A 57,671-nucleotide genomic window follows, 5' to 3' on the forward strand; every position below is an offset into this window, starting at 1 on the left:
GCTTTAAACATTCTCCACTGCTCTAACGTTGACTTCAGCATACTTCAACCGTTCTTATATAAACAATAAACTCGAGTATATACAGTTCTTTGCATTTATGTGCGGTGAACTTGTTTGATGGTTGCTAACGAACAGGTAATAACAGATATATTTTCGTAGCCCATTTTTATGAGTTGTTCAGCAGAAAGCTTAGCTCGTGCCCCTGATGCGCAATGCAGGTAGATGGGTTTTGCTGCATCCTTTTCAAGCTCTAGCATTTTCATTTCCAATATGCCTCGTGGAATATGAAGTGAGGCGTCTACATGGTTTTCTGCCACTTCCGCTGGCTCTCTAACATCAACTAATAGCCCTTGGTTAGTTTTCATTTCGTCTGCGGCCTCTTTTGCCGAGACAATTCGAATATCTACATCAATATTTTCTAAACGTGTTTTTACATCAATCAGCATTTTACTTTCCAAAAATTAATATAAGTATAAACTAATTTATAGTTATGATTTCTCTGAGACAAGATAATATCGCTATTTTAGCGTCTATTTTAACTGTTTTGTCAGAAAAACTTATACTTTAGTATAATAAAGCGGTAGATTCGTGGTTAAAGTTAATGTCATTAGGAAGCCCTTATGTCTGAAGAAGTTGTGTTAAGCCCAAGCGAGATGATGGAACATTCTGCCGAAGCAGAGTTTTTTCTAAAGCAATTTGCGAACAAGACTAGGCTCATGATCCTTTGTTCTCTCCTTAAGCAAGAGAAGTCTGTGTCTGAATTGTTGCAAGTTGTAAGCGTTTCACAGCCTGTTATATCGCAGCACTTAGCGTTGTTGCGCGAGTCCAATATGGTGGCGACGAGAAGGGAAGGTCAAACTATTTTCTATCGTTTGTCTGATGAAAGAGTGAAGCGCTTAATTGCGCTTATGTATGAATTTTTCTGTGAATAGAGCAAGGGCGTGTTGATTTTTACTGCACGCCCACGCTGCGTCCACTAATAAGCGGACGCAGTTTTTTACGCTCGTTTTAAGTCTCAGTAATTTGCGCGATAAGTGCAGCAATGTAATGCCCATCACCTAACTTGTCATTATCCACTTCGGGACGTTGTATTAAATCGTCATGACTTAAGTTTACCGCAACATGGTGTGCCGCCCAGTCAATTTCTTTAATGTCGCTAGGTAACAATGCCAAATGTTTGCCGCCTGGCAGCCAGTTGTTGGTATCCACCACTAGCATAACCAATTGCCATGTTTTCGTATCGATTAGAAAATCACTAATATGACCTACCTTATCGTCGGTAGTCGCAACTTCATAACCATCAATTTCGCCGCATGCGCGTAAATGATTAGTTGAATTTGATGGAAGCGCGCTCTCTGCCTCTTCATCGGTGGGTGAAGTCACCAATTCGTTAGGGTGTGCGTATTCCCCCCATGCTCCGGGACCAATCCAGTAATAGCCATAGCCAAAATACTTGAACAAATGCTCCTCATACTCTCGAGAAACCGGCTTGTGTTCGTCAATCGATGGGCTATTTTTAAGGGTGTCGACGGTCATGTCTACGTGTACGCTTTCCTCTTCAACATCAACCTGAGATACTGATACCGGAGATATCACTACCTTTCTGCTCAACGGTAACCAAGTGTTGGTATCTGCTACTAAGTAGCGTGTTGTATAGGTTTCATCGTCAAAGAGGATATCTTTTATGCCGCCAATCTTGTCATCTGTGGCATGTATAGAATATTGGGTGAGTTGTTTTGAACTTATAATCATCTTTGCGCCTCCTTTGCTCGGCTGATAAGAAAAAATAGGCTGCCGTTACGTTAAGCATGCATTATTTTCTCTATAATAAGTGTAGTCACTTCTATCTATAAAACATCATGTTTGTAATTTGTTCTGCTGACTTCTTGATTGAGATCATTTTACCCAAACGAAAAAGCCCGCAAATTTGCGAGCTTTTTTAATACGTTATGTTGAGGTTTAGGCTACATCGAACTCGTCGTCAGAGTAGGATTCATCATAATCCGCTTGATTACTAGCACTACTATGCAATGTAAAGAACTGCTTTCTTCCTCTTGCTAGCTGAACATACTTCGCCCACGTTTTTTCGATACTACCGGATGCTTGAGCTTTACCGTTTACAAACTTAACGAAATGCTTTTCGTCTGCTGTTTCAGGTTTCAAGTCACCGCTTTCTAGGCCAAGCAGAGTACTGCCGTAGGTGGTGAGAATATTTGCCTCGGAAATACTAAAATCTCCCGATTTTTTAAAGCCATAAGGAAACTTTCGACGATCTACAAAGGGTTTGCTTGAAGGACGAATCGCTGTGCTCATGATAATAGTTCCAACGTTGTTAATTCCACAGCGCACTTTTAAAACATGTTTTTGCTGAGATAAAGCAAAAGATTTTTTTCTTATCAATAAAAAAAAGTGATGCTTATGTGAAAATTAAAAAACTGCCGATAATGTGAGTTTAGTTTTGCAAAAGCTAGGTGTGAAAAAATTGGCTTTATTGCTTTTAAGTATCTGAATTTCAGATGTTAAATTAATTTTCTTATTGGCTTTTTTATCGGTTTTAACGCTAGGCACTACGCAAAATGTTGAACAATTCGGCATGGCGTTAAGCCGGCATTTTAAGAAGCAATATTTATTATCGCTACGATAATAAAATTTCGTTTCCAATTAAAATCTCCGCGGCAATAATCATAGGGTGATTACAACCTAGAGACACTAATGAGCAAAGACTATCGTTTTCAAAGTGATGAATGGAATGCGGCAGACGAAGGTGAGTTTCATTCTAAGAAGCCCAATACTTTACGAGAGAAAAGTGTAAAGGCTATGCAAAAGCGCGCTATGTTGCGACGCAACAAGCAGCGCCGTTCGCACGACGAAACACAACACTGATCTCCTTCATCACTTAAAAAGATAATATCGCGCTATCATTCGGTAGCGCGATACTGTGCTTTTCGCCTCAATTAACGTATCATTTAGCCAAATTTGGTTTTACATTACGCTGGTTGTACTGCAAGCATGGATATTCGCTTTCTCACCACTTTTATAGAGGTGACTAAAACACGCCATTTTGGCAAAGCTGCCGAGAACCTCTACCTTACTCAGTCTGCAGTAAGCGCCAGAATCAAACTCTTAGAAGAATATTTTCACACTACGCTCTTCATACGTCAGCGAAATAGCATTCAGCTTACCCAGTCGGGCGAAAAGCTGCTGCCTTTTGCTCGACAGCTTTGCGCTACGTTAAACGACGCAAAGCAGGAGCTGCAGGTGCAAAGTTCTGAATATGCGGTGTGCGGCGCCACGCAATTAGCAAGCGACTTGTTTTTACCACAAACACTCACTCACCTTCACAAACATTTTCCTGACTTCTCTGTAAAAGCAGACATACTCACGCTAGATGCGTTATCCCGACAGCTTCACGAGCGGGTTACCGACCTCGCTTTTTCTACAGAGCCTCTCAAATCAGAAGATGTTACCAGTGTAATTTTGTTTGAGCAGCCACTCGGTCTATATCGAGTTGGCGAGCCTTCTTCACAGATAAAGGCTGAAGAATTTGTGGCGATAGACTGGGGCGCAAAGGCAAGAGACTGGTTGCTCACCGCTTATCCGCAGCTGCGAGATGCAAAATTACGCACAAACTCCCTTTCATTGGCGCTTAATAATTTATGCGCTGAAGGTGGAATTGCGGTATTACCGGTAAATGTAGAGTCACAATTAAGAGATAGGGCACCGTTAACGTTAATTGAGCCCATCGACGATATTTCATTGAAGGTTTACCTTCACACTATGAAACAAATAAGACGAATAGGATTGGCTGATATTATAACCAGCGTTTCTTCTATCGCCCCGAATTAAGTAGCGAGAAAAATATGTCATCATTACACCCAATGTTAGAAAAAAACGCGTTTCAACGTTTAGAGGCAAGCATTGCCGAAATAAAATCACAGCAGAAGTTGTTTATTCTTAAAGATGAGCACGGTTGCGTCATGCTAACCACCGATGAAGACGACGGCGTGCCGGTATGGCCTGATGCTGAATTAGCCCTTCTTTGGGCTACAGATGACTGGGACCATTGTGAGGCGATGGAACTGACGACTGATGACTTTTTGACAAAATGGGTGCCTGGAATGACCCAAGACAACTTAATGGTTATTGTGTGCCCCGTGCCGGCAGAAGAAGGTGAAGTGATATCTCCACAGGAGTTTGCTGAATCTTTGTAGGGTGATCCTCCCGTTCGATTTATCGTTTACATGTTATGGCCTCGCACAATGAGGCCAAAGCCAAACACGGCACGTCACTGTCACAACTTCCTATTGTTTGCATTATTGTAGAGGTACAACACTTGTTAGAGCCAGGCATTGAAGATTTATGGTTTGCTCCTTTAGGAGGAACGGGCGAAATAGGAATGAATCTAAATTTGTACGGTCATAATGGACAGTGGCTAATGGTAGATTGCGGTGTATCGTTTGACGAGCCTCTCACCGCTCCCTATAAGCAAAACGCGCGAGCGTCAAAAACAACGCACAGAGTGGTTGCACCAGACCCATCCTTTATTGCAAATCAAAAAGATGCGCTTGCTGGCATCGTTATCACCCATGCTCATGAGGACCATGTTGGCGCAATCCCTTATCTTTGGCAGCGTTTTCAAAAGCCCATTTACACCACGTCGTTTACCGCCGAAGTACTGCGCAGAAAGCTATCTAGAAGCAAGCTTGCCAATAAGATACCCATCATTGAAGTATCGGCGGGCGATACGGTTACCATTGGCGTGTTCTCTGTTAAGTGGCTAGAAATAACTCATTCTTTACCAGAGCCATTTGCATTAAAAATTGATACCCCTGCGGGGGCAATATTACATACTGCAGATTGGAAAATAGACGCATCGCCGGTGACCGGTAGACCCTTCGAGCCAAAGCTCTACAAGCAACTAGCGAATGAAGATATTCTTGCCCTCGTGGGCGACTCCACCAATGCAAATAAGCCTGGTTTCTCCATTTCCGAGCGCAATTGCTACGACGGGTTGTTAAGCACTATATTGCCGCTTAAAGGTCGCGTGGTAGTAGGCTGCTTTGCAAGTAATATTGCTCGGCTTATTACTCTGGCAAAGATTGCAAAAAAAACCGGTCGGTATATGGGCCTTTACGGGCGCTCATTATTGAATATGTATGGTATCGCCCGCCAACAGGGGATTTGGCCTGATGATTTGCCTATTGCCGACGCACATCACTTAGGGTATTTGCCGCCTAAAGAAGTACTTGTGGTTGCAACGGGAAGCCAAGGTGAAAAAAATGCTGCACTCGCTCGCTTTGCTCATGACACTCATCCTCATCTTCAGCTTGAGAAGGGCGATACCGTTATATTTTCGAGTATCGTTATTCCAGGCAATGAAGAGACCGTTGCTCGTTTAAATACTGCGTTTAAAGGGAAGGGCATTGGGACAATTCACAGTGAGGATAGCACCCTGCCCATTCACGCAAGTGGACACCCTTGTGCAGAAGAGCTGAAACTTATGTACAACTGGGTGCAGCCAAAAATAGCTATTCCGGTACACGGTGAACACAGTCATTTAATGGCGCATGCTGAGGTGGCGAAGTCTGTAGGTATCATGAAAACCTATGTGGGCGAGAACGGCGATTTATACCGTTTAGCGCCTCAGCCAAGTATTCGACGAAATGTCATTCCTGTTGGTCGAGTGCCAGTACAGCAAGAATAGAGCGCGGCTTCGCAAAATTGCGTTGGCTGGTTTTGCAAGTGTTTGATTAATCAAGTACTTAATTTCATAACAAGGAGTATAACGTGTTGGTTATATAGGCTGCCCATCCATCAATCATTCTGATACACTGCGTGTGGGAATTTACTTACTTCAATGACACTGGGTATGCATCGACACATTTTCGCCACATTTTGTTTATTGCTTGTCAGCTTTTTGTCTTTCGCAGAGCCTCGGATCCAAAACCCGGTCTTCCAACCACTGTCGACTAAAAATGGGCTACCTCAAGATGTTGTCAATGACATCGTTATCGATAAAGAGGGTTTTGTTTGGATAGCTACTGACGGCGGTGTGGTGCGCTGGGATGGTGTTCAAACGACTATTATCGATAATAGCGACAGTCTATTTTCAAACAGCTCCATTTGGAAGTTGACTGTTCAAGAAGACAAAGCCTTATTTGTGAGCGTTTATGGGCGCGGCATATATCGTGTGGACCTAGAAACGCAGGCCATATCACAACTCCCCGCAACACCTTACAAGTATTACAGTGAATATAATCAGCATGCCGAGTCTTTCTTTTGGCAAGATGATTCACACCTCATCCTTGCCTTATCTGAAAAAGTACAGCGACTGAATGTATCAACCGGTGAAATAGAAGTGCTAGCATCGCTAACCGATAAGATGTTAGACGATTCTCATTCCATTCGATACGCAATGATGGTTGAAGACATACTGATTGTAGCAACCACCTTAGGTGTTTTTACCCGTAATACCCTTGACGAATCAACATTGCTGCAGCCCCTTGATTACCTAGACGGCATCGAGCCAGATGAAGATAATCAAAACGCAAAATTCTTGATGCAGGATGAAAGTGACCGAATTTGGATCACCACGGTAAACGGGGTATTTAATTCAGAGCAGGACAGTTTTATTGCGCAGGTGCTAGACAACAAGCAGAGCCGCTTTGAGAAGGTACTCACAGGTCGCAATGTATGGACAATGGTTCAGTCTGAAGCCGATGCGTTTTGGATGGGAACGAACAAAGGACTGTTTGAACTTAAAAGAACACAAGGCAAGTGGGTTTACGAACACATACTTCAGCCAAATAACGGTCGTTCCGAGCTGTCGGACAAAAAGGTTTCGGCCATTGCGAAGACAGAAAGAGGTAATCTTTGGCTGAGCACCGTTTTCGCCGGTGCGCTGCACTTTGGAATACAAAGCTCAGATATTTACACTATTCAAAACGAACGAAGATCCGGTGTAGATAGGTTGAGCGATAACGTGGTGTGGTCTTTTGCTGAGACATCTCCCGGTCAATTGTGGATAGGAACCGCTAACGGGATGAGTCGGTACGACTTTGCCACGAAATCCTCGTCGCACTTTTTGAGAGAGGAGGTTGAAGACTCACTGTTAGGAACCAATTCCGTCGACCGAATCATAAGGACTCCAGATAATAAGTTGGTTCTTGAAAAGTATGAGGGTATTCGGGTGTTTGACCCGGAAACTGGCAGCATTTCGGTGCCATCAGTAAAAGGGGGAGGAGATGCCAGTGTATTCAATGCGTGGGATTCGAACCCTGCAATAACCTCAAATGGCGTTATGTTTTTTACCGGGCCTACCGAGTTCTACACCTATGATTTTACATCAGAAACGTTAACGCCGCTGCCACTCGATCCAAGTATTTTCGACGTAAAATTCGACACATCCTTTCTTGGTGAATCTAAGTATCACAACGCTATGTTTTTTAGTACAGAAGGGGGCGTATGGTTACTTGACCTCACAACGTATGATCATCGCCTTGTGTACCGTTTTGCTGAGGGCGAGCGACTGAGCAATCAATCAGTGAGTTCTTGGGTGATAGATGATACGGGCGTACTGTGGTTGGCGCATAACGGTAGAGGGCTAGTTGGGTTAGACGCCGATACGTTTGAACCTTTATACACGCTGGATGAGTCAAACCTTCTGGTGACCAACATTGTTTATGGCCTGCAAAAAGACAGTGCGGGGAATATCTGGTTTAGTTCACACCAGGGGTTACATCGCTATGATCCTCGGGCAAGTGCGGTTCAGAATTTCATTTATGGCCGTGAACTTTCGGTATCGGAGTTTAACCAAGGTGCTTCTATTATCCTCAGTGACGGCCGGTTAGCTTATGGCTCTACCAGCGGTGTGGTTGTCTTTTCACCGGAGCAGCTAGACGTCTCTGATGAGGGCCAGACATTGGTGGGAAAACAGACCGCCATTACTGGAGTCTCAGTTGGAAAACGGACACTTCCTCAAGGGCTGAAAAATCTAAATGGTCAGCATTTCGACCTCGCCCACGACGACTTTGGCCTGACTGTTTATTTTTCTTCACTCACTACATCAGGTATTGGCGAGACCAAGTATTATTATAAGCTACTCGATGGGAATAAACTTGTTTCCGAAGGGGTCACAGAAGATGCGAAAATAACCTTTGCGAACTTAGAGCCTGGGAAATACACGTTTTCTGTGGTTCCCACACCTGGCAGTTTCGAATCGAGCTATCGAGCGGCGCAAATATCACTGTTTGTGCCCTATGCGCCATATCGCTCACCTTTAGCGTACGCCGTTTACGGTGCATTATTGCTTTGCTTGCTTATTACCTATCTTTATTCTCGACATAAGTCGTTGACCCGGCTAAGAAAAGCACAGCAGCAGGTATCGTTATTTAGCGACGCGTTCAAACAAACCCGCGATTGGGTCATTATTTTTGACGAACACAAAAAGCTAGTGGCAGCAAACCCAGCCTTTGAGCATGTATTCGGCTTTAATCAAAAAGAGCCGTTGCCAAAGCAGCTAGAGCGACTCTACTTGCGCTACCCTGGCCTTAGTAGACAGCTTTCCGACAGGTTGACCGACATGCAGGGAGGTGATTTTTGGAAAGACGAGGGGGTAATTGATGGTGCCGATGGAAAACGCTACGACGTACTTATCGATATCACAGCGATTAGTGGTAATGGGCACATCCCTGAGCACTACCTTATTGTAATTTCAGATATTTCTGAGCAAAAACAGGCTGAGCGCAAATTACTCAAGATTGCCACCTACGACAGCCTTACGGGCTTGGTTAACCGGACACTGCTACTCGATCGTTTAGAGCATGCCATTGCGCTTGCCAGACACCACGGTCATCGAGTTTCGGTGATGTTTGTTGACCTTGATAGATTTAAAGGTATTAACGATTCACTGGGCCACGACTACGGCGACAAACTGCTTCGCATTGTCGCGAATAGAATGCGCAATTTAGTGGCCGATACGGGCACTGTGGCCCGCTTGGGAGGGGACGAGTTTGTTATTGTTATCGAAGAAGTTGAGGCTAACGATGATTTAAGTTCGTTTGTCGGACAAGTCATAGAGGCGGTAGAAACACCTATATCATTGTCTAGCGAAGTGTTAAGAGTATCCTGCAGTATAGGCGTTGCATTTTACCCAGATGATGCGCCAGAGCCTGCCGAGCTTATTAAGCAAGCCGATGTTGCCATGTACACCGCTAAAAAAGACACGCTTAATGGGTTTGCCTATTTTACAAATGATATGAATGAAAAGGCGAAAACCCGCTTAACCCTTGAAAACAAAGTTAAGCGAGCGTATTCAGAGGGCAGTTTCTTTAATCACTATCAGCCCATTATCAATGCTCAAACAAAGCAAACTGTGGGTGTTGAATTACTCCTTCGCGGCAGGCTAGACAATCAGCCTTTGTACCCTGATCAGTTTATTCCCATCCTAGAGGAACTGAGATACATCATCGAAGTTACTCGCAAAGCCATGTATCGCGCGGCTGAAGACCTATCGACCTGGTATGAGGATGGCTTTACAGGCTTTGTGTCTATTAACCTTTCAGCGCTGCACTTTAAAACTGAGTTTGATTTGCACAGCGTCTTTAGTTTACTAGAGCAATTTGGCTTGCCAAAAGAAGCCTTCCGTTTTGAGATAACGGAAGGGGTATTGATGGACGACACGGATAATGCATTGCACCAAATTCAACGATTTGTCGACGCAGGGTTTATTTTAGCCCTTGATGATTTTGGTACCGGCTATTCATCGCTAAGCTACTTGAAGCGCTACCCGTTGTCGGTGCTTAAAATTGATAAAAGCTTTGTTAATGAAATGGCGCCCGGCAACGCCAACGAGGCACTGGTTGCAACCACTATATCGCTGGCAAATAGCTTGAACATGAGCTGCGTGGCAGAGGGGGTAGAAACCCATGAACAAGCGGTCGCACTTCTTGATAAAGGGTGCGTACTTCATCAAGGTTATCACTACGCTAAGCCCGCGGCAGCAAATGAAATAGCGTCAGTTCTCACCAAAAATTGGGGGTAGTGCGCTGATTAAGCGTATTTTTTATGCCAGCCGCCTCATAATAAAATCATAGACGCTACTATAAAAAAACTAAATTGTGGTCTGTATCACCCGTTCTACGTAGGGTACAATGTAAACGCCTGTTTAAAAAGCTTGTCATTCAATTAAAAATAAGGCTTATTATACTACTGTGAAATCATTGTAAAAATGAGCTACATTATAACAACAAATGAGTGACCTATGCCGCTAGATATGACAGCAAACGCAAACAGCACGGAAGTAATTAAATCGCCATTAAGCATGTTGTACCACTGGGAAAAGTCCCGTGGAGACGAGGTGTTTCTTACTCAGCCCATCAAAGGTGAGTACCACGATTATACGTGGAGCCAAGTTGCCAATCTCGCGAGAAAAGTGGCAACCCGCCTTTGTGAAATGTCGCTACCCTCGGGAAGCCGCATTGGAATTTTTTCTAAAAATTGTGCCGAGTGGTTCATTACCGATTTAGGTATTATGATGGCGGGACATGTGTCCGTGCCTATTTTCTCAACCGCGGGCCCAGACACAGTTCAGTACGTATTGCAGCACGCCGATGTTCAGCTTTTATTTGTGGGCAAGCTAGACAATACCGAGCAACAAGTAGCGTCTATTCCAACATCCTATAAAACGGTCGCTTTTCCTTATCCGAATATTACGGCTTCACAGCAGTGGGATGAGTTTATTGACTGTGAACCACTGAGAACGTCGCCCGTCCACGATATGGACGATGTGATGACCATCATTTATACCTCGGGCAGCACAGGGCAGCCCAAAGGGGTTGTACATAGCTACAACACCGCATGCTGGGCGGCCAGACGTTCGTTGGACCAACTTGGTATTGACGAGAACGATCGCACCTTAAGCTATCTACCACTCGCCCACATTACTGAGCGTGTTCTCGTGGAGTTGTCGAGTTATTACAGTGGTGGAAAAATTCATTTTGTTGAAGATTTAGCCACGTTCCAGCGCGATGTAACCCATTGTCAGCCTACGCTATTTATCTCTGTCCCTCGTTTGTGGACGAAGTTCCAAATGGGCGTACTGGCCAAAATGCCTCAGAAAAAATTAGACACCTTGTTGAAGATCCCTATCTTGAACAAGATAGTGGCGAAGAAAATACGTAACGGTTTGGGTATAAACAATGCGAGACTATGGGCAAGCGGCTCAGCACCGCTAGCACCTGCCGTTATTGAGTGGTTCGCTAAAATTGGTATCAACATTTCCGAAGGGTGGGGAATGACTGAAAACAGCGCCTATGGAACCGGCAGTGTACCCTTTAGGCACGATAAAATAGGCTGTATCGGCAAGCCTTACGACGGTGTGGACATTCGCACCTCTGAAGAGGGCGAAATACAGGTGCTATCACCGTGTAATATGATTGAGTACTACCTAGAGCCAGACAAAACCGCTGAGGTATTCACCGAAGACGGCTATTTGTGTACCGGTGACAAGGGGGTAATTGATAGCGACGGTTACGTTAAAATAACTGGCCGACTAAAAGATATCTTCAAAACCGCGAAGGGTAAGTACGTTACTCCAGCGCCAATTGAAGCCAAGTTCATGGAAAACCCCATTGTGGAGCAGGTTTGTGTAACGGGAACAAACTTGCCTCAGCCTGTAGCGCTGCTTGTGCTTAGTGAAGGTGCGCAGAAAAAAGACAAGTCGGTGGTAGAGGCTAGTCTCAAGAAAACCTTCGAGGCGATAAACGCGAAGCTTGAGAGTCACCAGGTGATGGATAGGGTGGTTATAATGAGTAATGAGTGGAGTATTGAAAACGATTTGCTTACGCCTACCTTAAAAGTGAAGCGACACGTATTAGAAGAGCGATTCGTTGATGTTATTCAAGGTGATTATACCAAAAAGCTTGTGTGGGTTGATGCCTAAGTAGCCTATGTTGGTGTGTTTTATCAACCTAGTTGATATTGCTCGTTAACAAAGAGTTGTTAGTAACAGTTCCAAAAAACAATAAAGAGGCGCCATTTAAAAGGCGCCTTTTTTGTTGGTTACGAGTTATTTACTCATTACTTGCTCTGATAGCGCGCTTGCAGCCCTTGGTAAACCAAGTCACTGAATTCTGGCTTCGACAAGTCTAATGCATTCATTACTTCAACAAGGTGTTCATTGTCTTCACGACCGCTCCATTGTTTAACATATGTCCCTTCTTTGTAGCCGTTATCCTGACGGAAAAAGTTAAGTACATTCTTGCCAACGTACTGACGGTATAACTCGTCAACTGACATGTCACATTGTTCAACAATATGCATAAACAAAGGAACACTAAAGCGCTTCGCTGCACACAAACCCGTCATTAGTTCTAGGTTATCAAGCAAAGACTGTTGGGTTGCATCGTAGTTTTGATTGTCGAAGGCTACTACTGTTTGACCACTCGCGAGTTCTGCTGCAATACTTTTTGCAGAAGCGTCAACGTCACCATTAGCATCGATAATGCACGCACTTAATGCGAAGTGCCAAATGTCTACAAGTTCCATCTGCAGCTGTGGTAAGTCTTTGTGTTGTGCTTTCCACCATTTCCAGCCGTGATGCTCTATGGCTTCAACCGACTCAACCATGGCGGCGCGCAGGTAACCATAACCCGCATTTAGCCAGTCTGGGTTCACTTTTGCATTCATCTTGTCTTGAAGCGAAAGCATTGTTGCTAGCTGCTGTGCATTTAACATTGTGGCTCCTGATAACCTAATTTTAATCTGTATGCGATGCCGCAAAGTGTACTGGAAGCCCGCGTACGGTTAAATAATTATTTGAATGAAGCATGATGCTGCTGCTTGGAGTTTGCGAAGTTTAAGAGAAGGGAAGCGTGTTACACATTGGTGCGGCTGCACCAAGATTAGTCTAAAGTCTTAGGTTGATGGAATAGGTTTGTATTTAAATTATTGATTTGTAGAGCTTTTAAAATTGGCATCTTATCTGCTTTGCTAATAACGTTAACTGAGCTGTGCAATAGCACATCGTTTAAATGAGTGCCAGGCAACACGCATTTGAGCGGCAATTGCGCAGCCCGTAAACCTTACCCATACAGAATTTTCGTGTCCTGAGGTCTGTATGGGTTTTTTTTCTCTTTTTTCCTGTTTTTCCCCTTCATCGCCGCCCTCACAATAAGAAATAAAACACTTAACACGGCAGTTAATTGCGATACACTAATTCTCTGTTAAGGGTCAACATGCCTTCGTATGTATAAGATAGGCTAAATGCCAGTCAAATAAAGGATTTTTAGATTGCTTGCGCTATATCCATCAAACAAATTAGAGCATCTTAGTTTTCTGCTTACCTCGTTACTTGAGCAACAACCCTCCTCGGTATTCTCCCCTGAAACTATCCTTGTTGAAAGCCCTGGTATGCAGCATTGGGTAAGCATGCAGCTGGCTCGAGAGCAGGGAATTGCAATGAATCTTGATTTTCCTTTGCCTGTAAGGTTTATGTGGAACACAGCCCGAGTGGTGTTAGGCAGTGAAAAGGTACCTCGTCAGTCTCCTTATCGACGAGAGGTACTTACGTGGCGTGTAGATAATATTCTGCAAGACGAAGCCCTGATGACCACCGGTGCGTTTGAACAAGTGCGCCGCTATTGGTTAAGTGCGGGCAGTGAGCAAGAGCAGGGCGTTCAGCGTTTGCAGCTCGCTACGGCCCTTGCTGATGTGTATGAGCAATACTTACTTTACCGACCAGACTGGCTTTTTGCCTGGGAAAATAACGAGCAGGTGGTGTTCGATGACATGGAATCGTGGCAGAGCGAAATTTGGCGCATTCTGACAAAAGAGCAGCCTCTGCATCCTGCTCGACTGCATAAAATGACCCTAGAAGCACTTTGCGAAGGCCAGCTACCAACGAATCTTCCCTCTCGCATAGTGGTTTTTGCTATCAATACCATGGCACCTCAACTCATTGCATTTTTTGATGCACTGGCCGAGCACATCGATATTCATATTTTTCATTTAAACCCTAGTGTGAACTATTGGGGTGATGCGAAGAGCGATAGTGAACTTGCGAAACAACTGCGCATGGAAGGCGTCAATAAGTGGATGGAAAACGAGCAGAGTAATTCGTTGTTAGGGAACTTGGGAAAACAAGGTAGAGAGTTGTTTAACTTACTGACTGAGTTGGACACCTTTGAAATTAGTGCTTTTGATGCCCCCGAGATTGATGCCCCCGAGATTGATGAACCTGAGATTGAAAACCTTGACGACGCCATCCCTGAAGAAACGAAAAGTTTAGGCAGGGGACTTGCCCAGCGCAATCTGCTAAAGCGTATTCATAGCGATATATTACAGGCCCTGCCTGCAAGCCCTATTCGAGTAAACGACCCTCAAGAAGCAGAGCAAGACGACAGTGTCACTATTATGTGCACTCATTCTGCGCTGCGTGAGGTGCAGGTGCTGCACGATCATCTATTACATTGGCTGTCACAAGATACCACTCGCACGCCTTCAGATATTCTGGTGATGTGCCCTGCTATTGAAAATTATGCTCCTTTCGTCGACGCCGTTTTTCACCGAGTAGGCACTAAAAACCAGTACACCAATGGCACCACCCGTTTGCCATGTTCAATCGCCGACAGAAGCCCAATGGATACCGAGCCATTGATTGCCGCTTTTATGGCGCTGCTAGAATTGCCAGATAGCCGCTTTGGCGTGGCAGATATAATGGATTATTTACAGCTCGATTCTGTGCAAAAGCGCTTTAATGTTGCGCAGGCTGATATCGATCAGATGATGGTGTGGCTTGAGCAAGCTCATATTCACTGGGGACTGAATGCCCAGCATAAGGCGTCTGTCTCAGAAGGCGTGACAAAGGAAAACACCTACAGCTGGTGGTGGGGAATTCGTCGCTTGCTAATGGGCATGCTAGCACCAGATAGCGAAATGATTGTTGATGGGGCGCTGACCATACCCGACGTAGAAGGACAAAGCGCGCTTATTTTGGGCAAGCTAGTACAGGTAATTGATTTACTTGGCCGATTTGCAAACGAGCTCACTACACCGCGCTCGCCGAAAGCTTGGGCCCAAGATTTGCTGCAGCTGCGTGATGCGTGCTTTGTGTCTACCAAAGATCAAGAACAAAGCTGGGATTTAATCGCTAAAGTTGCCGCTGATTTATATGCGCGATGCGACGAAGCTGACTACGAACACGAGTTGAGCTTACGTCAAATTCGGGAGCTATTGTTAAGCCGCTTCTCCTCCCCAGATGCCGGAAACCACTTCATGACGGGGCAAGTAACCGTATGTTCTATGTTACCTATGCGCAGCATTCCGTTTAAGAAAGTGTGCATTTTAGGGTTAAACGATAGCGAGTTTCCAAGAAAAGCAACGCCGCTTGGTCTTGATCTTATGACGGGACCGAAAAGACGAACAGGCGATAGGTCACGAAGACTGGAAGACAGGTATCTTTTTTTAGAGGCAATCATCTCTACCCGAGAGAGCCTGTACTTAAGTTACCAAGGTAACGATGTAAAAAATAACAGTGAACGTCAGCCAAGTTTGGTGCTAGCAGAATTTCTCGATATGCTAGCAACAGGCTATCAGCTTGATACATCGCACTTTGTAAAGCACGCACCACTGCATCCCTTTAGCGAGGCTGCATTTACCGGTCAGCTTCCAAGCTATGAGACGGGTTGGCTTCGCTTAGCAGACGCATTGCAAAAAACCAATGCTTCACAGTCCCATGCTACCAAATCTTCACAGCCACAGGCTGAGGCTCAAGAATTAGATTCAGTTCAAAGCGCTTCTTTAGAAACAAAAACGAACGCCCAGACTGGCGATAAGCATAGCGCTAACGAAAACAGTAAAAGTTCGGATGAAACACGACTTTCAACCATGCAGGTGGCGAGGGCATTTAAAGATCCCTTGGAATACTTTTCGCTGCAGCGCTTAGGGGTGAACCTATCTCAGTCTTTCACCTTGCTAGATAACAGCGAGCCGTTTGAAACCAATGCGCTTGTGCGCTATCAAGTTCTAGACGCTATTTTCTCAGTGCCGTCTGGGCAACAGGAAAGTTCGCATCACGAGCTGTCTTCGGAGCAGGTGGTTGAATTTGCTTCTTTGCGAGGCGATATTCCGAATAACCCTGTAGCAAAAGAAGAGCTACAAATGTGGAAAGACGGAGCGCTAGCATTAACCCAGGCAATGGGCCCTCATGATGCTGCGGCAAAAAATGTCAGTTTCGTTGGTAAGCACATTACCTTCACCGCCAGCGCTTTTGAAGCTGCTGATAGTTTAGTGCTACGAAGCGCCGGAAAAATTAACGACATAAGAGCACTGTCGTACTTTATGTCTCAACTCGTTTTTTGCGCTGACAGTGAAACCAGCACTCATCATGGCTATCCGTTGGATATTTATTATTGCGATTGGGAAAAAGGCGAAACAAAGTTGATGAAACGTCGCTTTGCGCCACTCGACGCTGCCACTGCTGAAAACATATTGTTATTTATTGAACAGCTATACATGGCAATACTCACTGCGCCAACGCCTCTTTACCGCAGCTTATATTCAGACCTAGTGCCAGGTAAGCGAAATTCTGACAGTAAGGCGATAGTGGGTGAGATTAAGCCTGAACACTATGTCGATATTATCGCAACGTTACAGCAATCAAGCGCTACTGCTTTTGCATATCGCTTTGAAGATCATAGCTCTAATGATGGTGCCTCGGATGATACAAAAGGCAGCGAAACTGCGCCTGATGTCGTATCAGAAAAGGCACAACAAATCGTCGAGCGCAGTGGTGATCTGTTCAATAGCATAGAGGCCGAACGTATACTTAAAAACTGGCTGCAGTCCTCGGGGCAATTTAGTGCAGACATGGCAAATAACCCGTATCTGAAATGGCTTTTTCCTGACGGTATTTCATGGCAAAGCTTTCCACATATTGAAGGCTTTATTTTGTTTTCCATGGTGGCGAATTGTGCAGCGGAGGAACAGCTATGAGTGATGAACTAGCTAAAGACACTCAAATGCAAGACAGAGATGTTTCAAGCAGTGATGGTTCAAGCAGTGATGGTTCAAGCACTGTGGCATCTCGACTGCTCGATGTGCCAAGTATGCCCCTGCACGGCAGACATCTTATCGAGGCCAGTGCAGGAACGGGGAAAACATACAATATTACGCGGTTGTATCTACGCCTACTGCTTGAAAAGAAGCTAACGGTAAAAGAGATTTTGGTAATGACATTTACCAAGGCCGCCACCGAGGAAATTAAAGGTCGTGTAGCGGCGACGCTGCGTGAAGCTGCTAGTGTTTGGCAACAAGCAATAGACAATGAAGGGAGCGCTTCTGAAAACATAGCCTTTGAAGATGCAGATGCCAAAGGCCTGGACTCTAAAGGACCAGATCCTAAAGGAATGGACCCCGTTTTTCATCATTTACTGACCCACTGCAATCTTGAAGAAAGCTTGGGCCTACTCAAAGCCGCGCAGTTAGAGCTTGATGAGGCATCCGTTTTCACAATTCATGGGTTCTGCCAGCATGTAATAGGGCAACTCGCCTTTAATAGTGGCTTCGCTATGTCACTGAATTTAAGTAAAGATACCAGCGATCTATACTTGCAGGCCAGTGAAGACTGGATAAGAAAAGTAAGCGGTGGTCACGACGGTTATACCGAAGACGACTTCTTGCTGCTGGCATCAAAAGGGTGGCATGTGCCTGAGCGTTTGCTAGGTGAATTTAATGCAAGTATCCGCAGTACGTTAACCCCTAATGTGCTTGATGAACACGCAGTAGAGGAGTCATTTAAATATAATTTAGAGAGTAACCCTAATACCCAACAGGCTCAATTTACGGCCTTTTTAAGTGGCATAGAAGCCAATGAATCGCTATTACACGAACAACTTATTAAAAGCCCTGCCCACAAAAAGGTACGCCCTGGCGAGCTTGAAGCACTGAAATCGTGGTTGCGGCAGGGGCAGTACACCGATGCGCCTAGCGAGGCCAAAGCGTTTCTAGATAAAAGGCGTTACTCTCGCAATATCTCTGGCGTTAAAGAACTGCTAAGCCCTATAAAAGACTTCACCAAGGCGATAGAGGTTGAGATTGAGGAAAGAGATAACACGTTGGCTCAGCTGCCTGTTTTTGCGCTAGTTAATGACGCTATCTCCTTTATAAAAGAGCGCGTGATAAAACAGAAAAAGCAGCGTGGGATCATTGATTTCGACGACCTCATTAATATGCTGGCTGATGAGGTGGCAAAACCTGACAATACGCTAGCTGCAGAGCTTCGCAAAAAATTCCCCGTAGCATTAATCGATGAATTCCAAGATACCGATGCCAAACAATACGCTATTTTAGACGCAGTATATCCTCGCGATTCTGATACCAACGCTTTAAGCACTAGCACCACAGAGGCTAACACCACCGAGACTAGCACCACAGAGACTAGCACCACAGAGACTAACACCAAAACAAGTGCGCTCTTGATGATAGGCGATCCTAAGCAGGCTATTTATCGCTTTAGAGGAGGGGATATTTTTACCTACTTAAAAGCAGGTAAACAAGCAGATTTCCGGTGGGTTATGAACACAAACTGGCGTTCTGTTAAAGGGATGGTCAGTGCGTACAATCGCGTGTTTTATGGTGCGCCGCTGGCGGCAGCTCATTCTGGTAATGTTTTCGGTTTTAATATTGATTACACGCAGGTGGAGTTTACCAAAAAGGCCGCTGCAGCGAAGCATCCGTTAAGCGATCCGTGTGAGCAGCGCAGTGCAATGAATTACGTGAGTATGTGCTTAGACGATAAGCAAGATACCAACACAATGCGCCGTAAAATGGCGCTGTGGATTGCACAAGAAATCTATCGTCTGCTAAACGAAGCTGGTTTCGATAATTCAAAGCCAGAAAGCGTTAATGATCAAAGCGTTAATGATCAAAGCGCTGATGCTACAAACTCGTCAGGCACCAATGACAGCAAATCCGTTGCCCCTGTCACACCAGCCGCCCCTGTCACACCAGCCGACATCGCCATTTTGGTTAAAGACAGGACTGAAGCCAATGCAATAAAGTATGTGCTGCAGCAGCAAGGTTTGGCCTGCGTTTACTTAAGCGATCGCAGTAATTTATTTCTCACGCCAGAAGCCAAAGACATTCTGCGCTTGTTAAATGGCATTTGGCATGCCAGCGACAGCAGCAAAGTAGCGGCAAGTTTAGCATCGCCCTTGTGGGGCTATAGCCCTGAAGTACTGGTTGATTTGCTGTACCACGAAGATGATGCGCTGTGGGATACAGCCTTCGAGCGGGTACTGTTGCTGCGTGAATTGTGGCTGCAAAAAGGCTGTATGAGTGTGCTGCTACACCTAATGCAAGAAAGCTACACGCCATTCGGCGGTGAAGTAGAGCGGGCGCTAACCAATTACCAACACCTTGCTGAAGTACTTGAAAAGGCAAGCACAACCCATCAAAGGCCCGAGCAATTACTCGACTGGCTGCACAAGCAGATACACCAGCCTGAGTCAGATGAAGAGATGACGCTGCGTTTGGAGAGTGACAATCAGCTTATCCGTTTAGTGACACAGCACGGCTCTAAGGGGCTAGAGTATCCCATTGTGTTTATTCCATTTGCTACTGGCTATAAAGATCCAGCAAAAAACGGCAAATCGATGTCGCAAATACTGACGTACTATGATGAAGACAAACAAGGGTTACAGCTGCAGTTAGGGCAAACAAAGCAAGCCATCGCAAGAGTGCGCGCTGAAGGGGCCGCAGAAGATATGCGACTGGCCTACGTAGCGGTTACTCGCGCCGCCCATCGCTGTTATATGGGAGTTATTCCCCTTGATGGTAATGAAAAAAGTGCACTAGCGCGAGCCCTAGGAGTTAGTAACGAGAGCGCCGATAGCGTCTGTGATTGGCAGGGTGTGCTCGACACGGTGAGCAGGGAAACTGACGCGTATACGTGTCACATCAGCGCTGATGAATTTGACCTTAAGTACACCAGTTTCACCCTTGATGAAACTAGCCAAGATCTCTATGCACTTCAATTTACAGGCACCCACAGTGAAGATTGGCGGTTATATTCGTTTTCGGCCCTAAGTAGGCTGACAACGCAAGGAAACATACCGGTTGCCAATCAAAAAGAGCATAGGGTACCTGTACTTCAAACTGTTCGTGACGAAGAGTTCTCAATAGAGGGGCTATCTAGCTTTGGCGACAGATTTACTAATGAAGCAGCGGATAAACCTACTACTACGAATATTGAAGAGGCGCACCGCTTGCGCTTTACGTTAACTAAAGGCGCAAGCGCCGGTAATCTTTTACATGACTTGTTAGAGCTTAATGACTTTAGTGCGCCCACGTGGGATGAACATGGGCCTGAGTTGGTCAGTCGTTTTGGGCTAGAGGAGGACAAGGTAAGTTCACTGTACGACTGGCTAGAGGAAGTACTGCAAACACCGCTTTATCCTAACACGAGCCTTGCGTTAAGCGACTTAACGCTTAACCAAACCCTGAGAGAGGCTGAATTTTATTTTCCCATGAACGACAGTAAATGGGCGGGGCTAAGCGAGGTATTACGTGCCCACAGGGCAAAGGTGGCCATTGAATACAACGCTCAGGCGTTGACAGTGCCTCACCTCATTACAGCCAATCTTGCGGGAATGATGCACGGCTTTATCGATTTATTGTTTGAACATGAAGGCAAATACTACGTGGCCGACTATAAGTCTACGTGGTTAGGCGATGACATCGCAAGCTACAGCCCCAGTGCATTGTTTGAAAATAATCAGCATCATCTTTATGACCTGCAGTATCTTATTTATTGCCTTGCGCTACATCGGTATTTAAACAATACGCTTGCAGATTACCAACCAGAACGCCATTTTGGGGGAGTATATTACTTGTATCTGCGTGGTATGCACCCAGAGAACCAAGAAGGGGAAGGGGTGTTCTTTACGTCTATCTCTCAAGAAGTGCTGCATTCGCTAGACAGCATATTTGACGGCGACGATACGGTCATGGCTCAAACAGATAATAGCAGTGAGCCCGTTTCTGGAAGCAAGCCAGAAAATACACCGGAGCATACTGTTGACCATAAGCCGAAGCAAAAGCCGTCTCATTCGCAAGATCAAAAGCCGAAAAAAACACTGAAAGAAAAACCAGAGAACGGCGAAGCAGGTCATCAGCAAAGTTTTGGGTTTGATTGATGAAAGTGTCTATTGAAAAGAGCGACGCAAACCATGAGTGAAAAAAATACGGCTAGTACTGATAAGGCTCAATCAACCGTAATGAACACAGACAGAATAAACACAGACAGAATAGACCAAAAAGACAGTGCTGATACAGACGGCATAGCAGCAATGAAAATGAATAAAAATGCATTGTTTGAACAGCTATCTGGTATTGAGGCCATCGATAAATTTATAGCTTCTGAATTTACACCCACTTCGGTGCTTAGTGAGCAAGAAAATACAACGTGGCTGCATCTTCTGGTTTTGTTGTCGTTTATGCAGCGCCATGGGCACAGCTGTGTGATGCTTAGCGATGTAGCAGGCAAGACCTTGTTTAGTGAAGATGTTAGTGAAAATGCAAGTGTGAGTAATAGCACTCATAGCTCACCATCAAGTGACAACGGCCAAACCGATACGCAAAAGAAAGGGTACACGTTTGATGAACTTACACCGCTTATCGGTGTGGTGAAAAAAGCGTTAAGTGACGAACGCATTTCTCAGCTGTTTGTTTATAACAACGGTATGTTTTACAGCCGCAGATATTATGAGTTTGAACAAGAAGTAGCGCAGGGTGTCGTTGCTAGAACCGCCTTTACTCCCTTATCCGATGAGGCATATTTAAAGGTAAAAGCCTTGTGGCCCGCCATGTTTTTCAAAGCGCCATCAAGTGCGGCTTCAGAAGAGCCTAGCCAAGAACTGCCGCTTAGCAGCGAGCAAGACTGGCAGCAGGTAGCCGTTGCAAAAAGTATTGTACAAAAATTTAGCGTAATAAACGGTGGCCCAGGAACAGGAAAAACCTACACCGTGCTGCGTTTGTTGCTAGCTCTTCAAGCCTGCGAAGACAGCATTAACATAGTGCTAGCGGCGCCTACAGGTAAAGCACAGCAGCGTATGACGGAATCAATTAGCGACAGTATTGCTGGCTTGAGGGGAAAGATTGATGACGGTGTGTTAGACCGCGTTCCCACACAAGCAGTCACTATTCATCGGTTGTTAGGGCTAAGAGAACACACGGTATCAACTAAATACAACAGGCAAAATCAGCTTTCCCTTGATGTATTAATCGTGGATGAGGCCAGTATGGTAGACCTTGCCCTAATGACGCGAATAATGAGAGCGCTACCTGAGCATGCACGCCTGTATTTTATTGGCGATGCTGAGCAGCTGCCCGCTGTAGAGCTAGGGAACGTGTTAGAGCAATTGGTAGAAACGAATGACGACTTAGTTAATTTAGACGCCAAAATGCTTGGCGCAGTGCCCACTGCGCTGCGTCAGCATATCGCTACCCTATGCCCCCATTTACCTTTATTACCCGTAGATGAAGATGCTAAAACGTGGGTACACACGCTGCGAGCACCACAACGATTTAAAGGGCAAGTGGCGGCAGTGGCAACCGCTATCCAAAAAGGCGAACCGCAGGGGGCCTTGAGCGCGTTAAATAACGCGGTAAATAATGCAAATAACGCAGAATCAATGGCTGATATACCAGTACTGAACGATGGGGTTCATTTATGGCCAGAAGAATGGGTAAACGAGAAAATACTGCGCAAAATGGCCGTGCAAAGTTTTATGCCTATTTTTGATGCCACCAGTGCACACGATGCGCTGCGTCGACTAAACCAAGTAAGGTGGTTAACGCCGGTGCGCAAAGGCAACATGGGAGTTGAGCGTTTAAATTTATTGGTTTTTGATGCTATTAAACACAAAATTACACGGCGAGAAGGCAACTTCTATCAAGGCCAGCCCATCATGATAGTTAAAAATAATCACCCTCAGCGTCTATCCAATGGTGAGGTTGGTATTATTTGGCCAGACAGTAGTGGAAAGCTACTGGCGTGGTTTGAAGCTGAGAATGATGAACTAAGGCATATTTCCTTATCTCGCGTGCCACAGTTTGAAACCGTTTACGCAATGACCATCCATAAGTCGCAAGGTTCTGAGTTTTCTAACGTGGTGCTGCTGCTTCCAAAGCCAGAAACAGAAAAGGCTGCAGGGTTGTTTCACCGTGGCCTGGTATACACCGGGCTTACACGAGCTAAAAAGGGATGTTTGATAATTGCCAATAGTCCTACCTTTAGTGACATGGTATCGAGAGTAGACAAGCGATATTCCGGCCTGGCAAACGCCATTCGCGACGCCGCCATTGATGAAATGTAATTCTATAGCTCACACTGGCGTAAAGAAAAACGCGCCGTGTTCGTGAGCGTCTGATGCGTTTTTAGCAATGGGATAAAAGCGGGTGGTCATATTCACTCTTAAAATACCACTATCACAATGCATAAATTGAGACGGTAAAAAGGGTGGTGCGGCACTATTGTCCGCAGCTCCCTGTATACCTTCTTCAATACTCAAATAAGATAACCCGCCAACGTCAAGCCAACCGATAACACACCGAGGGCTAGCAACAAAGCTAGGATGCTCGATAATATCGCTATGAAAGGTGACGTTTGCGCCAAAAACAGGTTTTGTCTGTATGGCCAGGTTTGCCGTTGGCTTCAATGTCAGCTTGTATAGTCCATGCACCATAGGGATAATGGTGGTTTGAAAAGCGGTGGTGTTTTCTAACGTATGCATTCTCATTAACACGAAAAGGTGTAGATGATTGAAGTGTGGCTTATCACCAGAAAAGATGCGTTGATGTGGATCAACGCTACGCCTTGCTTTAGCGCAGATTAATCGGCCCTATGTAATAGACCAAACGTAATAGACCAAGCGTAATAAAACATAGCTTTCACGGTGACTCATTATCGACTTCACCGCGACGTTAACTATCATAAAAATATCAATAGGAACTCTGTGAGCGAACCCACTAAAAGCCAAACGAATGAGCGTGCTGAAACTACACAAGCCTATTTTCGGTTTTTGCGTTTAGATATCATGCAGGCTTATACACTAAAAAAAGAGATAACAGGGGCGTGGTTTTATAAAGACGACAGTACTGATTTTTTTATTGGTCTTGTGCCTCTAGAGGAGCGCTTTTTTGACGAGCTTAACGATTATGTTATACGTCAGCAGATTCGTTATGATGGGTGCGATCTATTGGTAAAAGCCAACTCTACAAGTGAGCCGCTTAGAGAAATTTCCATTCCCTACGCAGTTAATAAAATGCTCAAGTATATTGATTGCAAAATTACGGTTACGATTGAGTAGTGTAGTCGCCCTCGTTAGTCATTATAAAAAGATAGTTAAAGAGCCTTGTTTATGTCTAAACATCAGATAAACCCAAAAAAACTTCTGCGCAGTAAATGGACATCCACGTCGCCTAAAAACAAAGAAAAGCATTTTTTAGTGACTGACGTGACATTCGACGAAGAGGGTGTTGTTGTCTCTTGTGTTCTTGAATCGGTGATGTCAAAAACAGAATACCCGATAAATTGGCGAGATTTAAAAGACACGACAATGTGGCGCCAAGGCTGGAAATAGCAATCAACCAGGTAATCCGATAATGTATTCGATATGATAACCTAGACATAATGTTAGCGTTATTTCGATTTACCAATTTATATTAGTCATCGACTTACATTTAATCACTTCTATGACTCTACACTTCTTAAGGAATCTTTGCTTTTAAAATGATATTAACAAAAGACACAAACCCACAACGTAAGATAAACATCCCGCTATTTGCCATTACCGCTGGGTTTATCAGTGTATTTTGTTTGATGGCCTTAATTGATGTGAGCGCCCTTGCTGCTTGGGTAGACAGCAGCTTCGCATGGTCGGTAACGTATTTTGGTTTGTATTGGCAAGTACTTTTATTGGCGACATTTTTAATTAGCCTTGGTATGGCATGTTTGCCAGGCGCTAGAGCTGTAATGGGGAATATAGACAAACCAGAGTTCTCTAACTTCCAATGGGGCTCAATGATCATGTGTACGCTTCTCGCTGGCGGTGGCGTATTTTGGGCAGCTGGCGAGCCCATGGCACATTTCTTAAGTGTGCCGCCGGTATTTGGTGACGTTGAAGCAGGTACTGGCGAGGCGACGGTGTACGCCCTTGCGCAATCTTATCTTCACTGGGGTTTTTTAGCCTGGGCTATTTTAGGTAGCCTGACGGTGATAATGCTTATGTATTATCATTACGAGAAGGGCCTGCCATTAGCGCCCCGAACGTTGCTTTACCCTATTTTTAAGCGCCGCGCTATACAAGGCCCTATTGGTACTATCACCGACGCGGTATGTATTATTGCAGTTGTTGCAGGCACGGTGGGGCCTATAGGATTTCTGGGTTTACAGGTAAGTTACGGGCTCAATACGTTGTTTGGTATAGCCGACAATGCCACAACTCAAACGGCAGTTATAAGCGTGCTTACCATTGTATATGTTGCCTCGGCCATCACTGGGGTGACCAAAGGTATTCAGCTGCTTAGCCGATTGAATATGATCCTCGCAGTCTGCTTGCTGGCGTTTTTAATGGTGACCACCAGTGCAATGTTTGTCATTAGCCATTTCTTTGAGGCGTTAGGCACACACATTACGCACTTTTTCCAAATGGCGCTGTACCGCGGAAATGCGGGTATGTTTGGCGAGGCGGGTTGGTTAGGCTGGTGGACAGTATTCTTTTGGGGATGGTTTATTGGCTACGGGCCTATGATGGCAATTTTTATAGCTCGTATTAGCAAAGGCCGCTCTATTCGCGCTATTGTAATTATGCTGTCTATTATTGCGCCGCTTATCACCATGTTTTGGTTTACCATTGTTGGTGGAACAGGGCTGTCACTAGAGCTTGACGCCCCAGGGACTATTTCAGCTGCGTTTGAAGGCTTTAATTTACCAGCGGCGCTGCTTGCGGTTACTCAGGCTCTGCCCATGGGCGCTATTATTTCATTCTTGTTTCTATTGCTTACCATGACGTTTGTAGCCACAACGGGCGACTCCATGACGTACGTGTTATCAGTTTCTATGTCAGACTCTGACCAACCTGCAACGTTTGTGAGAGTGTTTTGGGGCATTGCAATGGGGCTTATGGCCGCCATACTCATTATGATTGGCTCTGGCGGTATAGATAAACTGCAAGCATTTATTGTGGTGAGTGCTGTGCCCGTGTCCTTAATTTTATTGCCGTCTTTATGGGATGCCCCGCGCATTGTAATTACAAAATGCAAAGCTAAGGCGAAAGATGATGGGTGAAGCTAGTAGGAATTCTCCGGTATGAATTCTTCGCTATAAAAGCACCGTTATAGCTCGACCTTATAGCTCCACGTTATGACTCCACGTTATAACAGCCCCCAGCATTGACAAAAAATAAACCCGTGAAAGGGAAAGTGCCTTTTCACGGGTTCGTTATTATTCACCTAAATGTCAAACCTGGTTCTAAAAGCGGCGTGTGCGCTAAGGTAATAAAACCAGTTCGTCAAATTTGTAGGTTTACTTTCTCAAGCTTACTTTTTCCAGCTTATTTTTCTATGGTAAACGTAAGGCCAGCATTGGCCTCTAATCTGCTAATTAAGCTATCGCCTAGCGCAGATGCAGGCGTGTAAAAACCGCCAGATAAACTTACGTCTTTGCAAAGACACAGCGCAGATTCTGCAATCATTTTACTGGTGGAGCCGTAGCCCGGGTCTTTGTCACCTTTTACTGATACTGCCAGCATATCGCCATTTGTCGCATTGCCAACAAACATGACGTCATAAAACCCATTTTCGCGCTCTTCTTTACTTGGTCCTTCGCCGGGCTTAGGGCCATCATCACTGGCTAACGACTTATCATTAGCCACATGTTTTGCCATGGCTTCACCTTTTTCACCAGGGCCGGTCATTAGCATTTCATCATATTTGAACGCTTTGCCGTAGGCATAGTTACTTAGGTAATTAGCACGATGCACGTTTTTAGTATTAATGGCAGCCATAATGAAAGGGGCAACCCATGTTCCTAATTGCTCATCAAAATAGGGTTTGTTGCCATCTGGCTGTTCTGTCGCTACGTTTGTATCCGCCAGTGAAAACGGATTAATCAATGCCGCCATTATCGACTTGTCTTTCTTCGCCGCTACCATTGTGGCTTTAAGGCTGGCTGCGGTACCGCCAGAAAACGTCCCCTGCATTTTACGCACGCGACCTTTAACATATTCAATGGCATCGCCGGTTTGTTTCTTTGCGTGTTGTTGCAGATAGTGCACACCTAAGTCGAAAGGCACAGAGTCGAAGCCGCACGAAAAGACGATATTGGCACCCGTCTCTTTGGCTTTGTCATTGTACTTATTGATCATCTGGTGCATCCAAGCAGGTTCACCACATAAATCGGTATACCCGGTGCCGTTGTCAACGCAAGCAGAAAGCAGTTTTTCACCGTAAATTTGATAAGGCCCTACGGTAGTCAGTACAACATGAGTTCGTTTTGTCAGTGTATCTAGCGCGCTGTCGTCATCGCCGTCAGCAACAATCATTTCAACAGCGTCACTGATACCTAGCTCTTGTTTTACATCGTTAAGCTTTTGCTCGTTACGGCCTGCTATTGCCCATTTAACGCTGCTGTCGTTGCCGTACTGCGATTGAAAGTATTCTGCAACTAATTTTCCTGTGAAGCCGGTGGCACCGAAAATTACCACATCTAAATCTCGTTCAATACTCATACTTGCATCCTGTTTTTAATTTACGTTTATATGCTTTTATTGTGTTAGCGAATTACGTGATAGCTAAGCTAAATATACCTATCTCGCGGGCTCGCTATTATTTTTTTGCATAATATTGGTGTATTCATGAAACCGTTAGCCTACTAATTCATTCACAAATTGAGATAGTCTTTTTAAGCCTTTTAGTAAATCACTCTCACTAGTGGCAAATGACAAACGAACGTAATTGTTGGCATTATGTTCACCAAAGTCGTTTCCTGGAGTAAGGGCAACATAGTATTTATCCAATAACGTGTCACAAAACTCGATGGCTGAAAGCCCGGTTTTTTGAATATTGATATACGCGTAAAAAGCGCCGTTAGGCTTTGCATCAACAGGCAGCCCCATTTTTTCCAATGCAGAAAATACCAGTGTGGCCCGTTTAATCAGTAATTGCCTATTTTTCTCACATTGGCTAAGAGCTTGCGGGGTAAAGCAAGCAAGCGCTGCTTTTTGAGAAAGGGTAGAAGGGCATATAAAGAGGTTTTGTGCTAAACGCTCAACAACGCTAGTCATTTCCTCAGGTACCACACACCAGCCTAAACGCCAGCCGGTCATGCCGAAGTATTTGGAAAAGCTATTAATCACAATAATATTATCGTGTAGAAGCGTGTTAGCGAGAACGGTTGTTGCCGCAGGCGCAGTTTCATCTCTTGCCGCAGCATCTTTTTGTACAGAAGCGTCTAACAGCAAATCTAAATAAATTTCATCGACAATTAAAAAACCATCATGCTGTTTACAGATTTTACCAATAGCCAACAGTTCAGCGGCATCAATCACTGTGCCCGTTGGGTTCGCTGGGGTTGCAATGAGTACGCCTCTCGTATTGGGCTTCCAGTGCTTTTCAACATCGTCAGCAGTAAGCTGAAAGTTATGTTCACTGGCAGTGGGAACCAGAGTGACATCCGCGCCAAAAGCGTTCAAAAAGCGACGATTACACGGGTAAGAAGGGTCGCCTAGAATCACATTGTCGCCAGGCTCTACCAGTGCAGCACTGGCTAACAAAAGCGCCGCACTTGCTCCGGCGGTAACCACAATGCGTGATGAGGGAATTTTCACATCGTGTTTTTGCTCGTAAAAGCCAGCTATAGCCTCGCGAAGTTCAGGTGTGCCCAGTGCCGATGTATAAGGGTAATCAGGTGAGTCTAACGAGTCTTTCATCGCTGTTATTACAGCGTCTGGGGCACCAAAGTCAGGCTCGCCTAGATTCAGGCGAATAACATCAAAACCGCTTTTAACAAGCGCCGATGCTTTTTCACCATAGGCCATGGCCAAGAACTCAGAGATACCAGTAGCGCGAGACGTAAACTTCAAAATAGCCAACCTCAATATTGATAGATAAAAAAACAATGTAAGCGGGTACACATTAGTAAATACTCACGATAACTATTCAAGTATTTTCTGTTGATGTATTTTTTACCGACGCAATCATAGGCAAATACAGTCACTTGGGGTAGGCTAACTGAAACAATTCATACTTTACTGTTTCGCATGTACGAAGAAGGAATTAACGAATGCAGCGTTCTACCTTGATTGGTAGGTACACACAGTACCTACGCGCTACCAGCCATTTCATCACCGTTTTGTTTGCCCTATTTATCACGTCATCTTCTCTTGCCTTAGCCGCAGTGCCAAGCATCAGTGAGTTTACTGATGGCATGACGAAGAAAAACGGCCTGATCCCCATGTATTATGATGACTCTGCCGACAAGGTGTTTTTGGCAGTACCAGCATCTGATGAGCAGTATCTATTTCAAAGTAGCCTTCCATATGGTGTGGGTTCAAACGATATTGGCCTGGATAGAGGCCAACTTGGTAGAACTCGATTAATTTCCTTTGAGCGTTTCGGCAATAAACTATTGCTAACACAGCACAACACTAAGTTTAGAGCCGGCCATGGCTCTGTTGCTGAAAAGCAAAGTATTGATGAAGCCTTTGCCGACTCGGTCATTGCAGGCTTTGCTATTGTGGCGAAAAGTGACGGCGCGAACCTGGTTGACTACACCGATTACTTACTAAGCGATGTTCATGGAATTGGTAACCGGTTGTCTGGCAGTAAGCAAGGCAGCTATAAAGTAGACAAAATGCGCAGTGGTGTTTACCTACCGCGTACGAAAGGATTTGAGAAAAACACTGAGCTTGAGGCCTTGGTAACGTTTAGCGGAAGCAAACCAGGTGGCTATGTACAACAAGTCACGCCTGACGCTGAAAGCTTAAGCGTGCACTTGCATCATTCCTTTGTTGCGTTGCCAGAGGCGGGCTATACACCCCGTGTATATCATCCGTACTCAGGCTACTGGAAATTTAATTATTATGATTATTCTACGGCGATTACTGAGTCGACAGAGCAGCGCTTTATTACTCGTCATCGGCTAGAGAAAAAGACGCCTCACGCTGCAATGAGCGAAGCGGTAGAGCCTATTGTTTATTATTTAGACCCAGGTATACCTGAGCCAGTAATGTCATCGCTTAAAGAAGGCGCTAGCTGGTGGAACCAAGCGTTTGAAGCTGCGGGTTTTAAAGACGCATTTCAGGTGAAAGTGTTGCCTGAGGGCGCTGATCCTATGGACGTGCGTTACAACGTTATCAACTGGGTTCACAGAGCAACGCGGGGGTGGTCTTACGGCTCTTCTGTTGTAGACCCAAGAACTGGGGAGATAATAAAAGGTCACGTTACGCTAGGTTCATTGCGCGTGCGCCAAGACTATTTAATCGCCCTTGGCCTCACCAGCCCGTTTTCTGATGGCAGTGTCAGCAATACAGCCGATACTAGCGCGCAGCAAGAAATGGCCCTAGACAGAATAAAGCAACTATCTGCCCATGAAGTTGGCCATACGCTGGGTATTGCGCACAACTTTGCGGCCAGCGAAAACAATAGAGCTTCGGTGATGGATTATCCGCACCCTCAAATTACATTAAAAGACGGGGTGATTAGCTTAGAAAATGCCTATGACAAAGGAATAGGTGACTGGGACAAGCATGCCGTCACCTATGGCTACGCTACATTTGCCAGTGAAGACGAAGAGAAGGAAGCTCTTGCGAAAGTTATCACTAAAGCAAGAAATGCCGGCCTTGCCTTTAAATCGGATTCAGATACCAGAAGTTCCAGACACGGCTCTGCAAACGGGCATATGTGGGAGAATGGTTCAGACCCATTAGACGCCTTTGATGACATTTCGAAGGTACGCGATGTTGCGCTTAACAACCTTGGAATGAATACGCTGGCGCCCAATGCCAGCCTTTCTTCACTAGAAGACAGCTTAGTGCCCATTTTCTTACTTCATCGCTATCAGCTTGAAGCTGTAGCAAAACAGGTAGGTGGTTTGCACTATGAATACGAGCGCAAGGGCGATTATGTTACTCCACAAGGCCAACAATTTGTGGCACCTGCGGTGCAGCAGCGTGCAATGCAGCAGTTGATTAAAGCGTCGACGGCCGACTACCTCAGCATGCCTGAAAGTGTGCTGTCGTTAATTCCCCCCACAGCCTACGGTGACGATATTACTCGTGAGCAATTTAAGGGTAAAATGGGATTAATGCTCGACCCTGCATCAGCTGCGGCCTCTGCGGCAAACTTCTCATTGTCGCTATTGTTACATCCAGAGCGCTTAAATCGCCTTCAGTGGCAAGTAACAAGCGCTAAAGATAGACGCAAAAAGGTTGACGTGAATCTTTTGATAAAACAAATTCTGAATGTTCATTGGTATAAGAATAAAGATACCAGCGCTATCACAAAGCGCCTTCAGTTAGTTGCGCTTAACGCCATTATGGAGGCTGTGACTAACGACAAACTGGCACCTGAAGTAAAACTTGCGGCCGATGAAGCTTTGTTAGAGTTTAACGAATGGTTAAAGGATGAAGCTGATGACGATAAGTACGAAATATTAAACGGATATTTTGACGCTTACTTTAGCAGTGGAACATGGCCTGCCGCATTTGACGTAATGCCATTACCACCGGGCTCGCCAATCTAGAAAGAGTGATGTAAAGGCTTTGGAGTAGGCTTATTTGGCCTATTAATTAGCCTGCAGATGCCACAGCACTCACCTTAGCATATGCCGTACTGTACGCCATAATGTACGCCTTTAAAGCCAGCTTTGATAAGTTGGCTTTTTGCGTTTTATGGTTTGAATTTTGTGAAAGTAAACAGTTGGTAACCCCTTGTTATTTTAAACCTTTTACTAAACAGGTTGTCAACTTGAAGGTCGGCGTGTGTGAGTAAATCTCTTGTTAAAAGTAAAGGGAGGCAGGGGGCATTTCATAGCCCTTGAGTGGTTTCGCGTTTTGTCTAAATAACAAACATGCGGCCATAAGAAGGCTATTTATATTATTAAGATAGTTTTGCTAATATTATACAAATTGAACTCGGAAACTACAGCCTCTCTACAAATCACTTGATACCTTTACAGAGATCTAACGTACCATTCATCATGTTAATAAACTCATAAGTTCCATAATAAAGATGATGAAGAAGACGTTGATAGCGCAACAACGCGTCGCTCGGCGGTGCCTCTCGACAGGCCCCGTTTCAGCGGCTTATGAACTTAAGGTGGATGCGGGAGAGGTGCGACGCGACGAGGCGCAAGTCGCTCTGGCGGCAAAATTAGATGCCCTACATGAGTCTCTTGCCTCGCTGCCACCAGTACCCGTGCGCACCAACTATTCGACAGAGAGCAGTTATGCAGGCAGTGGTCCATTGTTACTGGCGCGACCCCTGGCATCCGCCCAGTCCTTTCTTCAAAAGAAGTTCCATTTGTGGTCTTTTGGTCCACCACCGCGAGGCATTTACATTCATGGACCGGTCGGGGTTGGCAAAAGCTTTTTAATGGATCTCTTTTACGCGTCGGTTAATGTTTCTGATGATGATTCTTGCTGTAATGATGACAGCCACAGCCACGCAAAAATTACCAAACGCCGCGTCCACTTTCATGAATTCATGCTAGACGTCCATCATCGAATCTTTGTCTACAAAGAGAAGCACCCGCGAGATGATGCAATTCCCATCATTGCGCAACAATTGGCACAAGAAGCCCAACTCCTCTGTTTCGATGAATTTCAAGTGACAGACGTTGGCGATGCTATGATTTTGAAACGACTCTTTTTATTCTTATTGGATTGTAATGTCGTGGTGGTGGCCACCTCGAATCGCTCTCCCGATGCCCTGTATGAGAGAGGCATTAACCGATCCCTCTTTTTACCATTCATAGACATGTTAAAACAGACGTTCGACATTATTTCCATGGAGGATTCCCCCAAGGATTATCGACTCGAAACTAGAGCGGATGGTCAATCCTATTTTTGGTCAAACAAGGATGCTCATGGCGACAATAATGCTGATAACGACATACAGGCGCAGTTGGGAGAAATATTTGGTGGCACTGCATCCACAACTGAGGCCGAAGACATTCAGGTCCACTTCGGTCGCACCGTCCAGGTCGCCCGATTAAATGACCGGTGCGCATGGTTTGACTTTGCCGAGTTGTGCTACCAACCGCTCGGCGCGGCCGATTATATTTCCCTTTGCGACCGATTTCCGGTCATCATCATGGACCGCGTACCCCAACTTACCGCTAATCACCTCAATGAAGCGCGACGATTCGTGACCCTCATTGATGCGTGTTATGAATCTCGCACCCGCTTGGTGCTGGCGGCACAAGTCCCGCTCGACGAGTTGTTTGTCGATTTTGAAGCGCAAGTCGAAAGCAGAGATGGAGATGAAGAATTGTTTGTCAGTGAGAAGGGGGGAAACTCGAGTTCCTTTGCGACGACCATGATCCGCAATAAAGAGGGGGAACATGTGGAGTGGTCGGCAACGGGTCTAATTGGCGTGTCACTGGCACAATTATCGGCCGCCAATGATCTCGCCTTTTCATTTCGACGAGCCGCATCTCGGTTGGTAGAAATGGGTGGAAAGGAATGGGGACGGCAATAACGACTTACGTTAAGGTGCCCTACCAACTAAAAAGTGCCTTACATCAGTTACAGGGGCATCATCCTAATTTGCTAAAACTTAGGTTTCTTTCTCCTGAATCGCTATTACCACGAACGCTTTCAATTGACTCAGGTAATGTAAAAACTTCAACAACCCAATTGATTGCGCAATGCTATGTAAAATGTAAGACAAGTATTTATATCTATTTTTGTTCAAATAACGGGCTGAATATAGTTTTTACACAGCCCGCGCACGCAGCCGACGGATAGAGGGAGTTGAAGGGTTTAAACGGCAAAATGTAGAAATATAATTCTTTGTTCGTATGTCTGCTTCGTCGGACTTTTTGTCGTTTTTAAAATGTCGACTGACGACCTAAAGCCGACATTAGCAAATGTAAGCTGTCAGATTTTTTGGGCGATTACCAGATTGTCATCACCGCGCAGGCGGTGGTCTGCTGAAGACAATTAAGCAGCCCTTCAACTTGCTGTTTCGCTAATTCCGGTTAGTGCCACTGGTGTCAGATCGAGTATCAGTCACTACAGATTACCATGTTAACACCAAGCGACTTTGTCGTATCTTAATTACCACGACATGAGGATGGTTAAATTAATGTAATGGAAAATAAAATTTGACTTACCGTCCTGTTTTGTGATGTTTTATATTTGTACCGTGATGGTACAAAATTTTTACAGGAGTTTTTATGAAATTCAGGATGTTACTAGGCTTTTCTTTACTTGCTTTGTCTCAATTTTCGATGGCAAACGACGAATATGTGACGGTATGCGGTTACACTCCAGCGGATACTTTTCAAGAACCCGAGGAAATCACCCTTACAGATTCATATACTTACCCTACCTGCCCATCAAACATATTGGCCACAGTGATGGTTTCTAGAAGAATTGTAATCGGATCTTCTGACGGCAATGATTTTATTCTACTTTCTCAGGAACCTAAAACCAAAAATGGGATTTGCTTTACGAACTGCCTGGCGGCGACTAAACATATAGTTTAAGCCTTATTGCAGGCATAAATATTTTGTTCCTGTTCTTAACTTCTATTTAAACGGAATTTACTATGAAAGCAGCATTATGCAGTTCAGCGTTAGTTATTGCACTCAGTCTTAGTGTTGACGCAAACTCTCAAGAAACTGACAATCAAAGTCAGGATGTGGAAGTGGTTGAAGTTTACGGTTCTAAGCCATATCAAGCATGGAGGCAAGAATTTTTGGATTCCAGAGACGAAGTCAGAAATTATCTAAATGACTCCATTAGCAATACAGATTTCAAAATAAAGTGTCGTCGAGTCAGTATACCGAATTCAAACTTTAAGGAACGAGTCTGTTCCAGTGGTTACGACACTAGAATTAAAAGGGAATTATTTGAAGATGCATTTTTCCTGGGGGCCGGGGGCTTTTATGTAGCGCAACGAGTGGCAGATTCAGGTTCAACGGAGAATAGAAAAAAACGAGAAGAGCACCTCGCGATTATTGAAAAAATATATGTTGAAGATGAAAAGTTCAGGGAATTATTTCATAAACATAAGCAGATTGAAGCAGGCTACCAAAAAGCCCACGTAGTAAAATTTGGATCTCTAAGTCAATTTAACGACAACCTCGAAAGCGATCAAGAAAACGAGCAATAAATTATACACCTCTCACGTTGAGCTATCTTCCTCCATAGCCGTTCGGTGCTCGGACAACGGCGCATACAACGTGTCAGGCATATAATTATATTGAAAAAAGTGCGTAGCGGTCCAAACCCCATGCGCTTTTACGTATGTAACTGTTCGGATATGAACGCCGTCCCGATAAATAAGTAGTTTCTTTTATACAAAAAATATAATACCGCATACAAGGTGCTCAACCGGACAAATTTTTGCTGAGTCGCTATTCTGCTTCGCAGGCATAAATCAACCCAACAACATTTGCCCATTAGCTTAGCGTTAATGTTCGATTTGGGCCTGAAACCCGTCGAAAGAAAAGCCCGTGCTTATGTTCGTTTTGTCGGAATTTTGCCATCAATAGGTTGGCAAAAACAACCTAAAGCCGACATTAACTTTTAGGTGTGGGAGACAAATAGGCAGGCTACGGTGGCGAAGCCGCACCGCGTGTTTGCGGCCCAGCCCGCGCGGCGGGCGAGCTTAATTTTTTTGTATGGATAATTCTTCCCTAAATACACGACATTCCTTTTCGAAGATGGGTAAAGTGAGGCCCAGACTTTGGCTGCAACCAAAGTTGGCTGTGTAGTAGTTCGGCGATTGAGTGGATCCTCAATAGAGAGACCGATAACAAACTCGAACGCTACACGGTACTCCAAGCAACATACTCGAATAGTCGACTGGGCCCCGAGCTCGCATTTAGCAAGCCAGAGTTAGATTATTATGAATAAAACCTTAGTGCAAAACATAAACGTAGGCGTAGATACCGGTAAGAATTTTCTCGATATTCATATTCGTCCATTAAACGAATATTTCAAAGTCAGTAATAACAAGAAATGCATTGGCGAGGCGATAAAACGTCTGCGGAGGCTCGACATCGAGCGTGTAGTTATCGAGTCAACGGGACGTTATTAAGCTGAATTTGTCGATGCTTGTGCCAAGGCTGGCATAGCGTTCAGTGTCGTCAATCCAGTTCATGTTAAGCGCTTTGCAGGTGCGATAGGCCGAAGAGCTAAAACGGATAAGCTGGACGCCGCTTTAATAGTTCAGTTCGGCGAAGTGATACAGCCAAAACTGCCGACGCTAAAGCCAGAGAATATGCAGAAGATGGCAGATATCGTACGACTAAGAAATCAGTTGATAGAAATGCAAACCAAAGAAAAGAATCGTCTTCAGATTATGCCGAAATCAGTCCAGTTGAGTATCAAAGCGATATTATTGATATAGAAAAAGCACATTGAAAAGATGAACGATGAGTTAGCAGAGCTTATAGAAAGTTGCCCAGATTATAGTGCGAAGAGTAAGCTTGTGCAGAGCATGTCTGGAATAGGGAAAGTGTCGGCAGCAGCGCTAATAAGCTACTTGCCAGAGCTAGGATTAATGAACAGTAAACAAGTCGCTGCGCTAGTTGGTGTTCACCAATGAACAAAGAAAGTGGAAAGTACAAAGGTAAACAGGTTACACAGGGAGGTCGTCATCAAGTCCGTACAGTTCTTTTTATGGCGATAATGTCTGCGATGCAATGTAATCCGAAGTTTAAGTCGTTTTACGAACGTCTAGTTGAGGCAGGGAAACCGAAAAAAGTAGCGATAATAGCCTGTGTAAGAAAGAGGGTTGTAATACTAAATTCAATGGTCAGAGGTGGTGTCATGTGGGAAGAAAAAGTAGTTTAAATTCAAGGTTGACGCCATAGTCGTTTGTTAGGTACGTTTATAAACATCAGAGCGATGCCCGATTTTTATCACCTGTACAACAAGTTCAGTTTCTCGGATTTCATAAATTATTCTATAAAGGCCTTGTCGGATACGATACAAGTAGAGTCCACTAAGCTTAATTGCTCCATCCCTTCGCGGGTTTTCAGCTAATAAGTCAATTTTGGCGAGGATTTTTTTAACGTCCGACTTGGGAATTGCCCTAAAATCTTTTGCTACTGATTTCTTGAAAGTGACGCTATATTTTTCCATCAGCTTCCAAACTGTTTAGCAAGTCCTCATAGGAAATTTCAGGCTCTTTGGCCCTTTGTCTTACTGCAGCCAAATCTTCTTGATCTTCTTTCATAAGGAGTCTTACTGCTTCATCAATCAGTTCTGATATTGAGGTATCTGATGATGCTGCCCGCAGTTTCAAAGCATTATGAATGGCTGGTTCGAAGTAGACGGTTGATCGTTTTGATAAAGCACTCATGAATAAGTCTCCACTCAAGTAATGTTAAAACATTATAGCGTTAAAATGTCATTTGGGCTAATTTTTGCTCAAGAGTACCTAACTCCCGCATAAGCGGCACAAATGGCTTGGCTAAAATTTTGTGAGGGACGAACACAAGCCAAGCCATTTGTGTGTCCGCTATTGATGCGATTGTTAGGTAATTTTATCTCTAGGATACGTGGCAACAGTTAATACTAATGGGACAATTATTTGAGATGCGACATTCGTAAAATAAGCATCTGTAAAACCCAAAAGATGTACGAATATTTGATTTAAGCTTACGGTTATACCCAGTAGCGTGAAGAATAAGAATACAGACCCCATAAACTTATAGTTACGCCTGACAGCTATAAAGTCCTCTTGCCAGCATTTGAGTAATTTATAAAAACTCATAACCCCCCATGGTTACCCAACAATTTATTAGTGCGCAAGTTGCGCGTTTTTCTACCGAATTTGCGCTCGTTTTTTTCCATAGTGTCATCATTGCCAAGTTTCTGAAAGGCAAAGAGTACAATGGGTGCAAGAAAATCAGAATGACTTTGCTTCGGACAAAAACGAGCGATCGGGTCGTTTTCCTGAATATAGGAGAAAGTTGTAAAACATGTATAGATATTCAGTTTTTTTGCACGATATTTAGAATCTTTTTAACTACTAAACATTAAAAGCAGACCTTTATTGGCACTTTTCTGTCGGCACCTCAGTAAATGGTTTATGTCCGCAATGTCGGATTAGCTGACGTTTGTTATCTGCTTACCTTACGGTTGTAATTTGCCCATAGTTGCCAATAAGTCTGCAATAAATCAACGGCTACTTCACTTACTTTTCAGACGAGTTGAAACGTAGAATGATAATGACAAAACTGACAAAACTGATAAAACTGATAAAACCCGTTTTAGGCTACCAACCGCGAATCAATCATCATGATTCGCTTTATTTATTATAAATAGAGAACCTGCGATCAATACCAACATGGGTAGTAAAAACCACAATTCCTGCATAATAAACTCCTTGTTGAGAACTTTTCTCAGCATAGCTTAAAAAATTACCAGCAATCAAATTTTGATGTCAGTAATTACCTCTTAAAACCAATAGCGGCCTGGCAGTATTAATTAAACGATACCAGCTTTAAAATACTACGTTCAGCCACGCCAATGGTTGAAAATCTCCACCTTGGTGCTACTCTGCGTGCTTTCGCAGAGGTGGTTCGTAATGACAGGCGTGGTCGGTCTTAGCCTCTCTCAGGTACTCTTACCCTAATAGCGCCGTTCTATTTGTGTTAAGTTGCATAGCGAAGAAAAAGGGGGCCAGAAGCGCTCCAAAACTTAAAGATGTCAGAGTGAATATGTCCGCTAATAATACGCAGTTAAAAAAAGAATATTTAGTTGTTGCTCAAAACGCATCAGGCCGTAATTTAAATGTGCCTGTGTATACTTTTTCCGGCAGCAAACCTGGGCCTACTGTTTACATTCAGTCTTCTATTCACGGCGCTGAAGTGCAGGGTAACGTGGTGATTTATCATCTGATCAAGGAACTAAAAAATACCGATATCAGAGGAAAAATTATTTTAGTCCCTAACTGCAATCCTGTAGGCACTAATATCAAGTCGGGCGAATACACACTGGGTCGTTTTGACCCTGTCAACGGTACTAACTGGAACCGTGGCTATTTTTACGACCAAGCCGCGGTAGAACAGTTCGCGAAAACAGTGACACCTGAAGAGCCTGTTGATGTTATTAAACAGCGTTTTCGCGCTCACTTGTTAGCATCAATCGGGAAGAAGCTTGCAGAGCCTTGGGGACTTGGGCTAGCTCAACAACTCAATTTAAAGCTGCAGCAACTTGCGGTAAATGCAGACTTCGTACTCGATTTACACAACGGACCTGTATCAACGCGGCATATTTACATTCCTGAGTACGCAAAAGACAGTGCGTTGCTCTTCAATATTCCTCACAATATCTTTATACCAAACGTGTTTGCCGGTGCACTTGATGAAGCGACGTTTTGCCCTTGGTGGACATTACAAGACTCTGTGAAGCAAAATCTAGGGCGAAACATACAGTGTAACGTTGAAGCATTTACTCTTGAGATGGGAAGCCAAGAAGTGATTAACTTTGGCGAGGGTGGTGTGGATGCCCACAGTATTTTGAGTTACCTCAATGGCAAAGGCGTATTGGTGGATAGTGATTTCACACCCGCTGAAATGACGAGATTAGGTGTGTATCTGCGAGACTACAAAACCTTATATTCTGATTTTGGCGGCATGGTGGAGTACATTGCCAAGCCTGGGCAAAAAGTGCAAAAAGGTGAGCCGCTCGCACAAATACTCGACATTGATGAATTGGACAATAGCCAAGGCAGCAGGATGTTGTACGCTCCATGCGATCTTATCCCTATGCTGAATTTTCCTTCAGCCTCTGTATTAAGCGGTACCCAGCTGTTCAAATGTTTCACTAATTACTTCGAGCTGTAGTTTGTAGTTGTTTTAGCTATCTAATAAATACGTGCTAATGCACAGACCGAGAGTTGGTAAATGCTGTTTATTATAAGTCGTCGGCTGTATCTGAGCGGGTGACTGCGTTTATCAACTTTATTAAGCCTAGAGTTACACTGTAGGTATATGCCTCGACATTTTGTTTACCTGTCAATTTTCGGCAACATAAAGCATTTATAAATACGTATCAGAGTTTAAAAGTGAAACGTGTTTATGAAAGATCAGACAGTCAAAAACGTAAAGAGCGACAGCAAATTTTTGTTTATTGCCAGAGGCAGCTCTCACATAAAATATTTTAAAGCTTTTGCTTCGCGCAGCAGTTTGAATGTGGACGTGATAAAGATAAACAAACATCTTTTTTTGCCGTCTCATTTAAGACATTTAAAGCTAGTGAAACAAACCGACATCAATGCGCTTTTATATTTCTATTTGGCCAAAAAAGCGGCATCACACCCCACTGTATCAAAGTCGTTTTTATGGGCAATCTATCGATTTGTAATGCGCGTTATCATCATGCTGGATATAGCAAAGAGTATCGACTTAATCGTTAAATCGAATGCCGATGTAGTAGGCGTTTGGAACGGTCAAAAGTTACCCAGTTCGTCAATTGCAGAAGCTGCGAAAGTAGTGGGTAAGGAGGTGGTTTATTTTGAAAACGGCTTATTACCTAATTCAACAACCTGCGACTGGTCTGGTGTAAATTGCAAAAATTCTCTTCCTAAAGAGGGTGAATTTTACCGCCAATTCAATAGTGAAAAATCACTTCCTCGTACCTTGGTGTCAAGAGCGCCTGTAGCACAGAAACAAAAGGGAGTGGATGCAGCGGCGTTGCCTGAGCAGTATATTTTCGTGCCTTTTCAGGTTGAAACTGACAGTCAAATTATTTCAAATTCGCCGTGGATAAAATGCATGGGGCAACTATATCAGCACCTTGTAAACGTCATTGATAAAACAGATAACCCCCATTTACATATTGTTATTAAAGAGCATCCTTCTGAGGTAAAGCGATACGATGAATTGCATAATCGCCATCCTCGAATTGTGTTTGCTAATCAGTGCGAGACACAGCAGTTAATCGAGCGGTCTCAAGCCGTGCTAACAATCAACTCAACCGTAGGCATTGAGTCATTACTATTAGGAAAATCTGTAATGACAATGGGTGAGGCGTGCTACGGCATTCGTGGTGTGTGTGAATCAATCGAATCTGAAGCAGCACTGCTTAAAAAGTTAAATCAACTTGATGCTTGCCACGGCGAGCCTGAAATCAAAAATGGTTTTCTACACTTTTTACACGAACACTATGTTATTCCCACGGCCTGGAATAAGTTTGATGATGCTCACGTTGATGCGCTAACCAAGCGTTTGACGCAACAAGATTTACTTTCAAAAAGCGTGGCAGCGCAACATTAATGCAGGTTTCTGCTATAAAAGATAAATCGCCGCAAAAAATTATATAATTAAAAAGAGTTGACCCTCACCTAAGGTAATACTTCAAAGTATTGCTTCAAGGGAACCATGTGAGAAAGCAATAAGCTCTGGTAATGCGTAATGAAAACGGCGAAAAAAGACAAATACAGTGTTGGGCAGTTGAGTAAGGCAAGCGGTATAAGCGTGCGCACTTTGCACTTTTATGATCAAAAAGACTTACTTAAAGCCAAAAGAGACATTAACGGATACCGTTTTTACTCTGACTATGACGCTGCATTGTTACAACAAATTATTATCTACAGACAGATGGACATGACTTTAGATGATATTGCTAACATCATAAACGCCGATAACTTCGACCTGTTGAGTGCACTACACAAACAGCATGAGCTTCTAGTACAACGTCGTGAAAATACTAACGACATGATTAAACGTATCGAGGTGTCAATAAAGATGGCTAAAGGCGAAGAAAATTTAGATGCAATCCTAAAAGGGTTACCACAGGCTAAAGTGGACGAGTGGAAGTCTCAGATTAAACAAGATGAAAATGGTGATGAGGTTTTCGAGTTCTATGGAAAACTTCCTGAAGAAGATGTTCACAATATCAAAGGTGAAGCAGACGAATGGACCCGCCGTTATATGGAAGTGACCCATCTACCTGTTTATGAGAGTGAAGTACAAAAACTTATAAAAGAAGCCTACATCATAATGAATCGTATGTTTTACAAATCTAAGGATGATTTCTCAGGTGTTGATTACGATCTTTTAAAGGTAATTATCGCAGATGGTAGGCTAGACAGCGTCGTTGTTGATATTTATGAAACACTCCAAAAGGGCTTAGCAAACCACTATTTCGATGCAATGAACTTTTTTGCGGAAAACTCACTTAAGCAAAATGAAGAAGAGTTTGTTAAGTTGCAATAAGCTCGCGTATTAATATAAGTGGACTCAGCTTGAGTTCTGCAAGTTCAAGCAGTCCAAGAGCAAATGATGCAGAGTCAGTTTATGTACTGATTCAAGTTATTATTCTCAGATAAAAACCTGCTTAAATCTTCTTAAATTTTTTACCTGAACTAAGAACTAGTTTTAAAGGGGGGGCAAGGTATTCAATTGACTAGTAGAAAAAATCCGTTTTAAATTTAACTTCTCCAGTTTTCATTAGTGATTTATTTTCTAATGTTTATTTGTGAGGCGATGGGGCGCTGGCATTGATTTAAATTTGATTCAAAGGATGAATAAAATTATGGATGAGTTAAACGTAAATGAAATAAAGCAAGTGAGTGGCGGTAATAAATTAATAGAGTTTCTAATGGGTTACGCAGGCGGTAAGCTACTTGATGCTGCACTGCAAGCTGATTGGAGCAACACAAGTCACAATTTTAGTGATCCGATGGCTGCAACTAATCGATTTTTAAATTTTTCTCAAAGGATTTGTGATGTGTGCTTATATACACGCTCAGCCTTTTAAAAAAATCTAAATTTATATAGGCTTTTACTCTGAATGCATTGCTTTACGTATTCCTCTCCTTCCTGATTTATATTGCCCCCTCGTTATTATCGGAAGTGGTGATAAGATGCTTATCTTCTGAATTTTCTCTAAAGTATTCTGAGCTTCGTCCCTTTATTTCAATTTCCTTATCTGCCGTTTTTTTTATACCTCTTTTAATTATGGTTACTCCAGGTGATGAAAAATCAAAAAAGATTGATTTTTTAAACCTTGGTAAAACCAATGCCCGTATATCAATGAAAATCCTGTTTATAACTTTATGCTTATGGGCTCTATCGAAATATGCGGGAGAGTTTCTCAATGTAAAAGATGAAGCCGCAATGCTGAATGCGACAACTTTAGCTGGCAATACTATTTCAATGGTGACAATGTTTTTCGCCGTATGTGTTGCTGCTCCTTTAGTTGAAGAGTGTTTATTTCGAGGATGGCTTTTTAAAAAACTTATTTATTTAAATCAACATATTAATGTGATTATCTCATCGGCTATTTTTAGCTTAATACATACCCAATATGAACATGTTTCTACTTTTATTTCTATTTTTCTTGTTGGTCTATTTCTTGGTTACATAAGACTTTTATCTGGAAGTTTGTCTTACTCAATATTAGCTCATAGCATGTATAATTTTTACTCGTTTTGTGCCATCTGTATTATTCATTTCTCAAGTGTTTAGTGCTGTTTAAGCGGCCTAAATTCCAAAACCAACCAATACGATCATTCTTATCCAACTCTGCGTATAACTTCTTACTAACACCTCTCTTGGCATCAAATTTCCAAAAAGTAATTTGCCAGGCTTTATTGCAAAAAGTCTAAAGAGAGTGAGAAGAACAACGCATTCAAATTTTCAGTTTGTTCTGCCACTAGGGTAGTAGAAACAATTTGTTTAGATTAGGAGACAAAGCATTGGCTACATCGTCAGAAAGCTCATTACTAAAACAAGAGGAAAATACTTCTTCAGCATCTCAGCATCTTTTTGAGAGGCGTTTTGAAGCCGCATTAAAAAATGCGTTTATTGGTGATGCCCTGGCCATGCCAGTTCATTGGTATTACAACCCGGGTGATATCTTCAAAGCGTTTAACGGTGGCATTGTAAAGTTTGAAGATGCGCCTTCTTATCATCCCTCGTCAATTATGTCTCTGCACTCTACCAGCGAAGGGGGCAGGGCAAGAGCGTCGCGTCAGGCTAAAAAAGAGATTGTCGGTGACGTGATTTTGAAAGGTAAGCGACAATATTGGACGGGCGCGAATCAACATTACCATCAAGGTATGAAAGCCGGTGAGAATACGTTGAATGCCCATTGCGCCAGAGTAATGTTGAGATGCTTATCAAGGGGCTATCAGCGGGACGAATTTTTAGACGAATATATAAAAATGCTAACCGCTAGCCAGCCGCAACATCCTGACACCTACGCTGAGTCTTATCATCGCGGTTTTTTTGCCAATTTAGAGGCTGGAAAGCCTGCACATAAGTGCGGTGCAGTAACCCATGATACTGCCTCAATAGGTGGGTTTGTTACCATTGCGCCACTTGCGCTTAGCGCGGCGGTACGAGAGGACGAACTGACTGCGACACAAAGAGTATGCAGAGAGCACTTAGTGCTAACTCACCCTAGTGATGATTTAGCCATGGTGTGCGATTTCTATGTTGAACTGTTGTTTCGCCTATTGCACCAAGAAGGCGAATCGGCGCAGGAGATACTAGAAGATATCGCTACGCGATCAATGGGTTTGTCGTTACCTAAGTTAGTTGCGAAGAAGAAAAGTGACATGGAAGTGGTAGGGCACACCTATTCTCCAGCATGCTATATCTCAGGTGCGTGGCCGAGTATTCTTTACTTCGCTTATCGCTATAGTGATGACAGTAAAAAAGCGCTGCTCGCTAATACTAACGTAGGCGGTGACAATGTGCACAGAGGCTTTGTGCTAGGCAGTATCGTAGGACTTATCGCTGGCGAGCCCATCGATAGCCTTTACAGCGAACTAAGCGATGCAGAGCAATTAAGTGCTGAAATTAACCATGCGGGCAAATCACTTCAATAAATGCCTGTCTGTTTAATTCGCTATTTTTAATAGAAAATCTAAGAGATACCTTTAGTAGAAAAATGCTAGTTGTAAGCGCCTTAAGTGGATACGTCACTCTAGGCGCTTTTGTCTGCACACCCCATCAGCTCACATTCTTCATTGGCCTTTTTATCAAATAAGTCACTCAAATAAGTCCAGTAGGCGTTAACGGCGAAAAAAAAGACAAAACTGTCAGCATTGACACATTTTGCAACATTTCCAACGGTCTATTGGCAACAAAACGCGATAGTTTACAAAACAACCTTTTTGATATGTAAGATACTAAGTCATAACGCGTCAGTTAGTATAAAAAATTCTAATAAAGTAGTGCGACAAGCCTACATCATAACGATAAAAATAGTTAGACAGGAAACTCTATGAAATTCAATAAAATAAACCAAGCGCTGATGATCGCTTTATTGAGCACGTCAGCAATAAGCCATAATGTCTATGCTCAAGACGAGAATAAAGAGTCGATTTCAGAAGCTAAGGAAGAAATCAAAAAAGAAATCAAGGAAGAGATTAAAGACGAGAGCACTGAAGAACAAACTCTTGCTCAAACGCTAAAAGATAAAATTGTTTACGACGGCTATTTGCCTGTGTATCAAGACAGCGAAGACGGTACGGCTTTAATGGTTATTGATGAAGTTAAACTGAATAAGCCGTTTTTATACTTCGCCAATACTGTTGAAGGTGTAGTGGATGCAGGGCATTTTCGCGGCGGTTTTCGCCAACATCGCCTCATTGAAATGCGTCGTGTTTTTGACCGCATTGAAATTGTGGCAATGACACCTCGCTATTATTTCGATCCTGACAACGCCATAAGCAAAGCCGCCAATGCTAATACAAGCGAGGCCGTGCTGGTATCCACTAAAATTGTGAATGAGGAAGACGGACGCATAGCGATAAAGCTAGAAGACGTGGTGAAAAATCAAAAGCTTCACCGCGTAGCGCCAATGCCGTCGTCAAGACCAGAAGCAGAGAAGAAACGCTTTAAGTTGGGTAAGCTTAGTGATGATAAAAGTAAGATTGCTGCTATCGACAATTTCCCAGCAAACACCCACATCGTAGTGGATTACGTTTTTGAAAATGACACCCCAAAGGTACGTGGCGGCAACTATATTACCGACCCTCGCTACACCACAATTAGTTTGCAACATGCCTTTATTGAGCTGCCTGATAACAACTTTGCATCCCGTAGAGATGACCCAAGAATTGGTTATTTTGGTAAGCAATTTGACGATCTAACCACTGATCAAACCTTTATCGGTCGCGATGTGATAAACCGCTGGCATTTAGAAAAGAAAGATCCGAACGCAGCGGTGTCAGACCCCGTCGAGCCCATAGTATGGTGGATTGAAAATACAACCCCCGATGAGTGGCGAGACACTATACGTAATGCAACATTAAGTTGGAATTCCGCGTTTGAAAAAGCCGGTATTAGCAATGCCATCGAAGTGCGTATTCAACCTGATGATGCAGATTGGAAAGCCGAAGATGTTCGCTACAACGTGCTGCGCTGGACGTCATCACCAAGACCCCCATTTGGCGGTTACGGTCCAAGCGTTGCCAACCCGTTAACGGGACAAATTATTGCCTCTGATATCATGCTGGAATACAGCTTTATGAAAGGGCGCTGGATAGCAGGTGAAATGTTTACCGACGGGGCTAGCTCTCTTTCATCGCAAATGCCCTCGTCGTTAGATGACGATGCCGCGCAATACTGTTCATTGGGCCACGAGCTTAATGCTGGACTGCTTTTTGGTGAATATGCGTCACTAGCCAAAGGGATGGGCGATATTGAGAAAGACAAGCTTCTTAGGCAAGCCATGCATTACCTAATTTTGCATGAAGTGGGTCATACCCTAGGGCTTAACCACAACATGAAAGCGTCTCAGCTGCACGGTCATGACGAAGCCCATGACGCGTCGGTCACACAGGGTATTTTGGCCGGCTCTGTAATGGATTACCCTTCTGTTAACTTTGCGCCTGATGGCGTTACGCAAGGCGACTTTTACACAGAAAAGCCCGGGCCTTATGATGATTGGGCAATTGAATACGGTTATTCTACTGCGCTAGCAGACCCAGAAGCCGAAGAAAAACGACTGCAGGCTATTTTGTCACGCAGCGCAGAACCAGAGCTGGCGTTCGGTAACGATGCTGATGATATGCGAGCACCGGGACGTCACCTCGACCCACGAATCAATATCTTTGATATGTCTGGCGATGCAGTTGAATACGCGCGAGACCGATTTGGTCTTATTAAATCAACAGCCACAGAAATTAAAGACAAAACCCTCGCTGATAATCGTTCTCACAATGACCTCGCGGTGGGCGTCAACGCCGTATTTGGTGAGTTTGCACGCCAAGCTAGTGTTGTTTCGCGTTATGTAGGCGGTGTGTATGTAGACCGCACGTTTGTGGGGCAAGAAGGGTATGAACAGCCCTTTAAGCCAGTACCTAAGGCGTTACAGCAGCGCGCTTTGCAAACGCTAAACGAGTTTGTGTTTGCGCCTAATGCTATCGAAACCATGGAGCCGCTATTTGCTTATATTCAGCGTCAGCGTCGCGGTTTCGACAATATGGGGAAAAACGAAGATCCTAAGCCACACAAAATGCTGCTAGGGGCACAAAAAAATGTGCTTACCCATTTGCTTCACCCTGCTGTTCAAATGCGTATGAGCGATACGGCGCTTTATGGTAATGAGTACAGTCTTGAGCAAATGATGGGAGAGCTCACAAAAGGAATTTTTGAGGCTGATATTAAGCGTGACGTAAATAGCTACCGCCGAAATCTGCAAACGGAATATGTGGAACAGTTGATTAAAATAAGTGGTTTAGAAAAAGCCAGCAACTACGATCATTTGGCCAAAGCAGCAGCGCTTTATGAGCTAAATCGGATTAGTGATTTAGTCGATAACTCACGGGGTGATAGAGCGAGTAAGGTTCATAAATTCTACCTTACCGACCGTATTGAAAGAGCATTTCATAAAAGTAGGTCGTAGCCTTACCTAAGGTTACCGACACTTTTGAAATAGTTTTTTACAAGCCTAACAAAGCCAGCACTATCAAATGATAGTGCCGGCTTTTTTCATTTGCGATGCAGCAAGCTTGAACACATGTTAGCCAATGATGTGGTTTAGCTGTTTTGTACTTCGCGATCCTTTTTTCTAAAGATGGTGATGTGCCACCCCCAATGTAACGAGCCCAACCTAAGAGAAATGGTTGTTATAAGAGAACCTAAAATACACCAGATATAGCTTATGTCTTGGCTAAATAAGGCGGCATAGACTAAACCGCCCGCTAAACACGCTGACGCATAAGGTTCGTTTCGCATTACCGATGGCACTTCCCGACATATAACATCACGGATCAAGCTGCCGAATATTCCGGTAGTAATACCCATTGTAATGGCAACCACCAGCCCCGTACCGCTAATGAGTGCTTTTTCGATACCCATAATATTAAAGATTGCCATGCCGATAGCATCTACCATCAAAAAATAATAATTGTTGACGGAGGGGAGGTAGCGGATAAGCAAAACCGTAGCAATAATGGCAGCGTAGGTTGAGTATAAATAATCCGGCGTTTCAATCCAAAATATGGGTTTGCTTAGCAAAATATCTCGCAGTGTGCCCCCACCCAGTGCGGTAACGGTGGCAACTACCACAACGCCAAAGCCACTGATATTTTTTTCATAGCCAAGCAATGCGCCTGCTACTGCAAAAAATGCCACCCCGATTAAGCCAAGCACTAAAAAATATTCTGCTGTCATTTAACATCCTTTTACAAGCGCGTTGCAATGAGCAGCTAATGCAATTTCTATGCTCTACTTGGCGTGAGCGGGCCCGCAAATGTCACATTCTGTTGTATCGGGAAGCTGCCAGCGTTGCCACTCGTGCCCTAGGGCGTCGAATGTCATTAAGGTGTTTACCGGAATAGTGTCAAATTTCATGAGTACCTGCATAGCAAGTAACGACTGATAGGTGCCCACAATATTCGCGACGGGTGAAAATATTCCCGACTCTACACAGCTTAAGTCTGGCGCTGTAAATAGCTGCCTCAAACACCCATAGCAGCGACTCTTTCCGGGAATGGCAACAAATAGCTGTCCTTCAAAGCGAATAGCAGCGCCTGATACTAAGGGCGTACCTGTGGCGTAGCAAAGCTTGTTAATAAGGTCTCGAGCATCGGCGTTGTCGGTACAATCAAGCACCACATCACAGAAGGTCACTAGGCTTTTATGTTCTTCGCCAAACGCCTCATTAACGGTGTGAATTTCACAGTCGGTATTCATTTGCACAAGCTGCTGTTGGGCGGCGTGTACCTTACTTTTTGAGACATCAACTTCACAAAAGAGCGTTTGGCGATGAAGGTTGGTTAATTCTACACTGTCGAAATCAATAAGGGTGAGGGTGCCAACACCACTTGCACAGAGATTCATGGCTGCGGCGTTACCTAGGCCGCCCATACCCACAATAAGCACTTTTGCATTTAGCAGCGCTTCTTGCCCTTCTAAATCTACACTTGGCAGCACAATATGACGGTTGTAGCGCATAGCTTGTTCGTCAGTCAGGTCTCTATGAGGTGTTTTACGCATAGGTTAAGTCAACTTAAGTATTGAATTCATGGGGTACACCCTTATAAAGTGTCTACTCACAAAAAATTGTGCTGGTTTGACGGGAGTTTATACTTTATCAAAGCCAGACACGATGTCGCATAGCAAATTAGGAATTTATATGTCTGCTGTTAGCCAGCCGCTCAATATTGCCGTACTCACTATTTCAGATACCCGGTCTCTTGATAACGACAAGTCTGGAGACTACCTCACTCAGGCATTGACCGACGCCGGGCATAACCTTGCTGCTAGAGAAATTGTGAAAGACGATATATATCAACAGCGAGCCGTTGTGTCCTCGTGGATTGCAGATAGTAGCATTCATAGCATTCTCATAACTGGTGGTACTGGATTTACCCACCGAGACTCCACGCCAGAGGCGATTAGCGTATTGTTCGATAAAGAGGTTGATGGCTTTGGAGAGCTATTCCGCCAGTTAAGCTATGAAGAAATTGGCACATCGACTATTCAATCTAGAGCTGTCGCTGGCTTTGCTAACAACACGGTGATTTTTTGTTTGCCAGGCTCTACAGGTGCATGTAGAACTGGGTGGGAGCGAATTATTGCTAGCCAGTTAGATGTGGATTTCAAACCATGTAACTTCGTTAAACATTTGGTGAACCTGTGAATACGGGAACAGCCCTGAGCAGGAAAACAGCATGAGCGAATCTTCGGGTAAATTCAGCCACATCGATGCCGGTGGTCAGGCAAATATGGTTGATGTAAGTGATAAAAGTGTGACAAAAAGAGAGGCAACTGCACAAGGCTTTCTCTATGTTAGCGACAGCGTTATCAAGCAAATAAGCGAAGCAAAAATTGCGAAAGGCGATGTATTTGCAGTGGCAAGAATTGCCGGTATTCAAGGCGCGAAACGGTGCAGTGATTTGATCCCCCTTTGCCACCCACTGGCGTTATCTAAAGTAGACGTGAATTTTGAGATTCAGCCCAAAGAAAAGCGGATACGAGCTACCTGTTACTGCAAGCTAAGCGGTAAAACAGGTGTGGAAATGGAAGCGCTGACCGGTGTGAATGTGGCGCTACTCACTCTGTTTGATATGTGCAAAGCCATCGACCCGACTATGCATATGGAAGGCGTACGGGTTCTTGAAAAGAAAGGCGGAAAAACGGGCCATTGGTCCAGCAATGAAGTGAGCAGTGAAGTGAGTCAACAGTGAAGTGACTAACCAGTGATGTGAGTGAACAGAGGCTCATATCAATAGCCTCACGATAGCCTTCATTAACGCATTCATACATTAATTTAGCATAGGAACAGCATGCAAATAACGGTGAAAACATTCGCACAAACCCGTGAAATTTCGAAAACGCCCACCCTGAGTATCGATGTTGTCGATAGCGATACGGAGGCGACAATCGCCCACGTTATAGCGCAGTTAAGAGAGTTAGACAGAAACTGGGCACTTGCCTTAGAGGGAAGTATTTTAACGGCTAAAAATCAGCAGTTGTGCGATAGCAGCACCGTGTTGAGCCCAGGCGATGAAGTCGCTTTTTTTCCTCCTGTTACTGGGGGCTAACGATGTTTGCTTACATACAGGAGCAAGACTTCGATCAGGGCGACTTGTATGCCCAGTTGCAATCACAGACTCAAGCTAAAACGTTAGGTAATACGGGCGCTATCGTAACATTTACTGGCTTAGTTAGAGACTTTAACAACGCTGGTAATATTGACGGTATTGAGTTAGAGCATTATCCAGGTATGACTGAAAAAGCACTGTCTATTTTGACAGATAAAGCGATAGAACGCTTTTCACTTACCAATGCCGGTGCGGTGCATCGCGTAGGTCGTATTTATAATAACGAGCAAATTGTTTGGGTAGGCTGCGCTGCTACACACAGACAGGCAGCATTTGATGGCGCATGCTTTTTAATGGACATGCTCAAACAATCGGTCCCTTTGTGGAAAAAAGAGTTTAAAGGCGACAAGTCCACGTGGGTTGAAGCAAAAGGTTCGGATGACGCTGCTGCGCTAAAGTGGATGTCTGAGCGTTGAGGGCAGTAACGCGTTTACTCACATTATTGGTCACGGCACTTTTGTTATTCTCAAGCTCTGCAATGGCCACCACGAAAAGTGCGCAAAATTTTTCAAATGTTTTTCACGAGCATTATGCTAAGTCACCACGGCTTAACATTGCGGTTGCCGCAAATTTCGCGAAGCCTTTAGCGGCAATTGCCTCCGATTTCACTGCCACTACCGGCATCGACGTATCCATAACAACGTCATCAAGCGGAACCCTGTACGCGCAAATTTTTCACGGCGCGAGCTTTGACGTTTTTCTTTCTGCAGACACTGCGCGGCCCGCCATGCTAGCGAAGAACAACCTTATTCATCCCGATAACGTGACAGCCTTTGCCCGTGGCCGACTGGCGCTAATTACACCCAATGCCAGTACAGAGACGAAAATGGCGCTTGAACGTTTTATCGCAGAAACCAGCGGTAAGTTTGCTATTGCCAACCCTAAGCTAGCGCCTTATGGGCTGGCCGCACAGCAAGTATTACAGAACACGTCGTTGTGGAATACGTTTAAAGATAGGCTAGTAAAAGGGAAAAATGTGCTGCAAGCGTATCAGTATGTGAGTACAGGCAATGTAAAAGGTGCGTTAGTCGCATACTCTACTGTGCTTGCCGAAAGTGAGGGTAGTAGTGGCAATCACAGTGAGAATGATAGCCTTGAGGGGGTATCAGCGCCAACATCAGGTACAATTTTCAATAAACCAGCTGGCTTTGATAAAACAGGTAGCTCCTATAGACCAACTGGCTTGCATCAAACAATGTACTGGTCGCTTATTGATGAAAGCCTACACGCTCCCATAGTGCAATCCTTAGCCATTAACGACAACGATGCCGCTGCATTAAGCCCAAATATTTTTGATTCGATAAATGGCGTGGGTGAGGTAATAAATACTGAATCGTTGGTTCACATTAAACCTGCGAGTCTTTTTGTGCAGTATTTACTGTCTTCCTCGGTGCAATCATCACTGAGTGATTGGGGGTATGAAGGTGTATTGAGTAATCATCACACTGATGTTCGCGCTAAACATCACAAAGGCAAAATGGGTGCTGATTCATGGGGTATGTAGATGCCGATATGGTGAATGCTGAAATGTTAAATACTGTCATACTCACGTTTAAGCTAGCGTTAGTCACCAGTGTCTTATTGTTGATTATAGTTATGCCCCTTGCATGGTTTTTGGCGAACTGGCAACACAAGGCAAAATCATTGGTTCTGTCTGTGTTGGCATTGCCGCTAGTACTGCCACCCACCGTGCTTGGCTTCTATTTACTCATCGCGTTCTCACCCCAAAGTGCGCTTGGGCAGTGGTGGTTAGCATTAACAGGCAGCACGTTGGTATTTAGCTTTCAGGGGCTTGTGCTTGGCTCATTAATATATTCACTGCCCTTCGCCCTTCAACCTTTATACAGTGGGTTCGTGCAGCTAGATAAACGGTATCTTGAGGTGGCGAGCTCTCTTGGTTTTTCACGGCTAGAAGGTTTTTATCGCATTGTGCTGCCCCTTTGCAAAGCGCCAATCATGGTGGCATTTGGGCTCAGCTTTGCTCATACCGTAGGTGAATTTGGGGTGGTGCTCATGATTGGTGGCAACATACCGGGTGAAACCCAGGTACTTTCCATTGCGCTTTATGAGCAAGTTGAAGCACTAGAATATGAGCGCGCCCATGTGATGTCCCTTGGACTACTTGTGTTTTCCTTTATTGTGTTAGCGCTACTCTATCGCTTTAATGGTGGTGCAGACCCCTCAAGTGGCACTAGAAATATAGACCCGGAGCGTAAGCGATGAGTGTGGCGTTTGTGGTATTGCTTCCAAACAGAATAGAGGGCCGGGTTGAACTGTGTGCCTCCTCGTCATTTATCGGCATCACTGGGCCATCCGGTGCGGGTAAAAGCAGCTTGTTGCGCTGCATAGCAGGTTTTGAAAAAGGCGCGTTAACCCAGGCTAATTGGGGTAATGTTTCGCCAAAAATTGGAATGGTATTCCAACAGCCCTTATTGTTCCCTCATGTGAATGTGGAGGGCAATTTACAGCTTGCCACCCGTCATGCCAGTAAGCATGCCATTTCTATTAATGAGGCGGTAAAGGGGTGTCACTGCGAGCACCTACTGTCAAAACCAATAGCAACCTTGTCTGGTGGTGAAGCCCAGCGGGTGGCTATTGCAAGGGCATTAGTTAACGGACCTCACGTTCTGCTGCTCGACGAATCACTTAGCGCGATAGATGCTGTAACCAGGCGGCACATTTACGCTTTTTTACGCCAATTGTGCGCGGTATCGCAACTTACATGCTTTGTGGTTTCCCATGACATTGATGAGCTTTTATTACTGAGTGACGAGATGATTTACATCTGTAATGGGAAAATAGAAGCAGTAGGTAATGTAGATAGCGTTGTTCCCAATATGTACCAAGGCAGGGCAATACATACTCCTTCGGCCATACTTAACGGCGTTGTTGAATGTATTGCCGAGGCAACATTAGGCAGCCACGCTGAAGAGAGTACTCATACAGACGCTGGAAAGACTACCCATCCCGAAAAAGAGATGCTTAATGAAAACGCCACTGACTTTGAAGAACCAAATCAGAATACGGTGTATCAAGTCATTGTTAGCGGGCAGCGGCTGTATGTCTCCCAAAAATCGCTTATAGCAGCGAGGTCTAATGTCGCAAGGTCCAGTATAGTAAGGTCAAAAGTCGCAAGCTCTAATGTCGCAAAGCTCAGTGAGTGTGAACTTAATCAAGCAGATAAAAACAAGATTGATAAATCGCTATCTGTCGGCGGCCAGGTGCGATTAGCGATAAAAGCCAGTGAAGTCAGTATCGACACGAACACGGCAGCAACGAATGAAAACTCGACATCGAGCATCTTGAATTCGCTTAACTGTGTGATAGAAGATATTACCCATTTCGACAATCAAAAAAGCGGTCGAGTGTTGCTTAATCTTCGGATTATTAACCAGAAGGGCATGAGGGAGGCCAAGCAACCAGTACTGTATGCAGTTATCAGTACGCTATCAGTAAGTCGCCTACAGCTCGCTAAAAACATGCCCGTAATTGCGCGCTTCAAATTGCTTTAGAAAAGCGGGTCATGTTTTTAGCCGAGTCTACATAAGCATCGAAGGTTGCACAAATGGCACGAATGAAGATTCTTGCACTTTCTGGCACCACTATCCCTTTATCCATATGCAGCACAAGGCCATCTTTTTGCAGCGGGCGTAGCGCGTCGAGCTCGATGGCAAAATAGTCGTCAAAGGTAATGCCGTACTTACCCTCAATAGCGTCTTTTTTCAGCGATAGATTGCACATGAGGCTTGATATTACATCTCTTCGAATAAGGTCATCTTTTGAAAGTGATAGCCCAATAACGGCAGCTGGCCTGTGGTTGTTAAGCTGCTCGTAATAGTCTTTTAGTTGCTTAGGGTTTTGTGCAAAGGCGTTTCCTACGGTGCTAATAGCAGACACGCCAAAGCCGACTAAATCCGTATCTCCTTTTGTGGTGTAGCCTTGAAAGTTACGATGCAGTTGGCCTGCGTTTTTTGCCCTAGCGAGTGGGTCAGTTTTTTTAGCGAAATGATCAAGGCCAATCATGTCATAACCAACCTTCTTAAATTCAGTTACCGCGATATTGTAGAGCGCTGCTTTTTGCTCTGCATTAGGCAAAATGGTTTCACCGAATTTACGCTGTGCGGCAAACCGTTCTGGCAGATGCGCATAGCTAAACAGCGATATTCTGTCCGGCGACATGGCTTTCGTGGCGGCTATTGTGGTTCTAAACGTGTCTTCGCTTTGATGAGGTAAGCCATAGATCAGGTCTAAGTTAATAGAGCTAAAACCTAAATTTCTTGCCTCAAATACCAAGTCTGCGATGTGAAGCGTGCTTTGAACTCGATTTATTGTTTGCTGAACTTGATAATCGGTATCCTGTAATCCAAAACTTAAGCGGTTATAGCCGAGCTCTCTTAAATGCTTTAAGTAGGAAATGTCCACGTTTCGCGGGTCTAATTCAATGGCCATTTCTGCTTGAGCATCAAAGGAAATGTACTTTTTTAACATTGTCATCAAAGTGGCTTGCTGTTGCTCACTTAAAAAACTAGGAGAGCCGCCGCCTAGGTGAAGCGACACAGCCTGTCGTTCTGCTAGCAGGTGTGACTTGCTTAATAGCTCTTTTTTGATGTAATTGAGATATTGGTCTGCTTTGCTGTTGTGCCTAGTTACAATTTTATTGCATCCGCAGTAGTAGCAAAGTGTCTGACAAAATGGAATGTGCACGTAAACACTTAAAGCTTCAGCCTGTGTGTTTTTATTTGCAATACGAAGTATGTCATTGTTTACTGGAGCAAAGTTAAGCGCAGTGGGGTAAGACGTATAGCGCGGTGCGTGCTTCGCGTATTTTGCTATTGTAGTTAGGTCTACTTCACTTGCTGGCCCTGTAATTTGATTTATATTTTGACTCGTATTCTGGCGTACGGCTTGCGGGCTTACAGATTGGCTTATATCTTTTACGGCCATGACATTTCTTCTTTTGCAGGTGAGAGAAAACTAACACTATGTTATCAATACAAGGAAGGCGGTGAATTGATCTGGTTCAATGTTTTGGCGCTTAATATTGGCTTGCTAGTCATTTTGCCAATTATCATTATTCAAGCGATATGGGTTCGTAAGAAAACCCTTCGTTTACCAGAGCCATCGGGTGCGCGACAGCTTAAAAGCGAAACTTCAGACTCCAAATCTGAAGATAAGAAAATACCCTTTAACGTACTGCTGATAGGTGACTCAGCGGCGGCTGGCGTTGGCGTAAGTACGCAATCTGATGCGCTAACTGGAAAGCTGTACCAGGCACTATCACATTCACTCGGCGAGTCTTACGCAGTGTCTGTTACCCTCCACGCCCGCACGGGGCTAGCGAGTAGCGATATTATTGCATTGCTTAAGCATGAGCATAGCTGCCGGTATCAGGTGGTAGTGGTTTCTATTGGGGTAAATGATGTAACTAGATTCACCACCTTAACTAAATGGCGCAACAATCTTCGACAAATTCATCACTTTTTGCTGCAAAAATTTCAGTGTAACCTCGTTATCTATTCTGCGGTTCCACCCATGCATGGGTTTCCCGCTATTCCTCAACCATTACGCTTTGTGCTGGGACAAAGAGCGTCGCTGCTCAATCGTGTATTAGCAAGTACCATAGGCATATTGCCCTTTAGCAGGCTGCTTCAGCTTAATGTATTTGATGTAAAGGGCGAAGCGATAGCTGAACTAATGGCAGAGGACGGTTTCCACCCTTCAAGTGTTGGGTATGCATTGTGGGCTGAACAGATTGTTTCACTTGTTAGAAAAGAGCAGAAGAGGGTTGTTGAGGCCGAAAACAGGCGCGTTAACTAAAAGAGCGAATGAGTAAGGTGATCTCTACACCTTGGGCTCCATACCAATTATTAGCCTATAGACACGTCTATAACGTGTTTATAGCGCTGTGCGCTTGCAGGAGGGTTATCATATGCCGTACCTTGAGCTATTGAAGTGTCGTAAATTTTGAGGGAGGAAAAATGCAAACAGTTACAATTGATATGGTGTCTGACGTTGTCTGCCCCTGGTGTATTGTGGGCTACAAGCGGTTGCAACAGGCAATACAACAACTCGATAACATTAATGTAGAGGTGAAGTTTCATCCCTTCGAGCTTAATCCCGCTATGCCTGAAGAAGGGCAGAACTTGCGTGAGCACGTCATAGAAAAGTACGGTATTACTCCAGCACAAAGCAGTGAAAACAGGCAGCGTCTTATTGATGTTGGTAAAACAATTGGCTTTGAGTTTAACCTTGCCGATGACGCTACCATGCAAAATACCTTCAAGGCCCATCAGCTTATCCATTATGCCGACGAGATGGGCTTAGCGGTTCCCATGAAAATGCGTTTGTTTGAAGCC

46 protein-coding genes and 1 pseudogene (2 of these 47 only partly in view) are annotated in these 57,671 nt (G+C 44.3%); 34 read left to right on the plus strand and 13 right to left on the minus strand.

All coding sequences use genetic code 11. From position 1 onward, the window contains the following. Positions 1-41 carry the start of a LysR family transcriptional regulator gene (locus AC27HD_RS00715; protein WP_032096623.1) on the minus strand. 892 nt of this gene lie to the left of the window's left edge, so only the first 41 of its 933 coding nucleotides appear in the window; it begins with the start codon at positions 39-41; its stop codon lies beyond the left edge, outside the window. Between the two features lie 54 nt (positions 42-95). Then, positions 96-446 carry a rhodanese-like domain-containing protein gene (locus AC27HD_RS00720; RefSeq protein WP_032096622.1) on the minus strand — a complete coding sequence of 117 codons (351 nt, stop codon included), beginning with the start codon at positions 444-446 and terminating at the stop codon, positions 96-98. A gap of 174 nt (positions 447-620) precedes the next feature. Between AC27HD_RS00720 and AC27HD_RS00725 the strand changes: the two genes are divergently transcribed. Further along, the gene (locus AC27HD_RS00725) at positions 621-932 is read left to right on the plus strand and encodes an ArsR/SmtB family transcription factor (protein WP_032096621.1); all 312 of its coding nucleotides are present in this window, start codon (positions 621-623) and stop codon (positions 930-932) included. A gap of 76 nt (positions 933-1,008) precedes the next feature. On the opposite strand, the gene AC27HD_RS00730 is transcribed toward AC27HD_RS00725, so the two are convergent. After that, a complete protein-coding gene (locus AC27HD_RS00730; RefSeq protein ID WP_487103152.1) occupies positions 1,009-1,752 on the minus strand; it encodes a PRC-barrel domain-containing protein in 744 nt (247 codons plus the stop codon). 207 nt (positions 1,753-1,959) lie between these two features. Continuing rightward, positions 1,960-2,313 carry a MaoP family protein gene (locus tag AC27HD_RS00735; protein WP_269520285.1) on the minus strand — a complete coding sequence of 118 codons (354 nt, stop codon included), beginning with the start codon at positions 2,311-2,313 and terminating at the stop codon, positions 1,960-1,962. Positions 2,314-2,712: 399 nt separating this feature from the next. Between AC27HD_RS00735 and AC27HD_RS00740 the strand changes: the two genes are divergently transcribed. The 6 genes from AC27HD_RS00740 to AC27HD_RS00765 all read left to right on the plus strand — a co-directional run bounded on the left by AC27HD_RS00740 (position 2,713) and on the right by AC27HD_RS00765 (position 11,941). After that, positions 2,713-2,883: a hypothetical protein gene (locus tag AC27HD_RS00740; RefSeq protein WP_200883172.1), complete on the plus strand. Its 171-nt coding sequence runs from the start codon at positions 2,713-2,715 to the stop codon at positions 2,881-2,883. Positions 2,884-3,009: 126 nt separating this feature from the next. Continuing rightward, the gene (locus tag AC27HD_RS00745; protein ID WP_487103154.1) at positions 3,010-3,846 is read left to right on the plus strand and encodes a LysR family transcriptional regulator; all 837 of its coding nucleotides are present in this window, start codon (positions 3,010-3,012) and stop codon (positions 3,844-3,846) included. Positions 3,847-3,860: 14 nt separating this feature from the next. Further along, the gene (locus AC27HD_RS00750) at positions 3,861-4,211 is read left to right on the plus strand and encodes a DUF2750 domain-containing protein (protein ID WP_487103156.1); all 351 of its coding nucleotides are present in this window, start codon (positions 3,861-3,863) and stop codon (positions 4,209-4,211) included. A gap of 185 nt (positions 4,212-4,396) precedes the next feature. Further along, on the plus strand, positions 4,397-5,704 hold the full coding sequence (locus AC27HD_RS00755; RefSeq protein WP_487103876.1) for a ribonuclease J: 1,308 nt from the start codon (positions 4,397-4,399) through the stop codon (positions 5,702-5,704). A gap of 165 nt (positions 5,705-5,869) precedes the next feature. Then, entirely contained in the window at positions 5,870-10,042 is a 4,173-nt protein-coding gene (locus tag AC27HD_RS00760; protein WP_487103158.1) for an EAL domain-containing protein, read from the plus strand. A 219-nt stretch (positions 10,043-10,261) separates the two neighbouring features. Then, entirely contained in the window at positions 10,262-11,941 is a 1,680-nt protein-coding gene (locus tag AC27HD_RS00765) for an AMP-binding protein (protein ID WP_032096616.1), read from the plus strand. A gap of 137 nt (positions 11,942-12,078) precedes the next feature. Here the strand turns inward: AC27HD_RS00765 and AC27HD_RS00770 are convergent, their stop codons facing one another. Continuing rightward, positions 12,079-12,735 carry a dUTP diphosphatase gene (locus AC27HD_RS00770; protein WP_032096615.1) on the minus strand — a complete coding sequence of 219 codons (657 nt, stop codon included), beginning with the start codon at positions 12,733-12,735 and terminating at the stop codon, positions 12,079-12,081. A gap of 555 nt (positions 12,736-13,290) precedes the next feature. On the opposite strand from AC27HD_RS00770, the gene recC reads away from it, so the two are divergent. Genes recC through recD form a run of 3 tightly spaced genes read left to right on the plus strand, consistent with a single transcriptional unit; the run spans position 13,291 to position 23,375 of the window. Beyond that, complete coding sequence (gene recC, locus AC27HD_RS00775) at positions 13,291-16,992, plus strand: exodeoxyribonuclease V subunit gamma (RefSeq protein WP_487103160.1); 3,702 nt, start codon at positions 13,291-13,293, stop codon at positions 16,990-16,992. Continuing rightward, on the plus strand, positions 16,989-21,194 hold the full coding sequence (recB, locus tag AC27HD_RS00780) for an exodeoxyribonuclease V subunit beta (RefSeq protein WP_487103162.1): 4,206 nt from the start codon (positions 16,989-16,991) through the stop codon (positions 21,192-21,194). Before recC ends, recB begins: the two co-directional genes overlap by 4 nt. Positions 21,195-21,227: 33 nt before the next feature. Then, positions 21,228-23,375: an exodeoxyribonuclease V subunit alpha gene (recD, locus tag AC27HD_RS00785; RefSeq protein WP_487103164.1), complete on the plus strand. Its 2,148-nt coding sequence runs from the start codon at positions 21,228-21,230 to the stop codon at positions 23,373-23,375. Positions 23,376-23,384: 9 nt separating this feature from the next. Here the strand turns inward: recD and AC27HD_RS00790 are convergent, their stop codons facing one another. Beyond that, positions 23,385-23,792 carry a hypothetical protein gene (locus AC27HD_RS00790; RefSeq protein ID WP_487103166.1) on the minus strand — a complete coding sequence of 136 codons (408 nt, stop codon included), beginning with the start codon at positions 23,790-23,792 and terminating at the stop codon, positions 23,385-23,387. 222 nt (positions 23,793-24,014) lie between these two features. Here AC27HD_RS00790 and AC27HD_RS00795 point away from each other — a divergent pair, with 222 nt between their 5' ends. From AC27HD_RS00795 to AC27HD_RS00805, 3 genes are all read left to right on the plus strand, one after another. Beyond that, positions 24,015-24,368, plus strand: coding sequence for a hypothetical protein (locus AC27HD_RS00795; RefSeq protein WP_487103168.1), 354 nt, complete (start codon positions 24,015-24,017; stop codon positions 24,366-24,368). Between the two features lie 51 nt (positions 24,369-24,419). After that, a complete protein-coding gene (locus AC27HD_RS00800) occupies positions 24,420-24,641 on the plus strand; it encodes a TIGR02450 family Trp-rich protein (RefSeq protein ID WP_163106688.1) in 222 nt (73 codons plus the stop codon). 149 nt (positions 24,642-24,790) lie between these two features. Continuing rightward, the gene (locus tag AC27HD_RS00805) at positions 24,791-26,347 is read left to right on the plus strand and encodes a BCCT family transporter (protein ID WP_487103170.1); all 1,557 of its coding nucleotides are present in this window, start codon (positions 24,791-24,793) and stop codon (positions 26,345-26,347) included. A 265-nt stretch (positions 26,348-26,612) separates the two neighbouring features. Here AC27HD_RS00805 and AC27HD_RS00810 read toward each other — a convergent pair whose 3' ends face one another. Both AC27HD_RS00810 and AC27HD_RS00815 read right to left on the minus strand, forming a co-directional pair. Then, complete coding sequence (locus AC27HD_RS00810) at positions 26,613-27,788, minus strand: saccharopine dehydrogenase family protein (RefSeq protein WP_487103172.1); 1,176 nt, start codon at positions 27,786-27,788, stop codon at positions 26,613-26,615. A gap of 135 nt (positions 27,789-27,923) precedes the next feature. Continuing rightward, positions 27,924-29,141: an aminotransferase class I/II-fold pyridoxal phosphate-dependent enzyme gene (locus AC27HD_RS00815; RefSeq protein WP_487103174.1), complete on the minus strand. Its 1,218-nt coding sequence runs from the start codon at positions 29,139-29,141 to the stop codon at positions 27,924-27,926. A gap of 200 nt (positions 29,142-29,341) precedes the next feature. Here AC27HD_RS00815 and AC27HD_RS00820 point away from each other — a divergent pair, with 200 nt between their 5' ends. The 5 genes and pseudogenes from AC27HD_RS00820 (at position 29,342) to AC27HD_RS00840 (ending at position 37,088) form a co-directional block, all read left to right on the plus strand. After that, a complete protein-coding gene (locus AC27HD_RS00820; protein WP_487103176.1) occupies positions 29,342-31,801 on the plus strand; it encodes a zinc-dependent metalloprotease in 2,460 nt (819 codons plus the stop codon). Between the two features lie 488 nt (positions 31,802-32,289). Next, positions 32,290-33,759, plus strand: a complete 1,470-nt coding sequence (zapE, locus tag AC27HD_RS00825; protein ID WP_487103178.1) for a cell division protein ZapE — start codon at positions 32,290-32,292, stop codon at positions 33,757-33,759. 700 nt (positions 33,760-34,459) lie between these two features. After that, positions 34,460-34,771 carry a hypothetical protein gene (locus tag AC27HD_RS00830; protein ID WP_487103180.1) on the plus strand — a complete coding sequence of 104 codons (312 nt, stop codon included), beginning with the start codon at positions 34,460-34,462 and terminating at the stop codon, positions 34,769-34,771. A 62-nt stretch (positions 34,772-34,833) separates the two neighbouring features. After that, positions 34,834-35,400, plus strand: coding sequence for a hypothetical protein (locus AC27HD_RS00835; protein WP_487103182.1), 567 nt, complete (start codon positions 34,834-34,836; stop codon positions 35,398-35,400). A gap of 738 nt (positions 35,401-36,138) precedes the next feature. Beyond that, a pseudogene (locus AC27HD_RS00840) lies at positions 36,139-37,088 on the plus strand (IS110 family RNA-guided transposase). A 27-nt stretch (positions 37,089-37,115) separates the two neighbouring features. Here AC27HD_RS00840 and AC27HD_RS00845 read toward each other — a convergent pair. Together AC27HD_RS00845 and AC27HD_RS00850 are read right to left on the minus strand one after the other, a co-directional pair. After that, positions 37,116-37,379, minus strand: a complete 264-nt coding sequence (locus AC27HD_RS00845; RefSeq protein WP_487103184.1) for a type II toxin-antitoxin system RelE family toxin — start codon at positions 37,377-37,379, stop codon at positions 37,116-37,118. Next, a complete protein-coding gene (locus AC27HD_RS00850; protein ID WP_032096605.1) occupies positions 37,366-37,599 on the minus strand; it encodes a ribbon-helix-helix domain-containing protein in 234 nt (77 codons plus the stop codon). The genes AC27HD_RS00845 and AC27HD_RS00850 overlap by 14 nt, the downstream gene beginning before the upstream one ends. A 1,363-nt stretch (positions 37,600-38,962) precedes the next feature. Between AC27HD_RS00850 and AC27HD_RS00855 the strand changes: the two genes are divergently transcribed. The 7 genes from AC27HD_RS00855 to AC27HD_RS00885 all read left to right on the plus strand — a co-directional run bounded on the left by AC27HD_RS00855 (position 38,963) and on the right by AC27HD_RS00885 (position 48,110). Beyond that, entirely contained in the window at positions 38,963-40,090 is a 1,128-nt protein-coding gene (locus tag AC27HD_RS00855) for a M14 family metallopeptidase (RefSeq protein WP_487103186.1), read from the plus strand. Between the two features lie 411 nt (positions 40,091-40,501). After that, complete coding sequence (locus tag AC27HD_RS00860) at positions 40,502-41,521, plus strand: capsular polysaccharide export protein, LipB/KpsS family (RefSeq protein WP_487103188.1); 1,020 nt, start codon at positions 40,502-40,504, stop codon at positions 41,519-41,521. A 138-nt stretch (positions 41,522-41,659) separates the two neighbouring features. After that, complete coding sequence (locus AC27HD_RS00865; protein ID WP_487103190.1) at positions 41,660-42,463, plus strand: MerR family transcriptional regulator; 804 nt, start codon at positions 41,660-41,662, stop codon at positions 42,461-42,463. A gap of 319 nt (positions 42,464-42,782) precedes the next feature. After that, on the plus strand, positions 42,783-43,007 hold the full coding sequence (locus AC27HD_RS00870; RefSeq protein ID WP_487103192.1) for a hypothetical protein: 225 nt from the start codon (positions 42,783-42,785) through the stop codon (positions 43,005-43,007). A 38-nt stretch (positions 43,008-43,045) separates the two neighbouring features. Further along, positions 43,046-43,717: a CPBP family intramembrane glutamic endopeptidase gene (locus AC27HD_RS00875; protein WP_487103194.1), complete on the plus strand. Its 672-nt coding sequence runs from the start codon at positions 43,046-43,048 to the stop codon at positions 43,715-43,717. Positions 43,718-44,055: 338 nt separating this feature from the next. Further along, the gene (locus tag AC27HD_RS00880; protein WP_487103878.1) at positions 44,056-45,084 is read left to right on the plus strand and encodes an ADP-ribosylglycohydrolase family protein; all 1,029 of its coding nucleotides are present in this window, start codon (positions 44,056-44,058) and stop codon (positions 45,082-45,084) included. A gap of 398 nt (positions 45,085-45,482) precedes the next feature. Then, on the plus strand, positions 45,483-48,110 hold the full coding sequence (locus AC27HD_RS00885) for a zinc-dependent metalloprotease (protein WP_487103196.1): 2,628 nt from the start codon (positions 45,483-45,485) through the stop codon (positions 48,108-48,110). Between the two features lie 134 nt (positions 48,111-48,244). Here the strand turns inward: AC27HD_RS00885 and AC27HD_RS00890 are convergent, their stop codons facing one another. Together AC27HD_RS00890 and AC27HD_RS00895 are read right to left on the minus strand one after the other, a co-directional pair. Next, the gene (locus AC27HD_RS00890; protein WP_032096598.1) at positions 48,245-48,880 is read right to left on the minus strand and encodes a trimeric intracellular cation channel family protein; all 636 of its coding nucleotides are present in this window, start codon (positions 48,878-48,880) and stop codon (positions 48,245-48,247) included. Positions 48,881-48,934: 54 nt separating this feature from the next. Then, complete coding sequence (locus AC27HD_RS00895; RefSeq protein ID WP_487103198.1) at positions 48,935-49,705, minus strand: HesA/MoeB/ThiF family protein; 771 nt, start codon at positions 49,703-49,705, stop codon at positions 48,935-48,937. A gap of 139 nt (positions 49,706-49,844) precedes the next feature. Between AC27HD_RS00895 and moaB the strand changes: the two genes are divergently transcribed. The 7 genes from moaB (at position 49,845) to AC27HD_RS00930 (ending at position 54,827) form a co-directional block, all read left to right on the plus strand. Further along, the gene (gene moaB / locus AC27HD_RS00900) at positions 49,845-50,351 is read left to right on the plus strand and encodes a molybdenum cofactor biosynthesis protein B (protein ID WP_487103200.1); all 507 of its coding nucleotides are present in this window, start codon (positions 49,845-49,847) and stop codon (positions 50,349-50,351) included. Positions 50,352-50,382: 31 nt separating this feature from the next. Next, positions 50,383-50,898, plus strand: coding sequence for a cyclic pyranopterin monophosphate synthase MoaC (gene moaC, locus AC27HD_RS00905; protein WP_487103202.1), 516 nt, complete (start codon positions 50,383-50,385; stop codon positions 50,896-50,898). Positions 50,899-50,997: 99 nt separating this feature from the next. Further along, a complete protein-coding gene (locus AC27HD_RS00910) occupies positions 50,998-51,255 on the plus strand; it encodes a MoaD/ThiS family protein (RefSeq protein ID WP_032096594.1) in 258 nt (85 codons plus the stop codon). Between the two features lie 2 nt (positions 51,256-51,257). Beyond that, positions 51,258-51,731: a molybdenum cofactor biosynthesis protein MoaE gene (locus AC27HD_RS00915; RefSeq protein ID WP_487103204.1), complete on the plus strand. Its 474-nt coding sequence runs from the start codon at positions 51,258-51,260 to the stop codon at positions 51,729-51,731. 62 nt (positions 51,732-51,793) lie between these two features. Then, positions 51,794-52,819, plus strand: coding sequence for a molybdate ABC transporter substrate-binding protein (gene modA / locus AC27HD_RS00920; protein ID WP_487103206.1), 1,026 nt, complete (start codon positions 51,794-51,796; stop codon positions 52,817-52,819). Continuing rightward, complete coding sequence (modB, locus tag AC27HD_RS00925) at positions 52,807-53,538, plus strand: molybdate ABC transporter permease subunit (RefSeq protein ID WP_487103208.1); 732 nt, start codon at positions 52,807-52,809, stop codon at positions 53,536-53,538. Before modA ends, modB begins: the two co-directional genes overlap by 13 nt. Beyond that, the gene (locus AC27HD_RS00930; RefSeq protein ID WP_487103210.1) at positions 53,535-54,827 is read left to right on the plus strand and encodes an ATP-binding cassette domain-containing protein; all 1,293 of its coding nucleotides are present in this window, start codon (positions 53,535-53,537) and stop codon (positions 54,825-54,827) included. The genes modB and AC27HD_RS00930 overlap by 4 nt, the downstream gene beginning before the upstream one ends. Here the strand turns inward: AC27HD_RS00930 and hemN are convergent. Beyond that, the gene (gene hemN, locus AC27HD_RS00935) at positions 54,814-56,259 is read right to left on the minus strand and encodes an oxygen-independent coproporphyrinogen III oxidase (protein ID WP_487103212.1); all 1,446 of its coding nucleotides are present in this window, start codon (positions 56,257-56,259) and stop codon (positions 54,814-54,816) included. The two genes, AC27HD_RS00930 and hemN, sit on opposite strands and share 14 nt — an antisense overlap. Before the next feature lie 66 nt (positions 56,260-56,325). Here hemN and AC27HD_RS00940 point away from each other — a divergent pair, with 66 nt between their 5' ends. Then, complete coding sequence (locus tag AC27HD_RS00940; protein ID WP_487103214.1) at positions 56,326-57,132, plus strand: SGNH/GDSL hydrolase family protein; 807 nt, start codon at positions 56,326-56,328, stop codon at positions 57,130-57,132. A gap of 161 nt (positions 57,133-57,293) precedes the next feature. Further along, positions 57,294-57,671, plus strand: partial view of a DsbA family oxidoreductase gene (locus tag AC27HD_RS00945; RefSeq protein WP_032096591.1) — the 5' portion only. Its footprint extends 261 nt past the window's final position; the window shows 378 of its 639 coding nt (coding positions 1-378); the start codon lies at positions 57,294-57,296; the stop codon falls past the right edge of the window.

The sequence above is a fragment of the Alteromonas sp. 4NS20-0143 genome, from assembly GCF_057542855.1.

What these genes read in the sequence shown, in the direction of transcription:
- zapE (WP_487103178.1), top strand. Translation starts at nt 32,290, where the DNA reads ATGATGAAGAAGACGTTGATAGCGCAACAACGCGTCGCTCGGCGGTGC.
- hemN (WP_487103212.1), bottom strand. Translation starts at nt 56,259, where the DNA reads ATGGCCGTAAAAGATATAAGCCAATCTGTAAGCCCGCAAGCCGTACGC.
- AC27HD_RS00885 (WP_487103196.1), top strand. Translation starts at nt 45,483, where the DNA reads ATGAAATTCAATAAAATAAACCAAGCGCTGATGATCGCTTTATTGAGC.
- AC27HD_RS00765 (WP_032096616.1), top strand. Translation starts at nt 10,262, where the DNA reads ATGCCGCTAGATATGACAGCAAACGCAAACAGCACGGAAGTAATTAAA.
- AC27HD_RS00855 (WP_487103186.1), top strand. Translation starts at nt 38,963, where the DNA reads ATGTCCGCTAATAATACGCAGTTAAAAAAAGAATATTTAGTTGTTGCT.
- AC27HD_RS00870 (WP_487103192.1), top strand. Translation starts at nt 42,783, where the DNA reads ATGGATGAGTTAAACGTAAATGAAATAAAGCAAGTGAGTGGCGGTAAT.
- AC27HD_RS00730 (WP_487103152.1), bottom strand. Translation starts at nt 1,752, where the DNA reads ATGATTATAAGTTCAAAACAACTCACCCAATATTCTATACATGCCACA.
- AC27HD_RS00735 (WP_269520285.1), bottom strand. Translation starts at nt 2,313, where the DNA reads ATGAGCACAGCGATTCGTCCTTCAAGCAAACCCTTTGTAGATCGTCGA.
- AC27HD_RS00910 (WP_032096594.1), top strand. Translation starts at nt 50,998, where the DNA reads ATGCAAATAACGGTGAAAACATTCGCACAAACCCGTGAAATTTCGAAA.
- modB (WP_487103208.1), top strand. Translation starts at nt 52,807, where the DNA reads ATGGGGTATGTAGATGCCGATATGGTGAATGCTGAAATGTTAAATACT.
- moaC (WP_487103202.1), top strand. Translation starts at nt 50,383, where the DNA reads ATGAGCGAATCTTCGGGTAAATTCAGCCACATCGATGCCGGTGGTCAG.
- AC27HD_RS00835 (WP_487103182.1), top strand. Translation starts at nt 34,834, where the DNA reads ATGAAAGCAGCATTATGCAGTTCAGCGTTAGTTATTGCACTCAGTCTT.
- moaB (WP_487103200.1), top strand. Translation starts at nt 49,845, where the DNA reads ATGTCTGCTGTTAGCCAGCCGCTCAATATTGCCGTACTCACTATTTCA.
- AC27HD_RS00865 (WP_487103190.1), top strand. Translation starts at nt 41,660, where the DNA reads ATGAAAACGGCGAAAAAAGACAAATACAGTGTTGGGCAGTTGAGTAAG.
- AC27HD_RS00890 (WP_032096598.1), bottom strand. Translation starts at nt 48,880, where the DNA reads ATGACAGCAGAATATTTTTTAGTGCTTGGCTTAATCGGGGTGGCATTT.
- AC27HD_RS00845 (WP_487103184.1), bottom strand. Translation starts at nt 37,379, where the DNA reads ATGGAAAAATATAGCGTCACTTTCAAGAAATCAGTAGCAAAAGATTTT.
- AC27HD_RS00805 (WP_487103170.1), top strand. Translation starts at nt 24,791, where the DNA reads ATGATATTAACAAAAGACACAAACCCACAACGTAAGATAAACATCCCG.
- AC27HD_RS00820 (WP_487103176.1), top strand. Translation starts at nt 29,342, where the DNA reads ATGCAGCGTTCTACCTTGATTGGTAGGTACACACAGTACCTACGCGCT.
- AC27HD_RS00770 (WP_032096615.1), bottom strand. Translation starts at nt 12,735, where the DNA reads ATGTTAAATGCACAGCAGCTAGCAACAATGCTTTCGCTTCAAGACAAG.
- AC27HD_RS00810 (WP_487103172.1), bottom strand. Translation starts at nt 27,788, where the DNA reads ATGAGTATTGAACGAGATTTAGATGTGGTAATTTTCGGTGCCACCGGC.
- AC27HD_RS00725 (WP_032096621.1), top strand. Translation starts at nt 621, where the DNA reads ATGTCTGAAGAAGTTGTGTTAAGCCCAAGCGAGATGATGGAACATTCT.
- AC27HD_RS00915 (WP_487103204.1), top strand. Translation starts at nt 51,258, where the DNA reads ATGTTTGCTTACATACAGGAGCAAGACTTCGATCAGGGCGACTTGTAT.
- AC27HD_RS00930 (WP_487103210.1), top strand. Translation starts at nt 53,535, where the DNA reads ATGAGTGTGGCGTTTGTGGTATTGCTTCCAAACAGAATAGAGGGCCGG.
- AC27HD_RS00800 (WP_163106688.1), top strand. Translation starts at nt 24,420, where the DNA reads ATGTCTAAACATCAGATAAACCCAAAAAAACTTCTGCGCAGTAAATGG.
- recD (WP_487103164.1), top strand. Translation starts at nt 21,228, where the DNA reads ATGAGTGAAAAAAATACGGCTAGTACTGATAAGGCTCAATCAACCGTA.
- AC27HD_RS00755 (WP_487103876.1), top strand. Translation starts at nt 4,397, where the DNA reads ATGAATCTAAATTTGTACGGTCATAATGGACAGTGGCTAATGGTAGAT.
- AC27HD_RS00750 (WP_487103156.1), top strand. Translation starts at nt 3,861, where the DNA reads ATGTCATCATTACACCCAATGTTAGAAAAAAACGCGTTTCAACGTTTA.
- AC27HD_RS00760 (WP_487103158.1), top strand. Translation starts at nt 5,870, where the DNA reads ATGCATCGACACATTTTCGCCACATTTTGTTTATTGCTTGTCAGCTTT.
- AC27HD_RS00740 (WP_200883172.1), top strand. Translation starts at nt 2,713, where the DNA reads ATGAGCAAAGACTATCGTTTTCAAAGTGATGAATGGAATGCGGCAGAC.
- AC27HD_RS00720 (WP_032096622.1), bottom strand. Translation starts at nt 446, where the DNA reads ATGCTGATTGATGTAAAAACACGTTTAGAAAATATTGATGTAGATATT.
- AC27HD_RS00745 (WP_487103154.1), top strand. Translation starts at nt 3,010, where the DNA reads ATGGATATTCGCTTTCTCACCACTTTTATAGAGGTGACTAAAACACGC.
- recB (WP_487103162.1), top strand. Translation starts at nt 16,989, where the DNA reads ATGAGTGATGAACTAGCTAAAGACACTCAAATGCAAGACAGAGATGTT.
- AC27HD_RS00850 (WP_032096605.1), bottom strand. Translation starts at nt 37,599, where the DNA reads ATGAGTGCTTTATCAAAACGATCAACCGTCTACTTCGAACCAGCCATT.
- AC27HD_RS00790 (WP_487103166.1), bottom strand. Translation starts at nt 23,792, where the DNA reads ATGCATACGTTAGAAAACACCACCGCTTTTCAAACCACCATTATCCCT.
- modA (WP_487103206.1), top strand. Translation starts at nt 51,794, where the DNA reads ATGGCCACCACGAAAAGTGCGCAAAATTTTTCAAATGTTTTTCACGAG.
- AC27HD_RS00830 (WP_487103180.1), top strand. Translation starts at nt 34,460, where the DNA reads ATGAAATTCAGGATGTTACTAGGCTTTTCTTTACTTGCTTTGTCTCAA.
- AC27HD_RS00895 (WP_487103198.1), bottom strand. Translation starts at nt 49,705, where the DNA reads ATGCGTAAAACACCTCATAGAGACCTGACTGACGAACAAGCTATGCGC.